The sequence below is a fragment of the Martinezella dioscoreae genome, assembly GCF_009176305.1.
In the GTDB taxonomy this organism is placed as follows: Bacteria; Pseudomonadota; Alphaproteobacteria; order Rhizobiales; family Rhizobiaceae; genus Rhizobium; species Rhizobium dioscoreae.
Window position 1 is genome coordinate 1 of sequence record NZ_BLAJ01000005.1, and the last position, 57,671, is coordinate 57,671.

The 57,671-nt window shown below is 59.2% G+C and carries 52 protein-coding genes and 1 pseudogene (1 of these 53 running past the window's edge); 26 read left to right on the plus strand and 27 right to left on the minus strand.

Annotated features, from left to right (window positions below; translation table 11 throughout):
- Positions 1-204: 204 nt before the first annotated feature.
- From GDN47_RS20815 to GDN47_RS20825, 3 genes are all read right to left on the minus strand, one after another.
- Positions 205-945 (minus strand): class I SAM-dependent methyltransferase, encoded by a 741-nt coding sequence (locus GDN47_RS20815; RefSeq protein ID WP_152094166.1) that lies wholly within the window; start codon positions 943-945, stop codon positions 205-207.
- A 435-nt stretch (positions 946-1,380) separates the two neighbouring features.
- Positions 1,381-2,235 carry a D-alanyl-D-alanine carboxypeptidase family protein gene (locus tag GDN47_RS20820; RefSeq protein WP_152094167.1) on the minus strand — a complete coding sequence of 285 codons (855 nt, stop codon included), beginning with the start codon at positions 2,233-2,235 and terminating at the stop codon, positions 1,381-1,383.
- 341 nt (positions 2,236-2,576) lie between these two features.
- On the minus strand, positions 2,577-2,801 hold the full coding sequence (locus tag GDN47_RS20825; protein WP_152094168.1) for a DUF1127 domain-containing protein: 225 nt from the start codon (positions 2,799-2,801) through the stop codon (positions 2,577-2,579).
- A gap of 103 nt (positions 2,802-2,904) precedes the next feature.
- Between GDN47_RS20825 and GDN47_RS20830 the strand changes: the two genes are divergently transcribed.
- Positions 2,905-3,795, plus strand: a complete 891-nt coding sequence (locus GDN47_RS20830; protein ID WP_152094169.1) for a LysR family transcriptional regulator — start codon at positions 2,905-2,907, stop codon at positions 3,793-3,795.
- A 44-nt stretch (positions 3,796-3,839) separates the two neighbouring features.
- On the opposite strand, the gene GDN47_RS20835 is transcribed toward GDN47_RS20830, so the two are convergent.
- Positions 3,840-4,496 (minus strand): dihydrofolate reductase family protein, encoded by a 657-nt coding sequence (locus GDN47_RS20835; protein WP_152094170.1) that lies wholly within the window; start codon positions 4,494-4,496, stop codon positions 3,840-3,842.
- 227 nt (positions 4,497-4,723) lie between these two features.
- Between GDN47_RS20835 and GDN47_RS20840 the strand changes: the two genes are divergently transcribed.
- From GDN47_RS20840 to GDN47_RS20865, 6 genes are all read left to right on the plus strand, one after another.
- The gene (locus GDN47_RS20840; protein ID WP_152094171.1) at positions 4,724-6,613 is read left to right on the plus strand and encodes an ABC transporter ATP-binding protein; all 1,890 of its coding nucleotides are present in this window, start codon (positions 4,724-4,726) and stop codon (positions 6,611-6,613) included.
- Between the two features lie 2 nt (positions 6,614-6,615).
- On the plus strand, positions 6,616-8,517 hold the full coding sequence (locus GDN47_RS20845) for an ABC transporter ATP-binding protein (protein WP_113333787.1): 1,902 nt from the start codon (positions 6,616-6,618) through the stop codon (positions 8,515-8,517).
- 136 nt (positions 8,518-8,653) lie between these two features.
- Positions 8,654-9,244: an NADPH-dependent FMN reductase gene (locus GDN47_RS20850; RefSeq protein WP_113333786.1), complete on the plus strand. Its 591-nt coding sequence runs from the start codon at positions 8,654-8,656 to the stop codon at positions 9,242-9,244.
- A gap of 147 nt (positions 9,245-9,391) precedes the next feature.
- Positions 9,392-9,898, plus strand: a complete 507-nt coding sequence (locus tag GDN47_RS20855) for a winged helix-turn-helix transcriptional regulator (protein WP_113333804.1) — start codon at positions 9,392-9,394, stop codon at positions 9,896-9,898.
- Positions 9,899-9,915: 17 nt separating this feature from the next.
- Positions 9,916-11,181: a beta-ketoacyl-ACP synthase II gene (gene fabF, locus GDN47_RS20860; RefSeq protein ID WP_113333785.1), complete on the plus strand. Its 1,266-nt coding sequence runs from the start codon at positions 9,916-9,918 to the stop codon at positions 11,179-11,181.
- A 57-nt stretch (positions 11,182-11,238) separates the two neighbouring features.
- Positions 11,239-11,661, plus strand: coding sequence for a DUF4864 domain-containing protein (locus GDN47_RS20865; RefSeq protein ID WP_113333784.1), 423 nt, complete (start codon positions 11,239-11,241; stop codon positions 11,659-11,661).
- 79 nt (positions 11,662-11,740) lie between these two features.
- Here GDN47_RS20865 and GDN47_RS20870 read toward each other — a convergent pair whose 3' ends face one another.
- The 7 genes from GDN47_RS20870 to coaD form a co-directional block, all read right to left on the minus strand.
- A complete protein-coding gene (locus GDN47_RS20870; protein ID WP_113352536.1) occupies positions 11,741-12,631 on the minus strand; it encodes a cell wall hydrolase in 891 nt (296 codons plus the stop codon).
- Positions 12,632-12,884: 253 nt separating this feature from the next.
- Complete coding sequence (locus tag GDN47_RS20875; RefSeq protein WP_152094172.1) at positions 12,885-13,310, minus strand: VOC family protein; 426 nt, start codon at positions 13,308-13,310, stop codon at positions 12,885-12,887.
- Positions 13,311-13,555: 245 nt separating this feature from the next.
- On the minus strand, positions 13,556-14,686 hold the full coding sequence (gene tgt / locus GDN47_RS20880) for a tRNA guanosine(34) transglycosylase Tgt (protein ID WP_152094173.1): 1,131 nt from the start codon (positions 14,684-14,686) through the stop codon (positions 13,556-13,558).
- A gap of 6 nt (positions 14,687-14,692) precedes the next feature.
- A complete protein-coding gene (queA, locus tag GDN47_RS20885) occupies positions 14,693-15,778 on the minus strand; it encodes a tRNA preQ1(34) S-adenosylmethionine ribosyltransferase-isomerase QueA (RefSeq protein ID WP_152094174.1) in 1,086 nt (361 codons plus the stop codon).
- 88 nt (positions 15,779-15,866) lie between these two features.
- On the minus strand, positions 15,867-16,367 hold the full coding sequence (locus GDN47_RS20890; RefSeq protein WP_113333779.1) for a peptidylprolyl isomerase: 501 nt from the start codon (positions 16,365-16,367) through the stop codon (positions 15,867-15,869).
- 117 nt (positions 16,368-16,484) lie between these two features.
- Complete coding sequence (locus tag GDN47_RS20895) at positions 16,485-17,057, minus strand: peptidylprolyl isomerase (protein WP_145320085.1); 573 nt, start codon at positions 17,055-17,057, stop codon at positions 16,485-16,487.
- Between the two features lie 29 nt (positions 17,058-17,086).
- A complete protein-coding gene (gene coaD, locus GDN47_RS20900; protein WP_015339888.1) occupies positions 17,087-17,599 on the minus strand; it encodes a pantetheine-phosphate adenylyltransferase in 513 nt (170 codons plus the stop codon).
- A gap of 202 nt (positions 17,600-17,801) precedes the next feature.
- Between coaD and GDN47_RS20905 the strand changes: the two genes are divergently transcribed.
- The 4 genes from GDN47_RS20905 (at position 17,802) to GDN47_RS20910 (ending at position 19,552) form a co-directional block, all read left to right on the plus strand.
- Positions 17,802-18,026, plus strand: a complete 225-nt coding sequence (locus tag GDN47_RS20905; RefSeq protein ID WP_233788709.1) for a hypothetical protein — start codon at positions 17,802-17,804, stop codon at positions 18,024-18,026.
- Positions 18,027-18,117: 91 nt separating this feature from the next.
- On the plus strand, positions 18,118-18,276 hold the full coding sequence (locus tag GDN47_RS32095) for a hypothetical protein (protein ID WP_015339886.1): 159 nt from the start codon (positions 18,118-18,120) through the stop codon (positions 18,274-18,276).
- A 39-nt stretch (positions 18,277-18,315) separates the two neighbouring features.
- Complete coding sequence (locus GDN47_RS32610; RefSeq protein ID WP_257713997.1) at positions 18,316-18,450, plus strand: hypothetical protein; 135 nt, start codon at positions 18,316-18,318, stop codon at positions 18,448-18,450.
- 211 nt (positions 18,451-18,661) lie between these two features.
- Positions 18,662-19,552, plus strand: a complete 891-nt coding sequence (locus tag GDN47_RS20910) for an NAD-dependent epimerase/dehydratase family protein (RefSeq protein WP_152094175.1) — start codon at positions 18,662-18,664, stop codon at positions 19,550-19,552.
- A 150-nt stretch (positions 19,553-19,702) separates the two neighbouring features.
- Here the strand turns inward: GDN47_RS20910 and gyrA are convergent, their stop codons facing one another.
- The gene (gyrA, locus tag GDN47_RS20915; protein ID WP_152094176.1) at positions 19,703-22,498 is read right to left on the minus strand and encodes a DNA gyrase subunit A; all 2,796 of its coding nucleotides are present in this window, start codon (positions 22,496-22,498) and stop codon (positions 19,703-19,705) included.
- Positions 22,499-22,722: 224 nt separating this feature from the next.
- Here gyrA and GDN47_RS20920 point away from each other — a divergent pair, with 224 nt between their 5' ends.
- Positions 22,723-23,355 (plus strand): MarC family protein, encoded by a 633-nt coding sequence (locus GDN47_RS20920; protein WP_113333775.1) that lies wholly within the window; start codon positions 22,723-22,725, stop codon positions 23,353-23,355.
- Positions 23,356-23,406: 51 nt separating this feature from the next.
- Here GDN47_RS20920 and GDN47_RS20925 read toward each other — a convergent pair whose 3' ends face one another.
- The gene (locus GDN47_RS20925) at positions 23,407-23,967 is read right to left on the minus strand and encodes a single-stranded DNA-binding protein (protein WP_113389633.1); all 561 of its coding nucleotides are present in this window, start codon (positions 23,965-23,967) and stop codon (positions 23,407-23,409) included.
- Between the two features lie 271 nt (positions 23,968-24,238).
- On the opposite strand from GDN47_RS20925, the gene uvrA reads away from it, so the two are divergent.
- Positions 24,239-27,160: an excinuclease ABC subunit UvrA gene (gene uvrA, locus GDN47_RS20930; RefSeq protein ID WP_152094177.1), complete on the plus strand. Its 2,922-nt coding sequence runs from the start codon at positions 24,239-24,241 to the stop codon at positions 27,158-27,160.
- Positions 27,161-27,192: 32 nt separating this feature from the next.
- Complete coding sequence (locus tag GDN47_RS20935) at positions 27,193-27,999, plus strand: DUF72 domain-containing protein (RefSeq protein ID WP_113352542.1); 807 nt, start codon at positions 27,193-27,195, stop codon at positions 27,997-27,999.
- Between the two features lie 2 nt (positions 28,000-28,001).
- Here GDN47_RS20935 and GDN47_RS20940 read toward each other — a convergent pair whose 3' ends face one another.
- Complete coding sequence (locus GDN47_RS20940; protein WP_152094178.1) at positions 28,002-29,477, minus strand: NAD(P)H-hydrate dehydratase; 1,476 nt, start codon at positions 29,475-29,477, stop codon at positions 28,002-28,004.
- 348 nt (positions 29,478-29,825) lie between these two features.
- Here GDN47_RS20940 and GDN47_RS20945 point away from each other — a divergent pair, with 348 nt between their 5' ends.
- The 3 genes from GDN47_RS20945 (at position 29,826) to hspQ (ending at position 32,184) form a co-directional block, all read left to right on the plus strand.
- Positions 29,826-30,164 (plus strand): P-II family nitrogen regulator, encoded by a 339-nt coding sequence (locus GDN47_RS20945; protein ID WP_015339877.1) that lies wholly within the window; start codon positions 29,826-29,828, stop codon positions 30,162-30,164.
- A gap of 64 nt (positions 30,165-30,228) precedes the next feature.
- The gene (glnA, locus tag GDN47_RS20950) at positions 30,229-31,638 is read left to right on the plus strand and encodes a type I glutamate--ammonia ligase (RefSeq protein WP_113333771.1); all 1,410 of its coding nucleotides are present in this window, start codon (positions 30,229-30,231) and stop codon (positions 31,636-31,638) included.
- A gap of 216 nt (positions 31,639-31,854) precedes the next feature.
- Complete coding sequence (gene hspQ / locus GDN47_RS20955) at positions 31,855-32,184, plus strand: heat shock protein HspQ (protein ID WP_069612159.1); 330 nt, start codon at positions 31,855-31,857, stop codon at positions 32,182-32,184.
- A gap of 151 nt (positions 32,185-32,335) precedes the next feature.
- Here the strand turns inward: hspQ and GDN47_RS20960 are convergent, their stop codons facing one another.
- Positions 32,336-32,995, minus strand: a complete 660-nt coding sequence (locus GDN47_RS20960; protein ID WP_069612158.1) for an invasion associated locus B family protein — start codon at positions 32,993-32,995, stop codon at positions 32,336-32,338.
- A gap of 264 nt (positions 32,996-33,259) precedes the next feature.
- Here GDN47_RS20960 and GDN47_RS20965 point away from each other — a divergent pair, with 264 nt between their 5' ends.
- Together GDN47_RS20965 and GDN47_RS20970 are read left to right on the plus strand one after the other, a co-directional pair.
- Positions 33,260-35,068, plus strand: coding sequence for an extracellular solute-binding protein (locus GDN47_RS20965; RefSeq protein WP_113333770.1), 1,809 nt, complete (start codon positions 33,260-33,262; stop codon positions 35,066-35,068).
- Positions 35,069-35,161: 93 nt separating this feature from the next.
- Positions 35,162-35,833 carry a DsbA family oxidoreductase gene (locus GDN47_RS20970; protein ID WP_152094179.1) on the plus strand — a complete coding sequence of 224 codons (672 nt, stop codon included), beginning with the start codon at positions 35,162-35,164 and terminating at the stop codon, positions 35,831-35,833.
- 163 nt (positions 35,834-35,996) lie between these two features.
- On the opposite strand, the gene GDN47_RS20975 is transcribed toward GDN47_RS20970, so the two are convergent.
- Entirely contained in the window at positions 35,997-36,896 is a 900-nt protein-coding gene (locus tag GDN47_RS20975; RefSeq protein ID WP_113352545.1) for a LysR substrate-binding domain-containing protein, read from the minus strand.
- A 169-nt stretch (positions 36,897-37,065) separates the two neighbouring features.
- Between GDN47_RS20975 and GDN47_RS20980 the strand changes: the two genes are divergently transcribed.
- From GDN47_RS20980 to GDN47_RS20995, 4 genes and pseudogenes are all read left to right on the plus strand, one after another.
- Positions 37,066-37,611: a sugar ABC transporter gene (locus GDN47_RS20980; protein WP_152094180.1), complete on the plus strand. Its 546-nt coding sequence runs from the start codon at positions 37,066-37,068 to the stop codon at positions 37,609-37,611.
- A 6-nt stretch (positions 37,612-37,617) separates the two neighbouring features.
- On the plus strand, positions 37,618-37,944 hold the full coding sequence (locus tag GDN47_RS20985; protein WP_113352547.1) for a hypothetical protein: 327 nt from the start codon (positions 37,618-37,620) through the stop codon (positions 37,942-37,944).
- A 20-nt stretch (positions 37,945-37,964) separates the two neighbouring features.
- Positions 37,965-38,822 (plus strand): MBL fold metallo-hydrolase, encoded by an 858-nt coding sequence (locus tag GDN47_RS20990; protein WP_113352548.1) that lies wholly within the window; start codon positions 37,965-37,967, stop codon positions 38,820-38,822.
- A 12-nt stretch (positions 38,823-38,834) separates the two neighbouring features.
- Positions 38,835-38,939 (plus strand): annotated as a pseudogene (locus tag GDN47_RS20995) (disulfide bond formation protein DsbA); the annotation flags it as partial.
- A gap of 81 nt (positions 38,940-39,020) precedes the next feature.
- On the opposite strand, the gene GDN47_RS21000 reads toward GDN47_RS20995, so the two are convergent.
- Positions 39,021-39,608, minus strand: coding sequence for a TetR/AcrR family transcriptional regulator (locus GDN47_RS21000; RefSeq protein WP_113333764.1), 588 nt, complete (start codon positions 39,606-39,608; stop codon positions 39,021-39,023).
- Positions 39,609-39,776: 168 nt separating this feature from the next.
- Here GDN47_RS21000 and GDN47_RS21005 point away from each other — a divergent pair, with 168 nt between their 5' ends.
- Both GDN47_RS21005 and ubiA read left to right on the plus strand, forming a co-directional pair.
- Positions 39,777-40,199, plus strand: a complete 423-nt coding sequence (locus GDN47_RS21005; RefSeq protein ID WP_152094181.1) for a RidA family protein — start codon at positions 39,777-39,779, stop codon at positions 40,197-40,199.
- Positions 40,200-40,350: 151 nt separating this feature from the next.
- Positions 40,351-41,265 (plus strand): 4-hydroxybenzoate octaprenyltransferase, encoded by a 915-nt coding sequence (ubiA, locus tag GDN47_RS21010; protein ID WP_152094182.1) that lies wholly within the window; start codon positions 40,351-40,353, stop codon positions 41,263-41,265.
- 9 nt (positions 41,266-41,274) lie between these two features.
- Here ubiA and mfd read toward each other — a convergent pair whose 3' ends face one another.
- Together mfd and GDN47_RS21020 are read right to left on the minus strand one after the other, a co-directional pair.
- Complete coding sequence (gene mfd / locus GDN47_RS21015; RefSeq protein WP_152094183.1) at positions 41,275-44,775, minus strand: transcription-repair coupling factor; 3,501 nt, start codon at positions 44,773-44,775, stop codon at positions 41,275-41,277.
- Complete coding sequence (locus GDN47_RS21020; RefSeq protein WP_113333761.1) at positions 44,772-45,086, minus strand: FAD assembly factor SdhE; 315 nt, start codon at positions 45,084-45,086, stop codon at positions 44,772-44,774. The genes mfd and GDN47_RS21020 overlap by 4 nt, the downstream gene beginning before the upstream one ends.
- A gap of 173 nt (positions 45,087-45,259) precedes the next feature.
- On the opposite strand from GDN47_RS21020, the gene recG reads away from it, so the two are divergent.
- Positions 45,260-47,365, plus strand: a complete 2,106-nt coding sequence (recG, locus tag GDN47_RS21025) for an ATP-dependent DNA helicase RecG (protein WP_152094184.1) — start codon at positions 45,260-45,262, stop codon at positions 47,363-47,365.
- A 44-nt stretch (positions 47,366-47,409) separates the two neighbouring features.
- On the opposite strand, the gene GDN47_RS21030 is transcribed toward recG, so the two are convergent.
- The 8 genes from GDN47_RS21030 to ytfR form a co-directional block, all read right to left on the minus strand.
- Positions 47,410-48,897: an esterase-like activity of phytase family protein gene (locus GDN47_RS21030; RefSeq protein WP_233790057.1), complete on the minus strand. Its 1,488-nt coding sequence runs from the start codon at positions 48,895-48,897 to the stop codon at positions 47,410-47,412.
- A 237-nt stretch (positions 48,898-49,134) separates the two neighbouring features.
- Positions 49,135-49,836: a DUF502 domain-containing protein gene (locus GDN47_RS21035; protein WP_069612147.1), complete on the minus strand. Its 702-nt coding sequence runs from the start codon at positions 49,834-49,836 to the stop codon at positions 49,135-49,137.
- Between the two features lie 177 nt (positions 49,837-50,013).
- On the minus strand, positions 50,014-51,840 hold the full coding sequence (gene glmS / locus GDN47_RS21040; protein ID WP_152094186.1) for a glutamine--fructose-6-phosphate transaminase (isomerizing): 1,827 nt from the start codon (positions 51,838-51,840) through the stop codon (positions 50,014-50,016).
- 113 nt (positions 51,841-51,953) lie between these two features.
- Complete coding sequence (glmU, locus tag GDN47_RS21045) at positions 51,954-53,315, minus strand: bifunctional UDP-N-acetylglucosamine diphosphorylase/glucosamine-1-phosphate N-acetyltransferase GlmU (RefSeq protein WP_152094187.1); 1,362 nt, start codon at positions 53,313-53,315, stop codon at positions 51,954-51,956.
- 102 nt (positions 53,316-53,417) lie between these two features.
- Positions 53,418-54,164 (minus strand): FadR/GntR family transcriptional regulator, encoded by a 747-nt coding sequence (locus GDN47_RS21050; protein WP_069612144.1) that lies wholly within the window; start codon positions 54,162-54,164, stop codon positions 53,418-53,420.
- Positions 54,165-54,180: 16 nt separating this feature from the next.
- On the minus strand, positions 54,181-55,149 hold the full coding sequence (yjfF, locus tag GDN47_RS21055; protein ID WP_113333756.1) for a galactofuranose ABC transporter, permease protein YjfF: 969 nt from the start codon (positions 55,147-55,149) through the stop codon (positions 54,181-54,183).
- Positions 55,146-56,174, minus strand: a complete 1,029-nt coding sequence (locus tag GDN47_RS21060; protein WP_152094188.1) for an ABC transporter permease — start codon at positions 56,172-56,174, stop codon at positions 55,146-55,148. The genes yjfF and GDN47_RS21060 overlap by 4 nt, the downstream gene beginning before the upstream one ends.
- Positions 56,171-57,671, minus strand: partial view of a galactofuranose ABC transporter, ATP-binding protein YtfR gene (gene ytfR, locus GDN47_RS21065; protein WP_152094189.1) — the 3' portion only. 23 nt of this gene lie beyond the right edge of the window; only the last 1,501 of its 1,524 coding nucleotides appear in the window; the start codon falls outside the window, past its right edge; it ends in the stop codon at positions 56,171-56,173. Before ytfR ends, GDN47_RS21060 begins: the two co-directional genes overlap by 4 nt.

Below are 57,671 nucleotides of genomic sequence, written 5' to 3' on the forward strand. Positions count from 1 at the left end.
TTGCTTGTAGCCGGGGTGGGTTCAAGGATGAAGTGCGACTTGCGAATGATACCAATGGGTTGTCACTCGCAAGGAAGACGTGAGAGCATACCCGCCCCCACGTCGATGTGGATAACAGCGCTTATCCTTCAGCGTCGGCCCGATGCATCTCGGTAGCTTCCTCGCCATTATGGCTGGCTGAACTTCAATGGCCCGGCAGGCCCGTCATGCTTCCAAAGCCATGACGACGATCCAGGCTTGCCATCTGACACCCGGGATTTTCAGCAGCAGATTATCGATCCGCTCGCCGGTGCCCCGAACCGCGGCGCCGAACGGGCTCTTGCGAAACGGAATGGACGCGAGTGCAGCGAGCCCGAAGAATTCCAGATCGCACTTCGAGAAATATTTGCGCACGATCTCGAAATCCGATTTCAAAAGCGGATGCTCATCGACAGTACGAGCCTCTGGCGTCCGGTTGCGATAGAGATTGATCACGGGATTGTGGCCGAGCGGCTCGAAGAAGAAGGCTTTGCCGCCGGGTCGCAGCACGCGTCGGATCTCGCTCAGCGATTTATCCAGGACGAGGTGATGGAGGATGCCGCTGCCGAAAACGACGTCAAAGCTCGCTGACGGCAAATTCATATCCTCTGCATTATCGACCTGGAACGTCACGTTCTCGATTCCGCGGAGAGCCGCCGTGTTCGTGGCCTGCTGAATAGCGACATCCGAAATGTCGATCCCGGTAATCCACCTGGCGGAGTGTGCAAGACCAATGCTGCTCATGCCGTTTGAGCATCCGTATTCGAGCACGTCCTGTTCGGGACAGGCCGCCCTCACCAGCCGCCAATACGCATCCACGGCGGGCTTTACCGCGAAATAGAACGAGTCCTCCTTGCGCTCCTCCACTGCACCGAAGCGTTCATTATGAAAGTCGCGCTCACGCGCCAAACGTGCATCATACGTCATCCCGGTCCTCCCAACTTGACCTAATGCGTTGAAATGTTTGCGAAATCTATATTGCAAGGAGCATCAGACCGGTCGCGGCCCATGATGGATCCTTCATTTACGGAGAATACAAACTGAAACCAGATATCTCCGCCTACGCGAATTCGCAGTTCGGCGCTGTTTCCTACCAGAACATGATAAGCGCAGCGAACGAGCAACTTCCGCTGTAGACATAGGGCAGCCCGCCAGTTCGGCAATCACTACTTGATTATTCGCCACGAGAGAGCCCTCTCAGCGAGCAGTAGTCGGGATTTTCATCGCACGTTTGCACGAAGAAACCCGATCCCTGCCCTCCACGATAGGCACAATGTGGCAGGATCGGCTTCTCCGCGGAGCCACCCTCTTGGTGGCCGCCCAAAGATGAATGGCTGGCTGGATTCTGAAATCAGGCCGAACTCAGTTGGCAGAGCTTTGCTTGGGAGTTCCGGTCGACAGCGTGGCTGTTGTCGCCACAGGGGCCAGATACGTATCCAGAAGGCTTGCCATCTTGTTGTCGCGAATTTCAGCGGTCTTCTCACCCATCACCACGCCGACAACACGGCGGCCATTCTTCGTCGCCGAGGTCACGAGATTGTAGCCGGAGGCATCGGTATAGCCGGTCTTGATGCCGTCGGCTCCAGCGTAGCGATACATGAGGTTGTTGTGGCCGCGCAGCTTCATGCCACGGAACTTGATGCCGCGCATCGAGAAGAGCTTGAACTCCTCCGAGAAGTCACGCATCAGCGCTACGCCGAGGGTTGCCATGTCACGGGCCGTCGTGACCTGCTCCGGGTCCGGCAGGCCCGAAGGATTCTTGAACACCGTATTGCTCATGCCGAGCTGATGCGCCTTTGCAGTCATCATCTTGCCGAAATTATCCTCGGAACCGCCAAGCTGCTCGCCGATCACAACCGCTGCATCGTTGGCGGACAGCACGATGATGCCCTCGACAGCTTCGCGTACAGTGACCTTGCGGCCTGCGCCAATGGCGAATTTGAACGGTTCCTTGCTCTCGGCATTCTCCGACATGGTCAATTTCTGATCCCATTTCAGATGACCGGCATGCAGTGCTTCAAAAGCGAGATAGAGCGTCATCATCTTGGTGAGCGATGCCGGGAAATTCAGCTCGTTCTCGTTCGATGCCTCCAGCACCTGACCGCTATGAGCATCCACCACATAACTCGCCTGCCCGGCCTGCGCCAACGACGCTGCACCGAGGAGCGACGCGGTCGAAATTGCCGCGGCGAGCAGCATGGAGGTCTTCTTGAGCATGGTTTGTCTGCGTTTCCTGTGAGTGAAATCTGTGACGGGGCGCGGGCGATCGAAAGTGAATATTCGCCGCTTTTCGAAGGCGATGGATCGGGCAAATCTATGGCGGAAAAAAGAACGGCGCCATGAAAAAAAGGGTTATACGGCAATAACCCCCTGCTCTTTTCAATATTGGCTGGGCTGGATCACAAGCGGTTGATTGCGCCTGAATGAGTTACGATTTCGCGCCGCGAATAAGGATTATGCCGGCCTGATTGCAGCGATGAACGTGCCAAACACAGTGAGAATCGCGACGCTATTTAAGGCGTTCGGCCCGATGGCTCGCGCGCTTTGAGCGACTTGCCTCATCCCCAAAACCAGGACTTATTGACCTCGGCACGCGCTTCGGCGCGCGTCATGCCGATATCGCGAAGCTGATCGTCAGTAAGATCACGCAGGTCCCACCTCGTTTCACGCTTTTCGAGATAGACCAGAAACTTCGCCAGCGCTCTTCGCAAAATTCCACGCCTTCGCGGACCACGACCTGCGCCTGTCGCTATAGGCATCGGCCTATGGATGTCGGTGGTCATTTTCATGCTCCTCGGGGCTCGTATCAACATGACCTCAGAATGCACTGGCGTAAGCAATGAATGAAGCTTATGGTATTTATACAATCCATAAGGAATTCTTCTATTGCTCAATCTGGATCAACTGGCCGCCTTTGTCAGTGTCGTCGATCTCGGCAGTTTCACGGCTGCCGCCGATAAGGTCGGGCTGACGCAACCAGCCGTCAGCCTGCAGGTGAAGCTGCTGGAACAACGCCTCGGCGTGAAACTGATCGAGCGGGTGGGACGACGGGCGCAGCCCTCGCCGGCCGGACTTGATCTGCTGCCGCATGCGCGGCGCATCATCGAAGCCTGCTCTGTGGCGGAGGAGGCGATGACGCCCTTTCGTGAGGGATCGGTCGGCCGTGTGCGGATCGGCAGCGGCGGCACGGCATCAATTCATCTCTTGCCGCGCGCCATCGCCATGGCAAAGAAACGCATGCCTGATCTCGAGATCATCGTGCGCATTGGCAATATCGACGAGATTCTGGGGGATCTCGAAGCCAATGCGCTGGATCTCGCAGTGGTGGCCCTGCCCGCCGTCGGCCGTTCTCTCGAAGTCGAAGCATTCCATGAGGACGAGCTTTTGGCCGTCGCCCCCAAAGGGAGCCTAATGCCGGATGGCGGGCCGGATGTGGAATTCATGAAAGACAGGACTCTGTTGCTCTACGAAGGCGGCAACACACGCCGCGCGACAAACGAATGGTTCGAGGCAGGAGGCGTCCGCCCGGAACCGGCCATGGAGTTCGGTAGCGTCGAGGCCATCAAGGAGCTGGTCGCCGCGGGCCTCGGATGGTCCATCCTCCCGGACATGGCGCTGAGACGCGACAAGTCCGATCTTCTGGTGACGTCGCCGCTCAGGCCGAGACTGGTACGGCAGCTCGGGATAGTCCTGCGCCGGGACAAGCATCTCACCAAGGGCCTTCGCGAAATCATGAAATCGCTGCGTGAAATTCAGGCAATGGAACACGTGGTATGACTGCGGCGGGGCGCTCGTCGAACACCTAGCCGCGGCCAGATCGGTTATTGGAGCCGCTTGCGGCGCTCGATCTCCTCTTCGGACGGATTCGGCCCGACGAAGGAGCCGGTCTTTACCGGGCCATCCGGCTGATAGGTCGCAAAGATGACACCGTTAGAGGAAGACTGGGTGCGCAGCAGTTTCATTGCGGCAGGAACCGCTCCGCCGGCGAACAGCTTCTTGCCGCCGCCCAGCACGACCGGAAAGATCACCAGCTTGAATTCGTCGATCAGCCTGTGACGCAGCAGGGTCTGAATAAGGTCGCCACTGCCTTGAATGAGAAGGTCCGGTCCCCCGCCTGCTTTCAACTCCTTGATCGCCGCCACGACATCCTTGCCGAGTGACTGGCTTTTGTTCCATTTCAGCTCGGCATCCCCACGCGTTGCGACGTATTTGACAACGCTGTTGAATCGCTGGCCGATTGGATCGTCGTCGCCGACATAGGGCCAAAAAGCCGAGAAGATATCGTAGGTCTTGCGTCCGAGCAGCAGATCGAACGGCTTTTCGAACAGTTCGAAGAGCGCCTTACCAGTTTCCTCGTCGGCGTGAGGGAATACCCAGCCACCATACTCAAAACCGCCGGTCGGATCCTCGTCCGGACCGCCGGGTGCCTGCATGACGCCGTCGAGACTGATGAATGTTGCCGCTATGACTTTGCGCATGATATCCTCCTTTTCTGGCACGGTGCCCAGAGGACGTCTCATCGGTTTCGATCCCGACATGTCATCGATTATTTTTTAAACACGCAATCTAACGCTCGCGTTGGACTTGTGACCGATTGACTCTTGAACGCCGCCACGGAATCGGCAAAATTCATCCTATCAATATTTTCCTTGAGATACGAACCCGTCTGCGGGCCCGCCTCGTTTAATTATGCCTGGATAAAAGCGTGAGCAGCGATTCATCAAGAAGCGCCGCGAAGCCACTGGTTTCGCGTGCGCATGTCAATGCGGTCGGTTGGGGCCAGGGCCTGTCGACGATCGTCCGGATCACCCACATGACGCTGCGCCATCCCTGGCAGACAAGCTTCGCCATTGGGGCGACTTTTGTGGCTGCAACGTTGCAGCTGACGATTCCCCGCCTCTTGGGCCGTGCCGTCGATCAGACGCAGACGGCGGTTGCCGGCGGTGCCGCCGGCGAGATCGCGGAAAATGCGCTGCTGACGACTGCGTTGCTGCTGCTGGTTATCAGCATTCTGCGCGGCCTGTTCACGATGGTGCAGAACTACTATAGCGAAGCCGTCGGCCACCATATGGGCTATGAGCTTCGGCTCGCCTGCTATGAGAAGATCCAGCAGCTCTCCTTCAGCTTCCACGACAAGGCCCATTCTGGCGATCTCATCACAGTCGGCCTGCTCGATCTCGAAGGCGTGCGCATGTATTTCTCGACCGCGCTGGTGCGCATGGTGCTACTGACCATGCTGATCGGCGTCGGCGCCTATATGCTGCTGTCGACCGATGTCGCGCTCGGTCTCTTGGCCCTGAGCTTCGTGCCTTTCGTGGCGTGGCGCTCTTCCGTGACGCAGTTGCGGTTGCGTTCGACATGGCTCGATCTGCAGGAGCGCCTCTCGGTGCTGACGCGCGTGATGGAGGAAAATCTCGGTGGCATCCGCGTGGTGCGCGCCTTCGCCGCGCAGGCACACGAACTCATGAAGTTCGACCGGGCCTCGCACAATGCGCTTTCCCTTGCCCACAAGCGCGTCGGCATCCGCGTCATCAATACCAGCGCCATGAATCTCTCCTTCTTCGTGTCCATGGGTCTGGTGCTTTGGCTCGGCGGCCTGAAGGTCATCAATGGGGAGATCAGCGTCGGCACATTGGCCTCCTTCCTGACCTTCATGACCATCCTGCAGATGCCGGTGCGCCAGCTCGGCCTGATGGTGAATGCTTTCGCACGTGCCTCGACCTGCGGTTCGCGCCTGTTTGAGCTCCTCGATCTCGATATTCCCATCAAAGATGCGCCGGACGCCAAGCCGCTCGTCGTGACCGAAGGCACGCTCCGTTTTGAGAATGTCGACTTCAGCTATCCAGGTTCGGAAATGCGGCCGGTGCTGAAGAATATCTGTTTCGAGGCAAAGCGCGGGGAGACGGTCGGCATTGTTGGTCCGCCCGGCAGCGGCAAGTCCACCATTGCCCATCTCATTCCACGCTTTTACGACGTCACGGCCGGGCGGATCACGCTTGACGGCCAGGATATCCGCAAGGCGACGTTGCAATCGCTGCGGCAGAACGTTGCCGTCGTACAGCAGGATTCCTTCCTGTTCACGACCAGCATCGAGAACAACATCGCCTATGGCGACCCCTGGGCGAAGGAAACCCGCATAGAGCGCGCCGCAGAGTCGGCGCAGTTGCACAATTACATCCTCGGCCTGCCAGCCGGCTACACGACAATCGTTGGCGAGCGCGGCGTGTCGCTGTCCGGCGGGCAGCGTCAGCGCCTGACGATCGCCCGGACATTGATGCTGAAGCCGGCCGTGATGGTATTCGACGATTCCACCGCCGCGATTGACGCCGCGACGGAGCAGCGCATCCGCAGCGCTATGAAGCGTTTCGCCCGGGACCGAGTAACACTGATCGTCGCGCACAGGCTGAGTTCGCTGATGCATGCCGACCAGATCCTCTTCATCGAGGATGGCGCGATCGTCGAGCGCGGCACGCACGAGCAGCTCCTGGCCGCAGGTGGGCGGTACAAGGCGCTCTACGATCTGCAGGTTCGCCCTGAGGATGATGTCGTCAAGACGTCGGGCGGCACGCTCGAAAGGGCGAAAAGGGAGGTATGACAATGTCGGAAACCATCGAAACCGAGCGCAACGATGTGCGCGAGGATGGTCGTCGCCCTCCCCGTGCCGTGGTCGGGTCCCATCGCGTCGAAGAGGAGATATTCGGCAAGGTCTTCGACAGCAAGATCATCCGCCGCATCTGGGCCTTCGTCAGCCCCTATCGGCGGCAGATCTACATCTCCGTTGCGGCCGTTCTACTCTTCACCGCATCGCAAATCGTCATACCGCTCGTCATCCGCCATGCGATCGACAGTGCGATGGCGCCCGGAGCCATAGATTATTCTGCACTCTGGTTGTCTCTGGGAGTTTTCACGGCGGCCATCCTCGTCAATTACGGAGCAAGCTATGTGCAGGAAACCTATGTCGGCCAGGTCGCCGAGGAAGTGCTGTTCGACATTCGCCGGGCGATGTTTGCGCATCTGCAGCGCGTCTCGCTATCCTTCATGGACAAAACGGAAGTCGGTCGCCTGATGTCGCGCCTGCAGGGCGACGTTAATTCCATGCAGGAATTCCTTGAAACTTCAGTGCTTTCCGTCGGCGACATAGCCCTGCTCTTCGGCATCGTCATCGTCATGCTATCGCTGGATTTCCGGCTCGGCCTGCTAACGCTTTCCGTCATGCCGATCCTTTTCATCGTGCGGCTGTTCTGGCTGCCGAAGGCGCGTGTCGCCTTCATGAACGCGCATGAAACCAACTCCGTTACCAATGGTGCACTGGCGGAAGCGATCCATGGGGTGCGCGCCGTCCAGGGCATGCATCGGCAGAGCGTGAACTTCTCGCTTTTCGACGACAAGGCCCATGCGAACCTTCAGACGCACCTCACGGCGGCCCGCTATGCCCAGGTCATGGTGCCGATCGTCGACACGCTGACTGGCATGGCCATGGCGATCGTCATCATCGTCGGCGGCTCGATGGTGCTGAACCACAAGCTCGATGTCGGCATCATGGTCGCCTTCCTGTTCTACATTCAGCGCTTCTTCGACCCGATCCGTTCGCTGACCATGCAATATTCGGTCATGCAGCGCGCCATGGCGTCCGGCCAGCGGCTGACCGAGGTGCTCGACGTTCCAGTCGACATCAAGGATGCGCCCGATGCGATCGAGCTGTCGCCGGATATGGACGGCTCGGTGGAATTCCGCGATGTGATCTTCGGCTACAATCCGAAGCACCCTGTGCTGAAGAATGTCAGCTTTAGGGTCAACCCGGGAGAAACGGTGGCTCTGATCGGGCCGACGGGCTCGGGCAAGTCGAGCTCGATGGCGCTCATCCATCGCTTCTATGATGTGCAGCATGGTCAGGTATTGGTCGGCGGCCATGACGTGCGCTCCCTTACACAGGATTCGCTCGGACGCCAGATCGCCATGGTGCTACAGGAGCCGTTCCTCTTCACCGGCACGGTGCTGGAGAACATCCGCTACAACAAGACGGAGGCGACGCGCGAAGAGGTCATCGAGGCCGCTAAAGCGGTCGGCGCGCATGAGTTCATCATGCGCCTTCCGGATGGCTACGACTCCGTTCTCGGCGAGCGTGGCGGCGGTCTTTCACTCGGCCAGCGCCAGCTCGTCAGCTTCGCCCGTGCCCTTGTTGCCGACGCCAAGATCCTCGTGCTCGACGAAGCGACGGCGAATATCGACAGCTACACCGAAATGCTGATCCAGAAAGCGTTGGTGAAGCTGCTCGAAGGCCGCACCGGTCTCGTCATCGCCCATCGTCTGGCCACCATCCGCGAGGCGGACCGCATTATCGTGCTTCAAAACGGGCAGTTGCTTGAGAGCGGCAACCACAATCAGCTGATGGCGAACGGCAAGCTTTACTCGAAGCTCTATAACCTCAATTATGCGTCCTTCGACGATATTCCGGAGGAGGAAGTCTCCGCTTCGGTACCGGTGGAGTCGCGAACCTAAAGCAATTCCCGGAAAAGTGCGTAGCGATTTTCGTGAAGAATTGCGTGGAAACAATGAGGTAGAGCAGTTCAAAGACTCCATGAAGAGCTGAACTGCTCCAGACATGCCACACAAGACTGTGAGGACATAATCAATAATGGCCGACAGTATTCTGGTTCTCTACGGTTCCTACCGCTCGGATCGCGTCGGCATCCGGCTCGCGAATTTTATCGTAGCAGGCCTGATTGAGCGTGGAAACGACGTGGAGCTCATCGACGCAAAAGCTGTCGGCCTGCCGATGCTCGATCGAATGTATAAGGAATATCCCAAAGGATCTGCTCCTCCGGCAATGGAGAGGCTTGCCGCAAAAATTCGAGGCGCCGATGCCTTCGTTTTCGTCACCGGCGAATACAATTGGGGTATGCAGCCCGGCCTGAAGAACCTGACCGATCATTATCTGGAAGAATGGTTCTGGCGCCCGGCGGCGATTGCCAGCTACTCCGGCGGCCGCCTCTCCGGCGCACATGCGGCGCCTGCCTGGCATGGCACTCTTTCAGAGATGGGAATGGTCGTCATCTCAAGCACGCTTGCCGTCGCCAACATATCGGCAGCATTGGACGCTGACGGCAAACCCACCGGGAGCGGAGGGGATGCCCTTGCGAAAGCGTTTCCCCGTTTTGCCGACGATCTCGCCTGGTGGACCGAGGCGGCAAAACACCAGCGTGCCCGTAAGGCGCCTCCGTACTGAAAACCCGCGGCCTGGCCACAGCTAGGCGCATTTCGCTCATTCCCATCTAGCCTCGCGCTCCAGCAGATTGAGTTCCTGCTTCGAGCAAATCTAGCTTCGCGATAGTAACTTGCATCATGATAGTTACTCATGCTATCTGCCTCGCCCATGCAGAGAACCAGCTTCAGCAATTTCAAATGCCCCGCCGCCCGTGCGCTTGAAAGCGTAGGCGACTGGTGGAGCATCCTGATCCTGCGTGATGCGCTGCAGGGATTGCGCCGGTTCGACGAATTCCAGAAAAATCTCGGCGTTGCACCGAACATCCTGACGCGGCGCCTCAAGCATCTCACAGACGAAGGTCTGTTCGAGCGGCGACTCTATCAAGAGCGGCCGCCGCGCTACGAATATGTGCTGACCGAGAAGGGCCGGGATTTCTTCCCCGTGCTGATGGCGCTCTTCACCTGGGGCAATCGGCACTTGCCTACCGAAGAAGTCGCAATGCGCCTCGTCGACGCCAATACCGGTGAGGATCGCGACCCGCTTCTCATCGACCGCGTCACCGGCCGCGCCTTTCAGCCCGAAGACACGATGCTCGTGCCCGGTCCTGCGGCCGATGACACCGTTCATGAACGCATAGCCCAGATGAAAGCATGGTTTCTGGGCTTCGACGCCTGACATAATAGGAGCAAGACATGGATCATATCGTCGTCACCGGCATGGGGCTGGTTTCTCCCCTGGGCGTGGGTGTGAATGCAAGCTGGAAACGGCTGGTCGAGGGCCGCTCCGGCCTCCGACAGCTGCCTGAGGAGATGGTCGGCGATCTCTCGGCCAAGGTCGGCGGCGTCGTTCCCGATATCGCTCAAGATCCAGAGGCTGGCTTCGATGCCGATCGCTATGTGCCGGTCAAAGACCAGAAGAAGATGGATCGCTTCATCCTGTTCGCCATGGCTGCAGCCGAAGAAGCGATTCTCCAATCGGGCTGGCAACCGACGGATATCTACGCTCTGGAGCGGACTGCGACGGTGATCGCATCGGGCGTCGGTGGCTTTCCCGCCATCGCTGATGCGGTTCGCACGGCGGAAACGAAAGGCGTGCGGCGTTTGTCACCCTTCACCATCCCCTCCTTCCTCGTCAACCTCGCCGCTGGCCAGGTGAGTATCCGCTATGGCTTCAAGGGGCCGCTCGGTGCGCCAGTCACCGCCTGTGCGGCCAGCGTGCAGGCGATCGGCGATGCCGCGCGGCTGATCCGCTCCGGAGAGGCCGATGTCGCCATCTGCGGCGGTGCCGAAGCCTGCATCGACAAAGTGAGCCTTGGCGGCTTCGCTGCAGCGCGTGCTCTCTCGACCGGCTTCAGCAACCGTCCGGAAGAAGCCTCCCGCCCCTTCGACAGCGGGCGTGACGGCTTCGTCATGGGTGAAGGTGCCGGCATGCTTGTCATCGAGACCCTGGAGCATGCCCTTGCGCGTGGCGCCACGCCGCTGGCCGAGCTTGTCGGTTATGGCACTGCCGCCGATGCCTATCACATGACGGCAGGGCCGGAAGATGGCGATGGTGCGCGCCGGGCCATGCTTGCAGCACTTTCCCAGGCTCGCATTTCGCCGTCCGAGGTCAAGCATCTGAATGCGCATGCGACATCGACCCAGGTCGGCGACCGAGGCGAGATGGAAGCCATCAAAACCGTCTTCGGCCGCGACGGCGCGATCGCCGTCAGTGGCACGAAAGCCGCGACCGGCCATCTTTTGGGTGCGGCCGGCGGCATGGAAGCGATCTTCACGATTATGGCTCTGCGAGACCAGATAGCGCCGCCGACCCGTAATCTACAGGATCCGGATCCGGCGGCGGAAGGCATCGACATCGTCGGTGGCGCCGCGCGACCGATGGCCATGGACTATGCGATCTCCAATGGTTTCGGCTTTGGCGGCGTCAACGCCAGCGCCCTCTTCCGCCGCTGGCAGTAATCGCTTCTGCTTGAGATCAAAGCGCGCTAAGCTCTTCTCACATGGCTGAGGATGCACATGCGCGCTTTTTCTTTCGCCGTTTTTCTCTGCTGCTTTGCCTTTATGCCGGTCGCTTACGCGGAAGATCCGGTGCAAACGGCACAGAGCCTCATTGAGCAACAAATCGAGGCTTTTCTGCAGGATGATGCGGCGACCGCCTATTCCTTCGCCGCACCCGGCATCAAGGCGCTCTTCCCGGATAAGGACAGCTTCTTCGCCATGGTGAGGAAGAACTATCTGCCGGTCTACCATCCGGGCAACTACGCCTTCGGCAAGAGCCGAGCGATCGACAACGGTGCCGTCGTCTATCAGGAGGTGCTGATCACCGGCACCGATGACAAGGACTGGACAGCGATCTATCAGATAACCCGCCAGCCCGACGGCAGCTATAAGATCAACGGCGTGCAAATTCTTGCCAAAACGGCGAGCGAGGGCATCTGAGGCATATTGCTCGCCCCCAAACGCAAACAGCGCGTCTCAAAGGAGAGACGCGCTGTCATAGGGCTTGGGCCGGATCTTATTAACCGCGAATTCTAAGCGGATTTCCTGCAGACGTATTGCCGTCGAATTCCGGCCGTGGCTGCGGAATGACGACCGTTGAAGCCGGCATAGGCGTATTCGTGTACGTGGTCTCGCCGTTCGGAAGTGGTCCTGAAATTGCCATGTCCGTAGGCGCGGGCGTCGGGATCGGAACTGCAGTTGGGATAACGATGGCGCTCTGCGGCATGGTCACCATCGGGTTCGAGACCGGCGTAAATGCCGCAACGGCAGACGTCGTGGACGCCGGCTGCGTTTCCGGCAGGACGAACGGAGATTGCGGCGCGCCCTGCGTGGGCACATAATTCATCGCAACCTCGTAAGCCGGAAGCGGCGCAGGCGTCTGCAACTCGCCATCGCGACCACGCTTCTCATAGAACGCGTTGCCGCCGGCATAAGCGACGTAGTGCATATTATCGTACGGGAATCTCAGGCCCTCAGTATGAAAGAACATGGCGTCCTTTACTTGAGGATGCCGTTCGCCGCGCAAGATCTTCGAGGCGGCGACTTCAAGATCGGGCTTCGCCTGATCCTTGACTTCCCTGGTCATCACGCCTGGCGCGAACTGCTTTTCCTGGGCAACGACGCCGCAGATCGTGGGCGGATAGGCCCCGGAGGTCAGCCTGTTCATCACGACCGTACCGACTGCCATGTAACCACTCGGGTCGGACCGCTCCGATTCGAAGTACATTGCACGTTCGAGACAGTCCTTGTCCTTCATCGTGTAATTATAGGTAACCTTCGCGCCACGAATGGGCTTGGTGGTATTGCTGGGGGTAGCTGTTGTCTTCTGCGTCGTCGTGCAGCTGGTAGCGGCTAGGCCGACAACCAATAGTCCCGAAAGACATGCCCCGAATTTGCGTTGCGCCCTCAACGGCAAGTGCCTCCTATTTTCGGTAGTACAGCCCTTATCGATTAAGAGAATGCGTTTTAGCCGGATTTTTTCAAAATTCCAAGCAGCCACGCAATCAAATCAGCCAATGACGTTTTTCAAAGGCGGATGGACCGTTTATTCCGATTCGCTATTTTTCCCAATGCTTTATTGTCGTCGAGCTCACTTTGAAACATGGCCGGAAACGGAAATTGCCCAAGGCAAGCCCGTTCCAGCCGACTCAAAATGATGTTTGTTAAGGATAGCAATCAATCGATAATAAATGATTTACCAACAGAGCAAGCTCCATGCGCCAGCCGACCTCGACGAGGATTCGCCCCGGCGCGAAACAATAAAACGACCAATTGCCACGTATGGCCGAAGGTGGTTTCCAGATCTCGCAGCCGCTCGATTTCGCCCGTTCGAACAACAGATCGACGGCTTCTCGAGAGGGCTGCATGAAGCCGATATGATAGGTATTGCAACCGACGGAAACGCCATCGGCGCCGCCGAACTTCTCGACAGGCCGACTGATGACAAGTTCAAGCCCGGCATCATCGCGAAGGATGGCAAGGCCATTTGCGCCCCGCGTTTCCACCTCCGTCAGGCCAAAAACGGAAATAAAGAAATCCCGCGTCGCGGCGACATCGGGAACATGCAGATCCAGGTGGTTCAGTCTCATGACAGCTCCAAAAGGCTTTCCCGCGGAGACATGTCGGTCGATCCGGCCCACGCCAACGCGGGACACTCGACCACAATGGTCAAGTTCCGCGTCGCGGGCTCTCATCGCCAGTGGCAAGGAGCAGTGCTTCCAGACTGGAAGGGGTTGGGCCTACCGAAACCAACCCTGCCTTTTTCGACAGGCTTCTGTTAGCGCGAAATCGCCAGAGGAGCAAGATCGCGTGGCGCATCCTCAGCGTAGCTGGATCACGCCGGTTCGAGATCGCCCCTCGCCCAGTTCTCCATCGTTTCAGCCATGAAATCGGCAAAGCGGCCTTCGGCGATCGACTGGCGGATGCCCTGCATCAGTTCCTGATAGTAGGCAAGATTGTGCCAGGAGAGCAGCATGCCGCCGAGCGCCTCGTTGGCGCGCACGAGGTGATGCAGGTAGGCGCGGGAATAATCGCGCGAGGCCGGGCAGCTCGACTGCTCATCGAGCGGGCGCATGTCTTCGGCATGGCGGGCATTGCGGATATTGACCTTGCCGCGACGGGTAAAGGCCAGTCCGTGACGGCCCGAGCGGGTCGGCATTACGCAATCGAACATATCGACGCCGCGAGCGACGGATTTGAGGATGTCGTCCGGTGTGCCGACGCCCATCAGGTAGCGCGGCTTTTCCGCCGGCAGCTCGGGAAGCGTGATCTCAAGCATGCGCAGCATGACTTCCTGCGGCTCGCCGACGGCAAGGCCACCGACCGCATAGCCCTTCAGATCCATGCCGCTCAGCGCCTGAGCCGAGCGGACGCGAAGCTCGGGAACGTCGCCGCCCTGGACGATACCGAACATCGCCTTGCCGGGCTGGTTGCCGAAGGCGACCTTGCAGCGCTCCGCCCAGCGCAGCGACATTTCCATGGCGCGCTCGATCTCTTTCGGCGTTGCCGGCAAGGCGACGCATTCGTCGAGCTGCATCTGGATATCGGAATCGAGCAGGCCCTGGATCTCGATCGACCGCTCGGGCGACATATGATGCAGGCTGCCGTCGACATGCGACTTGAAGGTAACGCCCTGCTCATCCAGCTTGCGCAGACCGGAGAGCGACATCACCTGGAAACCGCCGGAATCGGTGAGGATCGGATGCGGCCAGCGGATCAGCTCGTGCAAGCCGCCAAGGCGGGCGACGCGCTCGGCTGTCGGACGCAGCATCAGATGATAGGTATTGCCGAGAATGATATCGGCGCCGCTTTCGCGCACCTGGTCGAGATACATCGCCTTGACGGTGCCGACCGTGCCGACGGGCATGAATGCCGGCGTGCGGATCGTGCCGCGCGGCATGGAAACTTCGCCGAGGCGCGCGCCGCCGTCGGTCTTCTTCAATTGAAACTGAAAGCTCTCGCTCATCTCGTCCTAGTCTTTCCGGTAGAGCAGGCTGCCATCGCCATAGGAATAGAAGCGATAGCCCGTCTCGATAGCATGTGTATAGGCCGCGCGCATCGTATCGAGGCCGGCAAAGGCCGATACGAGCATGAACAAGGTCGAGCGCGGCAGGTGGAAATTGGTCATCAGCATGTCGACGGCTTTGAAGCGATAGCCGGGCGTGATGAATATGCCGGTGGCGCCTTGCCAAGGCTGGATGGTTCCATCGTCGGCGGTGGCGCTTTCGATCAGTCGCAGCGAGGTGGTGCCGACACAGACGATGCGCCCGCCCCGCGCCTTGACGGCGTTAAGCTTCCCAGCGGTAGCGGCATCCACATAGCCGATCTCGAAATGCATCTTATGATCGTCGGTATCGTCCGCCTTGACAGGCAGAAAGGTGCCGGCTCCGACATGAAGCGTCACGAAATGCCGCTCGACATCGATGGCGTCGAGTGCGGCAAACAGGGACGGCGTGAAATGGAGGCCGGCGGTCGGTGCGGCGACGGCGCCCTCTTCGCGCGCATAGATCGTCTGGTAATCGGCGCGATCGCGCTCATCTTCCGGGCGCTTCGCTGCGATATAGGGTGGCAGCGGAATATGCCCGACCGCGGCGATCGCCTCGTCCAGCGCTGGACCGGACAGATCGAACCGCAGGGTAATCTCGCCGCCCTCGCCCTTCTCGTCGACGGTCGCATCGAGCGAGCCGAGCGCGCAGACATTCTCGCCATGACCGAACTGGATGCGGTCACCGATCTTGATACGTTTTCCGGGCTTTGCAAAAGCCTTCCAGCGATCGGGCGCGGCGCGCATATGCAAGGTGGCCGAGACCTGCTGGCCAGGCGCGCCTTCGCGATGACGAATGCCTTCCAGCTGCGCCGGTATCACCTTTGTATCGTTGAAGACCATGGCATCGCCGGGGCGCAGGAAAGATGGCAGATCCCGCACCTTATGGTCGCTCAGCGTGTTGGCACCATCGTTTGGATCGACGACGAGCAGGCGCGCGCTATCGCGCGGCTCGGCGGGCCTGAGCGCGATACGCTCCTCCGGCAGATCGAAATCGAAAAGGTCAACACGCATTCAATTGATCCAGGCAGTTCATTCAGGCAAAGCGAAACCCGCCCCTCACGCTAGCGGCGCAAGAGGCGGGTTTCAGGAATAATCACGATCAGACGTCGGCGGCAACCCGCGCGGATACGATCGAATCCGGATCCTTTACCGGCTCACCGCGCTTGATCTGGTCGACGAATTCCATGCCGGAGATGACCTGACCCCAGACGGAGTACTGCTTGTTCAGCCACGGAGCGTCCGTAAAGCAGATGAAGAACTGCGAGTTGGCCGAGTTCGGGTTCTGCGAACGGGCCATCGAGCACGTTCCGCGAACGTGCGGCGTTGCGGAGAATTCAGCCTTCAGGTCGGGCTTGGACGAACCACCGGTGCCGGCACGAGCGGTGTTGCCGCCAACCTTGCCATGCTCGACATCACCGGTCTGAGCCATGAAGCCATCGATGACGCGATGGAAGACGACGCCATCATACGCCTTTTCGCGCGCAAGTTCCTTGATGCGGGCGACATGCTCGGGAGCAACCTGCGGCAGAAGCTGAATGACAACCTGGCCCTTGGTGGTTTCCAGGATGAGGGTGTTTTCTGGATCCTTGATCTCAGCCATGTTCGTTTCCTTGTTCTCTCTGTTTGCGCACGATCGTAACCAGATCATGCAGCTTGGCCTTGGCGCGATCTCATCCAAAAGCCGCGCCGCGCGCCTTTTGGAATCACGCCCGTGAAATCACTTCTTGGTGACAGTAACCTTGATCATCTTGTCGGGGTTGGTCACTTCGCCGTTCTGGCCTTCGCCGCGCTTGATCTTGTCGACGAGCTCCATGCCCGAGATGACCTTGCCGACGACCGTGTACTGGCCGTTCAGGAAATCGCCATTGGCGAACATGATGAAGAACTGCGAATTGGCAGAATTCGGGTCCTGGGCGCGCGCCATGCCGACGGTGCCGCGCGTGAACGGAACCTTGGAGAATTCTGCCGGAAGGTTCGGCAGATCGGAACCGCCGGTGCCGGCCTTGTTCGGATCATACCCCTTGGAGGCATTGCCGTACTGGACGTCGCCCGTCTGGGCCATGAAGCCATCGATGACGCGATGGAAGACGACGTTGTCGTAGGCGCCCTTCTTCGCCAGCGCTTCGATCTGCGCGACATGCTTCGGAGCAACTTCCGGCATCAACTGGATGACCACCGGGCCGTCCTTGAGCTGGATGGTCAAAAGATCTGCGGCTGCGGCCGAGAACGCGCTGCCTGCGAAGGCGGCAAGGCTCAGGAATCCTGCCAATGCAATATGAAAGAGTTTCATGGATGCTCCGTTCGGGATTGTATTTCGGCTCAGCTGTTGCCGCTGGCCTTATTTTTGAGTTTGCCGTTCAGCGCTTCCAGAACCGCTGAGGGCACGAAGGCGCTGACATCGCCACCCATGGATGCGATCTGCCGCACCAATGTGGCGGTTATAGGCCGAGAGGCCGTACCGGCTGGCAGAAACAGCGTCTGGATATCCGGCGCCATCTGCCTGTTCATGCCAGCCATCTGCATTTCATAATCGAGATCGGTGCCATCGCGCAGGCCACGCACCAGCAAGGTCGCGCCATGGGCGCGGGCGGCATCGACGACCAGATTGTCGAAAGCGACAACGGAAATATCGCCCGCCTTTTGCGGCAGAGCCTCACCGAGCGATCTGCGGATGAGCTCCGCCCGCTCCTCGAAGGAGAAAAGCGGCTTCTTGCCGGGGTGAATGCCAATCGCGACGATCACCTTGGCGGCGACGTTCAACGCCTGCACGAGGACATCCAGATGTCCGTTGGTCATCGGGTCGAAGGACCCAGGATAGAAGGCTGTCGTCATTACCAAGCCGGCTCGTTGTTTCGACGCCTTTTGTCATGGATGAGGCCATATCGCAAGTGATTTGCAACCCAGCGGCCGCCTCTGAACTGCAGATGAACGCGCCGTTCAAGCCAGTTTCAGCTCGACAATGCTTTACTGACATCAACATCGAAACGGGCCTGCTTCAATGGCTCGCCGATCTCGATTTCAGGGACATCATGCCATGCTCGTCTTCATCATCGCAGGCGCCATCATCGGTTCATTTTTCGTCGAATACCTCGTTCATCTTTTCGCCGACAATTATGAGATCGAATGGGATTCCGCCTCGGAAAGCGGCAAGGACATCGATTTTGCCCAAGAAATCGCCACTGCTATGCGCAGGACGCATCGCGAATCTGAACGCCAGATGAACAAGGCATTCAAGGTCGCTTCAGACGCGCATTGCTAGATAGCTCTCAATATCGGCGGAACCATTTGGGAAACGCCGCGTTAACAGTCCGAAACTCAGATCGCATATTGCGGCAAGAAGGAAGAAGAGTATGCCCGACAAGATCACCCTCATTAACGTTGTTTGGATGGCCATGATTTCGGGAATGCTCGCAGCAACCGTTGCGCTTTACGATCAGAAACCCGACCAGTCGAAGATCTACGGTCCCTTTGCTTCGGCTCGTCCCTTCGTTGCCTCGAGCCAGTACTAAGGGATCTGAACGCTAGTCCCACCAAAGGAGGGAGCGATCATGTTCACAATTTTGACGCTGCTTACACTTTTCATCAGCATCATGTTTGTCGTGTCAGTCGCATCCACCATTTCGGCGCTTCATCGCGAAAGCGAAGAGAGCAAGAGGCTGCATAAGCGTCACAAGACGCTCTGATCTCCGCGTACCGAGCATCTCTCCCCGCCATATGCTCGGATGGACCCTGAACCGGACGCTTTCCCCGCCAGCGTCCGGTTTTTTATTGCCATTATGGTCCCGGCGCTTTCCCTTCAGGCCGTGCCGCCAAGACGCAAAAGCATGATTTTGCAAGAGGCGCGCCAGCCTCTTCAATCATGCTATGGTGATCGCGGTTCATCGAGGGATCAAGATGCGCATTGTTCTGACAGGCAGCTCCGGGCGACTTGGCCGGGCGATCTTTAATGCGCTGGCGCCAAGCCATTGGGTGATCGGCATCGATCGTTCACCGTTTTCGACGACGCATCTCCTCGGAGATTTTACCGATGCGGCGTTGCTGCGCCAGGCGCTGACGGGTGCGAATGCAGTCATCCATTGCGCGGCCCTGCATGCCCCTCATGTCGGCGCGGTTTCCGACGATGAATTTCGCCGCATCAATGTGGACGGAACACGGCAGCTTGCGGAAGCGGCACTGGCTGCCGGCGTTAAGAGACTGGTGTTTACCAGCACGACCGCCCTTTATGGTCGCGCCGTTGCTCCCGGTCATTGCACATGGGTCGATGAAGACACCGTACCGCAGCCGAAAAGCATCTATCACCGCACGAAACTGGAAGCGGAGCAGATCCTTAAAGGGATGACTGGCCCGGATTTGCAGGTCCGCGTTTTACGCATGTCTCGAAGTTTTCCAGAAACAGCCAATGTAATGGCTGTTCATCGCCTGCATCGCGGTGTCGATATCCGCGATGTCGCGGATGCCCATGTCGCGGCGCTGACGAATGGCGGCAAAGATTTTCAACGACATATTGTTTCCGCCGGCACGTTGTTCAAACCGGAAGATTGCGAGGCGCTCGCGGTGGACGCCGCCTCCATCATCCAGCTGCGCGCGCCCGGCCTTGCCGCCAAATTTGCACAGCGAAACTGGTCGCTGCCTGACAGAATTGATCGCATCTACGCATCGAAATCTGCGGGCGCGGTCCTCGGCTGGCATTTCCGCTTTGGCTATGATGAGGTTTTCGCGCAGCTGGATCGGGAGAGCCTCGAGGTTCTGCCGCCTTTTTCGCAAAACTACGAACGCCCGGAATAACGGGTTGGGAAATGGCCGCCAGATCCGGGCAGGCCATGCTCCAAATGACAATCGCATGAGCCTGCTGCCAAGCTCATGCGATTGAAAACCTTCAGCTTCCAGATGGCCGATCGAGCAACCGCTGGTCTCTTCGAGCGGGCACAGCGAAGACTATTCTTCGCTGCCACCCTCGCTACCGGCATCTCCTGCTTCACCGGCAGCAGCATCGTCTTCGGCTGCCGAAGCATCGTCCTCATCGCCTTCCGGCTCGCTGATACGCTCGACGGATACGACCTTCTCGTCCTTGGCTGTCGAGAAGATGGTGACGCCCTTGGTGGCGCGGCTGGCGATGCGGATGCCGCCGACGGGGACGCGGATCAGCTGACCGCCATCCGAGACAAGCATGATCTGATCGCCGTCCTCGACCGGGAAGGCAGCAACAAGCTCGCCGATCTCGCCCGTCTTCGACGTGTCGGTGGCGCGAATACCCTTGCCGCCGCGACCGGAGATACGGAAATCGTAGGAAGACGAACGCTTGCCGAAACCCTTCTCCGAAACGGTCAGAACAAACTGCTCAAGCGCCTTGAGCTCCTCGTAGCGCTCATCGCTGAGCTGTCCCTCTTCGGTGACTTCTTCGCCGACCAGCGCAATCTCCTCGTCATCGCCCGTTGCGGAGCGGCGCTCGCTGACGGAGCGTTTGAGATAGGCCGCGCGCTCCCACGGCTCGGCATCCACGTGGCGGACGATCGTCATCGAGATGATGCGATCGCCGGATGCAAGGCTGATGCCGCGAACGCCGATGGAGTTGCGGCCGGCAAAGACGCGCACATCCGAAACCGAGAAGCGGATGCACTGGCCGAGCGCCGTCGTCATAAGCACGTCGTCGTGTTCAGTGCAGGTCTCGACGGAGAGGATTTCATCACCCTCTTCCTCGAGCTTCATGGCGATTTTGCCGTTGCGATTGACCTGCACGAAATCCGACAGCTTGTTGCGGCGCACGGTTCCGCGCGTCGTCGTGAACATGACGTCGAGATTGTCCCAGCTGTCTTCATCTTCCGGCAGAGGCATGATCGTGGTGATGCGTTCGCCGGGTTCCAACGGCAGCATGTTGATCAGTGCCTTGCCGCGCGATGTCGGCGTGCCGATCGGCAGACGCCAGACCTTTTCCTTGTAGACGATACCGCGGGACGAGAAGAACAGGACCGGCGTATGCGTATTGAGAACGAATAGCCGGGTAACGAAATCCTCGTCGCGGGTGGTCATTCCGGAGCGGCCCTTGCCGCCGCGGCGCTGCGCACGATAGGTGGTCAGCGGCACGCGCTTGATGTAGCCGAGATGGGAAACGGTGACGACCATGTCCTCGCGGGCGATCAGATCCTCGTCGTCCATCTCGAGGCCGCCATCGACGATCTCGGTGCGGCGCGGCGTCCCAAATTCGTCGCGAACCGCGGCAAGCTCTTCTTTTACAATGGTTTGGATGCGGGCGCGCGACGAGAGAATATCAAGGTAGTCCTTGATCTCGGCGCCGATCTGATTGAGTTCCTCATCGATCTCGTCACGGCCGAGAGCGGTTAGGCGCGCCAGACGCAGCTCGAGAATGGCGCGCGCCTGCTCTTCCGAGAGGTTGTAGGTGCCGTCCTCGTTGATGCGATGACGGGGGTCATCAATTAGCCGGATAAGCGATTCGACGTCCGCTGCATTCCAGCGGCGCGTCATCAGCTCTTCACGGGCCGATTGCGGATCGGGCGCTTGCCGAATGACGCGGATGACTTCGTCGATATTAGCGACGGCAATGGCCAGACCGACCAAGACGTGGGCGCGATCGCGCGCCTTGCGTAGCAGATACTTGGTGCGGCGGCTGATGACTTCCTCACGGAACGCCACGAAAGCGCGCAGCATGTCCATCAGGTTCATCTGCTCCGGCTTGCCGCCGTTCAGCGCCACCATGTTGCAGCCGAAGGAGGTCTGCAACGGCGTATAGCGATAAAGCTGGTTCAGGATGACGTCGGCATTGGCGTCGCGCTTCAGCTCGACGACAACGCGATAGCCCTGGCGGTCGGATTCGTCGCGCAGATCCGAGATGCCTTCGATGCGCTTCTCGCGCACGAGTTCGGCCATCTTCTCGATCATCGATGCCTTGTTCACCTGGTAGGGAATCTCGGTGATGATGATCTGCTCGCGATCGCCACGCATCGGCTCGATAGTCGCGACACCGCGCATGACAACCGAGCCGCGCCCCGTCTCATAGGCGGAGCGGATGCCGGCGCGGCCGAGAATTTTCGCACCGGTCGGGAAATCCGGACCGGGGATGATCTCCATCATCTCCGGCAGCTCGATTGCCGGATTATCGATCAGCGCGATACAGCCATTGATGACTTCGGAGAGGTTGTGCGGCGGAATGTTCGTCGCCATGCCGACGGCGATGCCGCCCGAGCCGTTGACCAGCAGGTTCGGGAAGCGTGCCGGCAGAACCTTCGGCTCTTCCGTCGTCGCATCGTAATTTTCCTGGAAATCGACCGTTTCCTTGTCGATATCCTCAAGAAGTTCGTGTGCGACCTTCGTCAGGCGCGATTCCGTATAACGCATCGCCGCCGGCGGATCGCCGTCGATCGAGCCGAAATTGCCCTGCCCGTCGATGAGCGGCACGCGCATCGACCAGTCCTGCGCCATGCGGACCAAGGCGTCGTAGATCGAGGCGTCGCCGTGCGGGTGGTAGCTACCCATAACGTCAGCGACGGGACGGGCCGACTTCACATATTTGCGGTTCCAGTGATAGCCGCTCTGATGCGCCGCATAAAGGATGCGCCGATGAACGGGCTTCAGACCATCACGGACGTCGGGAAGCGCGCGGCTGACGATCACGCTCATGGCGTAATCGAGATAGGACCGCTGCATTTCCTCCATGATGGAAATCGGCTCGATGCCTGGCGGGAGCTTCCCGCCGCCGGGTGGTGTTTGCTCAGTCAAAACAGATCACGATCTCTTTTAGAATCACTGCGAAATTTATAGCCGAAAGGCCTGGCGAGCGCCAATTTGGGCCGGTGTTTTTGAACAGGTTTTGCCCCTTTAAGCCATGGAATCGAACATTTCCATGGCGAAATCCATCGACGCGGATGCATGGCCCTTTGCGAAAGCCCATTCCTCGCATAACAATGCTCGCTAACAACGACAGAATAAGCTCTGGGGACTATATGGCGAGCGCGGATACGCTGATCAATGCCTTCACGACTCTGCTTGTCACTGTCGATCCGCCGGGGCTCGCACCGCTTTTCATCGGACTTACGGCCGGCATGAACCGTTCGGAGCGCAAGCAAGTGGCGCTGCGTGGCTCGCTGATCGCCTTCTTCATTCTGGCAGCCTTTGCGCTCTTCGGTGCGAGCGTTCTTGGCGTCCTTGGCATCTCCATCGGCGCTTTTCGTATTGCCGGCGGGCTGCTGCTCTTTTGGATCGCCTTCGAGATGGTGTTCGAGCGGCGCCAGGACAGGAAAGAGAAGACGACGGAAGTCGCCATTACCAAGGATCATATCCGCAATATCGCGGTTTTCCCCCTCGCCTTGCCCTTGATCGCCGGTCCCGGCGCCATCTCGGCGACAATCCTTTTGGCAGGATCGCTGCAAACCACGCTCGACCGCGCGCAACTGATCGGCGTCATCGCCGTCAATCTGGCCCTGGTCTTTGCGGCCCTTGCCATTTCCGACAGGCTCGACCGAATGCTGGGCGCCACCGGCCGCGCCATTCTGACCCGCCTGCTCGGGGTTATCCTTGCGGCGCTTGCCGCGCAGTTCGTCGTGGATGGGGCAAAAGCGGCGCTGGTCCTTTCATGAAAAAGCCCGCCAAACGGGCGGGCTTTTAAAGATCAAGCAACTGCACCGATCTCAAAACGGGATATCATCATCCAAATCGCGCGAGAAGTTACCGCCGCCCTGGCTGCTGCCACCACGGTTGCCGCCACTGCCGCGGGAAGAGCCCTGCGACGAGGACTGGCCGTAATCGTCGCCACCGTAGTCGCCGCCGTAACCACCGCCAAAGTCACCGCCGCCGCGGCCGCCACGGCTGCCGCCTTCCATGGAACCGCCGCCTTCGCCACGGCCATCAAGCATGGTCAGGGTCGAATTGAAGCCCTGCAGCACGACTTCCGTGGAGTAGCGGTCCTGACCGTTCTGATCCTGCCATTTGCGGGTTTGCAGCGCACCTTCGATGTAGACCTTGGCGCCTTTCTTCAAATACTGCTCGGCAACCTTGCAGAGGCCTTCATTGAAGATGACGACGCGGTGCCATTCGGTCTTTTCCTTGCGCTCGCCGGAATTGCGGTCGCGCCAGGTTTCCGAGGTAGCAATGTTGAGGTTGGCGATCGGGCGGCCGTCCTGCGTGCGGCGGATTTCCGGGTCCGCCCCGAGATTTCCAATCAGAATTACCTTGTTCACACTACCGGCCATGACACCACCCTGCTTGCCGCCCATCGACGGCTTTGAAATTCTATCTGCGCACCTTAACCCATAGCGGCTGTCAGGTGCTATTTATGCGGCCTTCCCAGTTCCGTTCATCCACAAAGAAATCGCCGCAATAATTTTGTTCTTTATTTGTTCTAATTTATCCCTATGATGATGTCAACGGAATCGAAAACCCGGCTCTACCCTTCATTTCAGCCTCGACTCGCGGGCTGACATCACTAAATAAAGGCAGACTCCAAGGGACCTGCATACGACGATGAGCGAACTGAAGACTATTTCCATACGTGGTGCGCGCGAGCACAATCTCAAGGGCATCGATCTTGACCTGCCACGCAACAAGCTGATCGTCATGACCGGCCTTTCCGGCTCCGGGAAATCGTCGCTCGCCTTCGACACCATCTATGCCGAGGGCCAGCGCCGTTATGTCGAAAGCCTTTCGGCCTACGCACGCCAATTCCTCGAAATGATGCAGAAGCCGGATGTCGACCAGATCGACGGCCTCTCGCCGGCGATTTCGATCGAGCAGAAGACGACCTCGCGCAATCCGCGCTCGACGGTCGGCACGGTCACGGAAATCTACGACTATATGCGTCTGCTGTTTGCCCGCGTCGGCGTTCCCTATTCGCCTGTGACGGGCCTGCCGATCGAGAGCCAGACGGTCAGCCAGATGGTCGATCGCGTTCTCGCTTATGAGGAGGGCACCAGACTTTACATTCTGGCACCGCTCGTGCGCGGACGTAAGGGCGAATACAAGAAGGAACTGGCGGAGCTCATGAAAAAGGGCTTCCAGCGCGTCAAGGTCGACGGCCAGTTCTACGAGATCGCCGATGTGCCTGTTCTCGACAAGAAATACAAGCATGACATTGATGTGGTCGTCGACCGTATCGTCGTACGTCCGGATATGGCGGCACGTCTCGCTGACAGCTTCGAGACCTCTTTGCGGCTTGCCGACGGTCTTGCCGTCGCGGAATTCGCCGACAAGCCGTTGCCGCCGGAGGAGACCGCTGCCGGCGGCTCAGCCAACAAGTCGCTGAACGAAACGCATGAGCGCGTGCTTTTCTCGGAGAAATTTGCCTGCCCGGTTTCCGGCTTCACTATTCCGGAAATCGAGCCGCGCCTGTTCTCGTTCAACAATCCCTTCGGCGCCTGCCCGTCCTGTGACGGTTTGGGCTCGCAGCAGAAAATCGATCCGGAACTGATCGTGCCGGAATCCGAACGCACGCTGCGCGATGGCGCGATCGCGCCCTGGGCCAAGTCGACCTCGCCCTATTACAATCAGACGCTGGAGGCGCTCGGCAAGCACTACGGCTTCAAGCTCGGCAATCGCTGGAACGAGCTGTCCGACAAGGCCAAGGATGTCATTCTGAACGGCACGGAAGACAAGATCGAATTCCATTATGCCGACGGTGCGCGCTCCTACACCACGCACAAGAATTTCGAAGGCATCGTGCCGAATCTCGAGCGGCGCTGGAAGGAAACGGATTCCGCCTGGGCGCGCGAGGAGATAGAACGCTTCATGTCGGCTGCCCCCTGCCCGGCCTGCAACGGTTATCGCCTGAAACCGGAAGCCCTGGCGGTCAAGATCGACAAGCTGCACATCAGCCAGGTGGCGGAGATGTCGATCCGCGTTGCCCGCGACTGGTTTGACGCGCTGCCGGGAACATTCACTGACAAGCAGAACGAGATTGCTGTCCGCATCCTCAAGGAAATCCGCGATCGCCTGCGCTTCCTCAATGATGTCGGCCTCGAATATCTGAGCTTGTCGCGCAATTCCGGCACGCTTTCCGGCGGCGAAAGCCAGCGCATCCGCTTGGCGTCGCAGATCGGCTCTGGTCTCACTGGCGTTCTCTACGTTCTCGACGAGCCGTCGATAGGCCTGCATCAGCGCGACAATGCCCGCCTGCTGGAAACGCTGAAGCACCTGCGGGATATCGGCAACACAGTGATCGTCGTCGAACATGACGAGGATGCGATCCTGACGGCCGACGATGTCGTCGATATCGGCCCTGCGGCCGGCGTGCATGGCGGCCAGGTGGTGGCGCACGGCACACCGCAGGACATCATGGCGAACCCGAAGTCACTGACCGGTAAATATCTGTCCGGCGAGCTCGGCGTGCCGGTTCCGGATGAACGCCGCAAGCCCAAGAAGGGCAAGGAAATCAAGGTTGTCGGCGCGAGAGGCAACAACCTGAAGAACGTCACGGCATCCATCCCACTCGGCGTGTTTACGGCGGTCACAGGCGTTTCCGGCGGTGGTAAGTCCACCTTCCTGATCGAGACGCTTTACAAGTCGGCGGCACGCCGCGTCATGGGTGCCCGCGAGATTCCTGCCGACCACGACCGCATCGACGGTTTCGAGCATATCGACAAGGTCATCGATATCGATCAGTCACCGATCGGCCGCACGCCGCGCTCGAATCCGGCGACCTATACCGGCGCCTTCACGCCGATCCGCGACTGGTTCGCCGGATTGCCGGAAGCCAAGGCGCGCGGCTATCAGCCTGGCCGTTTCTCCTTCAACGTCAAGGGCGGCCGCTGCGAGGCTTGCCAGGGCGACGGCGTCATCAAGATCGAGATGCACTTCCTGCCCGATGTTTACGTCACTTGCGACGTCTGCCACGGCAAGCGCTACAATCGCGAGACCCTAGACGTCACCTTCAAGACCAAGTCGATCGCCGATGTGCTCGACATGACGGTCGAGGAAGGCGTCGATTTCTTCGCGGCCGTTCCCGCCGTGCGCGACAAGCTGCAGAGCCTGAAGGACGTCGGCCTCGGCTATATCAAGGTCGGGCAGCAGGCCAATACGCTTTCGGGTGGCGAGGCGCAGCGCGTCAAACTAGCCAAGGAGCTGTCGAAGCGATCGACCGGCCGCACGCTCTACATCCTCGACGAGCCCACAACCGGGCTGCACTTCCACGATGTCGCCAAGCTTCTGGAGATGCTGCACGAACTGGTCAATCAAGGAAATTCGGTTGTCGTCATCGAACACAATCTCGAAGTCATCAAGACTGCCGACTGGATCCTCGATTTCGGTCCGGAGGGCGGTGATGGCGGCGGCGAGATCGTGGCCGTCGGCACGCCGGAGACGATTGTCAAGGAAAAGCGCTCCTATACGGGGCAGTTCCTGAAGGAGTTGCTGGAGCGGCGCCCGTTGAAGAAAGTTGCGGCGGCGGAGTAAGGTTACCCGGCCGAATGGCCAAGGAGGAGAGAATGACCAAAGCGGGCGAAATCCGCACAGGCATCGGCGGATGGACCTTCGAACCGTGGCGCGGGACCTTCTATCCCGACACGCTGAAGCAGAAGGATGAGCTGCACTACGCCAGCCGCCAGCTGAAAGTGATCGAGGTCAACGGCACCTATTACAGTACGCAGAAGCCTGAGGTTTTTGCCAAATGGGCGGCCGACGTGCCCGACGGGTTCATCTTCTCCTTGAAAGCGACCCGTTTCGTCACCAATCGCCGTGTCCTCTCTGAAGCCGGTGAATCCATGCAGAAGTTTCTGGAGTCCGGCATTAGCGAACTTGGCGATCATCTCGGCCCCCTGCTCTGGCAGTTCGCGCCAACGAAGAAGTTCGATCCGGATGACTTCGAAGCCTTTTTGAAGCTACTGCCAGCCAAGCAGGATGGTCTTGCGCTGAGACATGTCGTCGAGGTCCGGCACGATTCCTTCAAAGTGCCGGAGTTCGTCGCGCTGCTCGAAAAATACAATGTCGCGCCCGTTTGCGCCGAGCATTTCGAGTATCCGATGATTGCGGATGTCACGGCAGACTTCGTCTATGCCCGCCTGCAGAAGGGATCGGACGATATCAAGACCTGCTATCCGCCGAAGGATCTGAAAGCCTGGGCGGATCGCTTGAAAAGCTGGGCCGCCGGAAGGGTACCGGACGATCTGCCGCTGATCGATGCAAAGCGTAAGGTCAAGGAGGAACCGCGCGATGTCTTCGCCTTCATGATCCATGAAGGCAAGGTAAATGCGCCGCCCGGTGCGATCGCCCTGCAGCAGGAAGTGGCGAAATAGCGCTATAGCGGTTTGACGGCTGCGACGAGGTCTTCGGCGGTCAGCCCCTTCCCGGCATGTTGACCGGCAAGACCATGCAGCCGGACGCCGGCGGCGGCCGCCTCGAAGGCCGGCGCCCCTTGCGCCATCAGGCCGCCGACAATGCCGGCAAGTACGTCGCCGGAGCCGGCGGTCGCAAGCCAGGGTGGCGCATTGGCGTTGATCAGTGCCCTGCCGTCCGGAGCGGCGATCACGCTATCGGCACCCTTGTAGATGATGGCAGCATGGGCTCTGGCTGCCGCCGCCCTCGCCTTATCGACCTTGCTCAAGCTTTCGTCCGCAGCGATATCGGGAAAGAGCCGGCCGAACTCTCCCTCATGGGGTGTCAGCACCAAGCGTGTCGGTCCTTCGGCAAAGGCATCGAACAGCCGTTGCGGCTCGTCGCGAAATGAGGTGATGCCGTCGGCATCCAGCACCAGGTGGCGATCCGCGAGCGTGAGGCAGAACTGCCGCGCCTTCTCGCCGGCGCCGAAGCCAGGCCCGAGAACGAAGGTCGAGAGGCGCTTATCGGCGAGCCATTCGCGCAATGAGGCTTCATCCTCGATGACATGCAGCATGATTGCCGTCAGCAGGCCGGCATTGACATCAAGCGCTTCCGGCGGCGAGGCGATGGTGACGAGCCCTGCCCCCGCCTTCAACCCAGCCATGGCCGACATGCGCGCGGCACCCGTCGCGTTCGGCCCGCCCGAGAAGACGACGAGATGGCCGCGCTTGTATTTGTGCGTCTCGACGCCCGCCGAAGGTATGGCCGCCTGCCACTGTGCCGGCTTGTTTTCGGCGAGCGAGCGGTCGGCGTGCGCGCGGACGATACGGTCGGGAATGCCGATGTCGAAGACCTCCAGCTCACCGCACAGATCGCGACCGGGCAAGAGAAGATGGCCCGGCTTGCGTGTCATGAAGGTCACCGTGCGCGCGGCGTGGAAGGCTGCACCGAGAACCTGACCGCTGCGACCATCGAGACCCGACGGAAGATCGACTGAAATCACGGGAATATCAGCAGCCGCGACGCGAGCGATAACGGAGGCCACGTCATCCGGAACCGGCCGCGACAGGCCCGCGCCGAAGATCGCATCGATCACGACGTCGCCAGCCAGTGGAACAAAGCCCCCGATCGTCTCGCCCTCGACCGGGCAATCAGCAAAAGCACTGATAGCATCGCCCTTGAGCCGCTGGGGATCGCCAAGATGGAAAAGCCGCACGTCGGCCCCGGCCTGTTTCAGCGCGCGCGCTGCCACATAGCCGTCGCCGCCATTGTTTCCCGGCCCACAGAGAACGGCATATCGGACGGCTCCGGGAAAGTGCCGGAGCGCGACGGCAGCAACCGCCTGCCCTGCCTTCTCCATAAGCCCGTAGGAATCGATGCCGGATGCGGCTGCGGCGCGGTCGACGGCAGACATGGCGTCGGGGGTGAGGAGCAGATCGGTGAGCGGCAACATCATGGCGGATATTATAGATGCGAAATCTGCCTCAAAAACAACCGCTATTCCGGTGGCCATTTTGGTCGATAAATATGCATTTGCATAAAAATTAAACAATAACATTCAAGGCCTTGCCGAAGCACAAACCTGCGGCGCGTGGCTCTTTTTTGCGAAATTTTGCTTATCCCACGCATTTCCGCGCGAAATCGCTTCCATTTTTCCGAAAAATCCTCATCAATTCATCGTCTCGGTGCGAATTCGCCGAGATTTTTTACAGCGGTCCGTCCTCAATTGGCATGGTACGTGCATTACGTTGGCCGAGCGGGGAGTAGTCCTGCTGTATCAGGAGAAGCGGAGAGACATTTTCTCATGAAAAAGATCGAAGCGATCATTAAGCCCTTCAAGCTCGACGAAGTGAAGGAAGCCCTTCAGGAAGTCGGCCTGCAGGGTATCACCGTCACGGAAGCGAAGGGCTTCGGTCGTCAGAAGGGCCATACGGAACTTTACCGTGGCGCCGAATACGTCGTCGACTTCCTGCCGAAGGTGAAGGTCGAAGTTGTATTGGCGGACGAAAATGCGGAAGCGGTGATCGAGGCCATACGCAAGGCTGCGCAAACAGGCCGTATCGGCGACGGAAAGATTTTCGTTTCCAACGTGGAAGAAGTCATTCGAATCCGCACCGGCGAAACGGGCATCGACGCCATTTAATCTGCCCGGCCTATTCTCGGCCGCGGCTCGTTTAATCGTCATCTAAGTCAAGGGAAGTAATTTAATGACGACCGCAAGCGAAATTTTGAAACAAATCAAGGATAACGACGTCAAGTTCGTCGACCTGCGCTTTACGGATCCGAAGGGCAAGCTCCAGCACCTGACCATGGATGTGATCTGTGTCGACGAAGACATGTTCGCCGACGGCGTCATGTTCGACGGCTCCTCGATTGCCGGTTGGAAGGCCATCAACGAATCCGACATGGTGCTGATGCCCGATCCGGATACGGTTCATATGGACCCGTTCTTCGCGCAGTCCACCATGGTCATCCTTTGCGATATCCTCGATCCTGTCTCCGGCGAAGCCTATAACCGCGACCCGCGCGGCACCGCCAAAAAGGCGGAAGCCTATCTCAAGGCCTCCGGCATCGGCGACACCGCCTTCTTCGGCCCGGAAGCCGAATTCTTCGTCTTCGACGACGTCAAGTACAAGGCCGATCCATACAATACCGGCTTCAAGCTCGATTCCAGCGAACTGCCGTCCAACGACGACACCGATTACGAAACGGGCAACCTCGGCCACCGTCCGCGTATCAAGGGCGGCTACTTCCCGGTCCCGCCGATCGATAGCTGCCAGGACATGCGCTCGGAAATGCTGACGGTTCTCGCCGAAATGGGCGTCGTCGTCGAAAAGCATCACCACGAAGTCGCAGCCGCCCAGCACGAGCTCGGCATCAAGTTCGACACGCTGGTACGCAACGCCGACAAGATGCAGATCTACAAATATGTCGTGCATCAGGTCGCCAATGCCTATGGCAAGACGGCAACCTTCATGCCGAAGCCGATCTTCGGCGACAACGGCTCGGGCATGCACGTTCATCAGTCGATCTGGAAAGGCGGCAAGCCGACCTTCGCCGGCGACGAATATGCAGGCCTGTCCGAAAGCTGCCTCTATTACATCGGCGGCATCATCAAGCATGCCAAGGCCATCAATGCCTTCACCAACCCGTCGACGAACTCCTACAAGCGTCTCGTCCCGGGCTATGAAGCTCCGGTTCTGCTCGCCTATTCCGCGCGCAACCGCTCCGCTTCCTGCCGCATTCCGTTCGGCTCGAACCCGAAGGCAAAGCGCGTCGAAGTCCGCTTCCCTGACCCGACCGCCAACCCCTATCTCGGCTTCGCAGCCATGCTGATGGCCGGCCTCGACGGCATCAAGAACAAGATCCATCCTGGCAAGGCCATGGACAAGGATCTCTACGATCTGCCGCCGAAGGAGCTGAAGAAGATCCCGACAGTGTGCGGCTCGCTGCGCGAAGCGCTGGAAAGCCTGGACAAGGACCGCAAGTTCCTGACCGCTGGCGGCGTTTTCGACGATGACCAGATCGATGCCTTCATCGAACTGAAGATGCAGGAAGTCATGCGTTTCGAAATGACCCCGCATCCGGTCGAATACGACATGTACTACTCGGTCTGATATCGGACACGAAAGCCCCGGCCTGCCGGGGCTTTCTCCATGATCGGGAAGCCGGTGGCAGGTCTCCCGCCCGATGGCGTCTTCGCATTGAGCGATCACATGCTGCTCGACCAAATAACTCGGGCCGAATGTGACAGTTCGATGAAGGAATGGGGGCAAAATCCTTGATATCAGTGGTGAAAGTCACCACATGATCGCTTGAAAGGAAGTCGTGCCATGAAACAACGAAACGCAAAATTCAATATTGGCGACGTGGTTCGACACCGGATGTTCCCCTTCCGCGGTGTCATCTTCGATGTCGATCCGGAATTCGCAAATACAGAGGAATGGTGGAATTCCATTCCCGCGGAAGTGCGTCCCGATAAGGACCAGCCCTTCTATCACCTTCTCGCCGAAAACGACGAGACGGAATATGTCGCATACGTGTCGGAGCAGAACCTCATAAACGATGAGAGCGGCGTTCCCTTACGCAATCCGCAGGTCGCTCAGATCTTCGACCAGGCCCCGACCGGGCAGCTCAAGCCCAAGATGAGCTTCGCCCATTAAACACTTGTAAAACCTATCCCATTCGAAAGGGAAGGCGCTCCCAACGCCTTCCCTTTTTATTTGGCTTCCGAGCATCGGATATGGCCATTAGAGCAAAGAAAAAGCCCGGATCACTCCGGGCTTTTTCTCATGAAACGAGACTATCGTCAGCTTACTGCTGCTTGGCAGCCTTCTGCGCATCTTCGAGCTTCTTGCGTGCTTCCTCGGCCTTCTTCTGCATGCTGTCCTGCAGGCTCTTCTGGCTTTCGGCAAGCTTCGAATCGGAGATCGCCGGACCGTCATAAGCGGCGCCGAAACCGGTCAGCGAGATCTTGATCGGGTTCGGAGCGCGGCGGAAGTTCACAGAGGTGAAGGTGACGTCGGTGCCCTTCTTCAATGAAGCGACCATCGCATCCGTCACGGGAACTTCCGCGGTGCACTTGTCCGGAAGGCAGACGGCATAGTCGAGCTTCTGGCCCTTGCCGCCATCGACCTGCATGGTGATGCCGGGCGGGATCAGGCGGGCGGTCGGAACCGAGATCTGCAGGATCTTTCGGTTGACCTTGCCATCGACGGAGATGAGGCCGACAGCCGTCACGAGCTGGCCGTTGTTTGCCATGATCAAATTCTGGACGATGCAGATATCGGCATCGTCCTGCTTGGTGCAGGTCTTGTACCAGCCCAGACGCGGCTGGTTGGGATCACCGCCGCCATCAGCGGGAGCTGCGTTGGACGCGTCCTGCGCGAAAGCGGCAGCCGGCATGGCCGCGCCAATCATGAGAGCCAGAGCAGAGAGACCTGCCCGCATTTTGTTGTCAGTCTTGAACATCATAGCGAAACCGCCTCCTGAAATCCGCTTCGGGACGACAGCACGCCGTCCCATGCAATTCGGGTCAAACCGTCGTCCACCTGTCGAATGAATAAGGCAAATACATGACCCGAGAAACCCGGCACCCCTGTTACATCGCACTGGCACGGATATCCAGCTTTTCTTTGGCCTTTTCTGCCAAGTCCTAAGATTTCCGCAGTCGCGTGTTGAATTCGGCACGCTCATGATAATGTTCGGCCGAATCGTACCCTTCCCGGAAAGGATGCCATGCAAGCGCTCCGGATCGCTGCCCTCCTGTTCTTCGCAACCTTGTGCAACGCCGCGGCGGCTCAGCCGCTTTACGGCATCGCCATGCACGGAGATCCGGCACTGCCGGCGGACTTCAAGCATTTCCCCTACGTCAATCCGGATGTCAAAAAGGGCGGCCGCGTCAGCTATGGCGTCGTCGGCACCTTCGACAATCTCAATCCCTTCATTCTGAAAAGCATGCGCACGACCGCACGCGGCATGTGGGACCCGGAATATGGCAATCTCGTTTACGAGTCTCTTATGCAACGCTCAAGCGACGAGCCCTTCACCCTTTACGGATTGTTGGCGCAGACGGTCGAATGGGACGACAATCGCAGCTTCATCCAGTTCAACCTCAATCCGAAGGCCCGATGGTCGGACGGGCAGCCAGTGACGCCGGAAGATGTAATCTTCACTTTCCAGCTTCTGCGAGACAAGGGGCGCCCCAACCTTTCATCTCCGCTGAAAGGAGTCGGTGGGATGGAGAAGGTCAACGAACATAGCGTGCGGATCCATTTCAATGAGGCGGCGAATCGCGAAACGCCGCTAATCATTGCCATGTTGCCGATCCTGCCGAAACACGTCATCGATGTGGATAATTTCGATCGAACAACGCTCGCCATTCCCGTCGGCTCTGGACCCTATAAAATCAAGAGCATCGATCCGGGCCAGCGTATCATCTATCAGCGCGATCCCAGCTATTGGGGCAAGGACATTCCCACAAAAATCGGTATCGACAACTACGACGAGATATCCGTCACCTATTTTCTGCAAGAAACCAGCCTATTCGAAGCTTTCAAGAAGGGCGATATCGACGTTTATCCCGACGGCAGCCCAAGTCATTGGCAGCGAGCCTATGATTTCCCGGCCGTAAGTTCCGGTGCGGTCGTGAAGGAGACATTTAAGCCGAAGTTGCCGAGCGGTATGATGGGCTTTGTTTTCAATACGCGTCGGCCGATCTTTGCCGACAAGAATGTGCGTAAAGGCCTGACGCTTGTCTTCGATTTCGAATGGTTCAACCGCAATCTTGCCTCCAGCGCCTATACGCGCACCGAGAGCTACTGGCAGAACTCAGACCTCTCCTCCTTCGGTGTACCGGCCGATGTCAATGAGCTAGCCATGCTCGGCCCTATCAAGGACCACATCGACCCCGACGTGCTCGACGGTACTTATAAGCTTCCCGTCAGCGACGGTTCCGGGCGCGACCGAAAGATCCTGCGCAAGGCCGTCAATTTCCTCAAGCAGGGCGGCTACACGATCAAGGGCGAGCGTATGGTCGACGGCACCGGTCGCCAGCTCAGTTTCGAGATCATGACGCAGAATGCAGATCAAGAGCGTATCGCCATCGCTTATCAACGTTCCCTAGCGCTTCTTGGCATATCCGTCACGATCCGCACGGTCGACGATTCCCAATATCAGCTGCGGACAGGAAACTACGATTACGACATGATCCTGAAAGCCTATCCCTCATCGCTATCGCCCGGCACTGAGCAGCTTGGGCGATGGGGATCGGCAGCCGCCAAGGCGGCAGGCAGCTTCAATTACGCCGGTGTTGCCAGTCCCGATGTCGACACACTGATGGAACATTTTCTGACGGCCCATTCAGCCGAGGATTTCCGCGACGCGGTGCGCTCCTTCGACCGTATCCTGATCTCCGGTTATTACATGGTGCCGCTCTACCATATCGGCCAGCAATGGGTAGCGCGGCGGAGCCACATCGCCCGTCCAGACGTGCTACCGCTTTACGGCTATCAATTGTCGACCTGGTGGGACGCCTCGGCGCAATAGGGTCGCAATGGTTCCCTTTCGGTAACCGGTTGAAGCCATCGGTGCAAAGGCCTAGATGGAGGGGAACAGCCCAAAAACCGAAAGGATGAAACCATGGAACGCATCACGATTGACATCGTCTCGGACGTCGTCTGCCCATGGTGCTATCTCGGCAAGGCCCGTCTGGAGCTGGCGATTGCCGAGGTACAGGACGAAGTAGGCGTCGATCTCAACTGGCGGCCCTATCGACTCAATCCCGACTATCCGCCAGAGGGCGTTGACCAGAAAAAGGCGCTCGAGCAAAAGCTCGGCGGCGCGGAACGCGTCGCGCAGGGCCACAAGATGCTGACCGAGCTCGGCCGCGAAGTGGGCATCAAGTTCGATTTCGATGCCATCAAGATCGGCCCGAACACGCTCGACGCCCATCGCCTCATCCATTGGTCCGTCACCGAAAGCCGCGAAAAGCAGGACAAGGTGGTGGATGCTCTCTTCAAGGCGAATTTCGAGCAAGGTCGCAATGTTGGCGACCACGCAGTGCTGCTCGACATTGCCGAAGAAGCTGGGCTCGACCGTTCGGTCATATCAACGCTGCTTGCCTCCGATGCGGACCGCGATCTCATCATCAGCGAAATCGAAGCCGCCCAGAAGATCGGCGTCAACGGTGTGCCCTTCTTCATCTTCGACCAGCAATATGCCGTCAGCGGCGCCCAGACGCCGGACGTGCTTGCCGGTGCGCTGCGCGATATCGCCAAGATGAAGGCGGAAGCGCGCGCGGGGATGAATTGATCAAGATCCACAGAGGCGCCATTCTGGCGGGAATGGCGTCGGCCAGACGTTTTTCGCGTTTTTGCTGAAACAATTTCAAAACGGCTCGCCCCGCCGCTGCAAAAACCCGAAAACCAATGCCGCGTTCATCCGGATACTCTCAAGGCCTAAAAATCCACGGCCGTCAGATCGTTATATTCGCCGTCCGCGATTCCATGAGGAGCCAATTCGCAAAATCCTGGATCGGACCGTCGCTCAATCGGATCGGCTCCGGCAGGATGAGACAGAAGGTCTTGGAGATCGACTGACCATCGGGCCATGGCGCAACGAGGCGACCTTCTGCCAACTCCGTCTCGACATAGAGACGTGGCACCAGGGCGACGCCCAGTCCAGCGAGCGCAGCTTCAATCAGCATGACGTGAAGATCGTAACGCGGGCCAATCGCAGGATTGGTCAGCACAATCCCGGCCTCCTGCGCATAGCGTTGCCAGGCGTCCGGATTCTGGCGTCGGTGAAGGCGCGGCAGTTCATCGAGAGTTGGTGGCACTTTAGCGCTACCGAGAAGCGTCGGATGGCAAACCGGAACCAACGTCTCCTGCAACAGCCGATGCGTTCTCATTCCAGTCCAGGCAGGGTGATCGAAATGGATCGCGGCATCAAACCCACTTCCAGCAAGGACAAAAGGCTCCATCCGTTCGGCGAGATGCACGATAATATTCGGGTGCTTTTCGCGGAACCGCCCAAGACGGGGAATAAGCCAGCGCGCGGCGAAGGTCGGGATGGTGGCGATATCGATATTCGCGCCGCCATTGGGCTGCCCCATCAGATATTGACTGTCGCGCTCCAGCCGATCCAGTGACTCACGAACCTGTAGGGCATAGCGCTCTCCATTCGGCAAGAGCCGAACACGATTACCGACCCGCTCAAACAGCGTGACACCGAGAAAGGCTTCGAGCCGGCTTATCTGGCGGCTGATCGCTCCTTCGGTCAGGGCCAACTCGTCGGCAGCGCGAGCGAAGCTTCCATGGCGAGCCGACGCCTCGAACGCCAGGAGCGCAGAATTGCTTGGAATTTTGCGGCGCATGGGCGGCTCCCAATGTGATGGTTTGGCACTCGAACGGCTGCGACCTTGATATTTGATCACTAAAGCATGAGCCGATGTCGATATACCAGCGACGAATGGCAGTCTATCTTGATCAAATATCAATGAGAAACAAGGCCGAAAGCCGGTCCCTGCAACTAAAGGTGATACGATGATTTACACGGTGGAATGCAGCTTTGCCGATCCAGCCAGCGAAGCGGGGTGGAACGACTTCTATAGCCTGGATAAGCTCCCAGCCCTGATTTCGGTGAGTGGCTTTCACACCTCGCAGCGCTTGAAGGCAATCAGCCGCAATTGCCCGGTTTATCTTGCCATGCATTCGATCGATGGCCTCGATGTTCTGACGGGTGAGGAATATCGCCAAAAGGGTGGTGGAAATTTTGCGCGTTGGCAGCAGCACATCACCGATTGGCACCGAAACCTTTATGATGGCATCGAGCGAGCGCCGGCAATCGATGAAGACGAATATCTGGTGTTAAGCGCCCATGGCCCCGAGCCCCTCACCCGCCTAGACCTCACCCCGTCCGCAATGCATGCGGTGGCAATGGAGAAGCTCCCGGAGCACCGTTGGCTCGCCAAGGTGAAGCGCTCCGCGATTGCAGACATTCGGCATCTTCCCGGGGATGTTCATGTCTACGAACCGATGACGACACAATTGACGAGTGGCAAGAATGCCGCCTCCGAGACAGCGCGGTAGGTTCTGATGCCGAACGTCACAATCTTCATCCCCGCAGAAAGCATGCCGGGCGACGAAGCACTTGCCGATCTCACGGAGCAATGCACCGAACTTTGCACGGGCATCCTTCGAGCTGCATTGGCCAACGTGCATGTCATCTATGTCGCTGTCCGCTCCGGCCGAGGGCATCAGGTCTTTGCAGACATCCGATATCGCCTTGAACCCTTTCGCACGCCGGCGGTCATGGATCGCTTCATGCAAGGCCTGGATGACGCCATCAAATATAAGCTCGCCCTCACCGCGCGCATCCGTTGCTTCGGCTATGGAGCCGCATGCCTCTACGCGCGAAACTGAGCGGCTGGTTGGAGATAACAATGACTAATCCAGCGTTTCCCAGCCAGCAGGTTGGCGACTTAACAATTACCGCCATCAGCGACGGCTACCTTGCTGCCAGCCTCGACCTTCTCTCGAATATCGACCCGACAGATGCTTCTCGAATGCAGGCGAAGACGAGGATCGAGGATCCCGCCTCGATTCATATCAACTGCTACATGGTGCGTAGTGGCGGCCGCACGGCCCTGATCGACGCGGGAGCGGGCGGTTTCAAACAATGGGGTGGCCGGCTGGAAACCAATCTCGCTCTGGCCGGCATCCAGCCTCTGGATATCGACACGATCCTGCTGACACATGCCCATCCGGATCACATCGGAGGGCTGATGAACGCTTGCGGAGAGGCCACCTTCCCGAACGCCGAGCTTGTCGTCCACAATCGCGAAATCGCCTTCTGGCAGGACGACGGCAATTTGAACCGAGCGCCGGAGCGCGCCCGCGGCAACTTTATCCTCGCGCGTCGAGCGTTCGACGGCTATCGCGGCAGGCTGCGCTCTTTCGATGCCGGTGAGGTGCTTCCCGGCATCACTGCGATGCCACTTCCCGGCCATACCCCAGGGCACACGGGCTATCGTCTCAATTCCGGCGGCAAGAATCTGTTGGTCTGGGGAGATATCGTCCACTTTCCCGCGATCCAGATTGCACGACCGGATGTATCGATCGCCTTTGACCAGGATCCACATCTGGCAGCATCGACGCGATCAAGGCTATTGGATCTCGTCAGCTCGGAGCGGCTGTTGATCGCCGGTATGCACCTGGGCGAACTCGGTTTTGCGCATATCGAGCGAACGACCGGAGCCTACGGCGTGACTTATGCGGGACCTCATCGTCAGCAAAATTGAGGCCGCTCAAAAGATCAGCAATATGCCGTCAGCGGTGCCAAGACGCCGGACATGCCTGCCGGTGCGCTGCGCGATCTCGCCAAGATGGAGGCTGAAGCGCGTGCGGGGATGAACTAAGCGGGCTTCCGCTTTTTCGATCAGAGCCGCAGGGGCTTCCGCGAATCGCCGATCGCGGAAGCAGCTGAGCCATAACCGGCATCAGGTCTTTGCCAGCAGTCCCGAAGCCATCGTCCGGAAGGCCTCTATCGCCTTGGGCAGCACCTCCGTCGGATTATCGCTGGCAGCAACCCAGAGAGCGGCATTCAGCGCTGCGCCGGAAATGAGCCGGGCTGCCGCCTCGGCATCGACCGGTTTGACCACCTCTTGTTCCAGAAGCTTTGACACCGTCTGCCGGGTCCCCGCGAGGCAGCTATTCTGACTTGGCCATTTCGAGGGATCGCCCAAAACAGCCGGCCCGTCGAGCAGGACGATGCGCTGGACCTCCGGATCGAGCGCCATCTTGATGTAGGCCTCGCCTTCCGCAAGCAGTCCTTGCCAGTCACCGTCCGCCTGTGCGCCGATCTCCTTCGCCCGCAGCGCCATCTCATTGTCGATCTGATCGACGACTGCGGCGAGTAATCCGCGCTTGTCGCCGAAATTGTGGTAGAGCGCGCCCCTCGTCAGACCGACATCCGCCGTCAACTCATCCATTGAAGCCGCCGCAAACCCTTTCTCCGCGAAAGCTTTCCGCGCAGCGGCAATCAGCTTGGTGCGATTTTCTTCCATTGTTTCCAGGCGCTTTGCCATATCACTCTCAAATTTCATATACGTTTCGTATGTGAAATATTGACATACGTCGCGCATATCAATATTTCACATACGCACCGTATATCAAACGAGACGGCGGTTTGGAAGCCTCGCGCGAGCTTGCGTCCTTCCCATCTTTTCAGATCAACGCGAATGAGAGCCGACACCATGACGACACGCAATGCAATTTTCCCGAAGAACAGACATGCGCTTTATGAGGAGCACGGCTATTCCGCCGCAATCCGTTCCGGCGACCTGCTGTTCGTCTCCGGTCAAGTTGGTAGCCGTGCGGATGGAAGCCCAGAGCCGGATTTCGAAAAACAGGTCGAACTCGCCTTCGACAATCTGAGAGCAACCTTGGAAGCCGCAGGCTGCACCTTCGACGACATCATCGATGTCACCACGTTTCACACCGATCCGGAGCGGCAGTTCGGCGCTATCATGACCGTCAAGAACCGGATCTTCACCGAAAAGCCCTATCCGAACTGGACGGCGGTTGGCGTCAGCTGGCTGGCGGGCTTCGATTTCGAAATCAAGGTCATAGCGCGCATTCCTGATTCTGGGGAGATGCGTGAGCCGCGGACGGCTTGAGGGTATGGTCAGATTTCGGCCCGCGGCGGAAAATGGCCGTCGCGGGTCGGACGCGACCGCAAGGCTAAATTGGCGCAGCCGCGCCTCCAGCCGTTGCGAGATGTGCGGAAGTCGCTATTTTTCTTCGTCGATGAAACTGCGGATTTCGATGATGAACGTATCCACCCGTCCCGATCTGAGCGATATAAAACTGGGTGACTGGGTGGACCGCCGTTTGCCTGCGGCGTTGAGACCCTACACGCGGCTTGCGCGGCTGGATCGGCCCGTCGGCATTTGGCTGACGCTTTTTCCTTGCTGGGCAGCGCTCATCCAAGCCTCACATGGTTTTCCAGATATCAGACAGCTAGCAATTTTCTCGCTAGGCGCATTGCTGATGAGAAGCGCGGGCTCGACTGTCAACGACATTGCGGATCGAAAGTTTGATGGGCATGTCGAGCGTACACGCTTTCGGCCATTGGCGAGTGGACAGATCGGCGTGCCGCAGGCCGTGCTGTTTCTGGTGGCGGAACTCACGCTCGCTGCTTCGCTTCTGTTCTTCCTGACGCCATTCACACGCCTTGTCGCGATCAGCGTCTTGCCGCTCGTGTTTGTCTATCCGCTCTGCAAGCGTTTCACCTATTGGCCCCAAGCTGTACTTGGCGCGGCCTTCAATTGGGGAATGCTGATGGCCTGGTCGGAAGTCACAGGCACGATTCCTGTCGGTGCGGCTCTGATGTGGCTCGGCGCTATCGCCTGGCAGATCGGATACGATACCGTTTACGCCTATGTCGACGTTCGCGACGATACGCGACTGGGCTTGAAATCGACCGCCATCCTGTTCGGCTCGCGTGGCAAGGCATGTATCGGCTTGTTCTATGCCATTGCCGTCGCTGCATGGTCCGCCGGTGGTTGGCTGACGGGCATGTCATTGCCCTATGTGGTCGGAATGCTCGTCATAGCCGTGCATCTCGGCTGGCAGACCTGGCGCCTCGATCTTTCACGCCCTGAGGTCAATTACCGGCTGTTTCTGGCGAATATTCTTACAGGCATACTATTGGCCGCAGCATCCTTTGCTGGATCGCTGTAAGCGGAACAACTACTTCGCCAGCTCCGCCAGCTGCGTCATGACCACAGCCGCGCCCTGCAGTCGCTTCTCCGGTGTCGGCAGATCGCGGGTCAGGAAGACGCTCTGATCGGGGCGGATCTTGGCCATTGTGCCCTGCTTGGCGATGTAGCCGACGAGGTTGGCGGGGTTGGGGAATTCCTTGTTGCGGAACTGAACGACGACGCCTTTCGGGCCGGCGTCGAGCTTCTCGACATTGGCGATGCGGCAGAGCGACTTGATGTAGACGATCTTGAGGAGATGCTGCACCTCCATCGGCAAGGGGCCGAAACGATCGATCATTTCGGCACCGAAACTGTCGATTTCTTTCAGCTCGGTAATCTCGCCGAGGCGGCGATAGAGCGCCATGCGCAGATGCAGGTCCGGCACGTAGTCGTCGGGAATCATGACCGGCGTACCGACGGAGATCTGCGGCGACCAGCCGGTATCCTGGATCTCATCGACACCCTTGACCTCGGCGACGGCCTCTTCGAGCATCTGCTGGTAAAGCTCGAAGCCGACTTCCTTGATATGGCCTGACTGTTCCTCGCCGAGCAGATTGCCGGCACCGCGGATGTCGAGGTCGTGGCTTGCGAGCTGGAAGCCGGCGCCGAGCGTGTCCAGGGACTGCAGCACCTTGAGCCGGCGCTCCGCAGTCGTGGTCAGTACCTTGTTGACCGGCAGGGTGAAGAGCGCAAAGGCGCGGACCTTGGAGCGACCGACGCGGCCGCGCAGCTGATAGAGCTGGGCAAGGCCGAACATATCGGCGCGGTGGACGATCAGCGTATTGGCCGTCGGCACGTCGAGGCCGGATTCAACGATGGTCGTTGAGAGCAGCACGTCATAGCGGCCTTCATAGAAGGCGTTCATGATGTCTTCCAGCTCGCCGGCCGGCATCTGGCCGTGCGCGACCGCCACCTTCAGCTCCGGCACATCGGATTGCAGGAAGGCGTGGATATCGGCAAGATCGGCGAGACGCGGACAGACATAGAAGCTCTGACCGCCGCGATAATGCTCGCGCATCAGCGTTTCGCGGATCACGAGGGAATCGAAGGGCGAGATGAAGGTGCGCACCGCCATGCGGTCGACCGGCGGCGTGGTGATGAGCGACAGCTCGCGCACACCCGTCATCGCCAACTGCAGCGTGCGCGGGATCGGCGTCGCCGACAGCGTCAGCACATGCACGTCGCTCTTCAGTTCCTTCAGACGCTCTTTGTGCTTCACGCCGAAATGCTGCTCTTCATCGATAATGAGCAGGCCGAGATTGGCAAACTGGATGCCGGCGCCGAGCAGTGCATGCGTGCCGACAACGATATCGGTCTTGCCTTCCGCCACTTCCTTCTTGGTCAGCGCCAGATCCTTGGCGCCCACCAGGCGGGATGCCTGCTGCACGCGGATCGGCAGGCCGCGGAAACGCTCGGAGAAGGTCTTGAAATGCTGCCGGGCAAGCAGGGTCGTCGGCACGACGACAGCAACCTGCACGCCGTTCATGGCAGCGACGAAGGCTGCGCGAAGCGCCACTTCCGTCTTGCCGAAACCGACGTCGCCGCAGACGAGGCGGTCCATCGGCCGGCCGGCACCAAGATCCTCGCGCACCGCCTCGATGGCGTTCATCTGGTCATCGGTCTCATCATAGGGGAAGCGCGCGGCGAATTCGTCGTAGAGCCCTTCGGGTGAGGTCAGCACCGGCGCATGGCGCGTCAGGCGCTCGGCCGCAACACGGATCAAGTCACCAGCGATATCCAGAAGGCGCTTCTTGAGCTTCGCCTTACGCATCTGCCATGCGCCGCCGCCGAGCTTGTCAAGCTGCGCCTCGGTGCCCTCGCCGCCAAAGCGCGAGAGCAGATCGATATTCTCGACCGGCAGGAACAGCTTGGCATCGTCGGCATATTGCAGCTCAAGGCAGGCATGCGGTGCACCGGCAGCCTCGATGGTCCTCAGCCCAACGAAACGGCCGATGCCATGCTCGGCATGAACGACGATCGAGCCTTCATCCAAGCCTGCCACTTCCGAGATGAAGTCGGCGGCGCGCTTGCGGCGCTTCGAGCGGCGCACCATGCGGTCGCCGAGAATATCCTGCTCGCCGATGACGATGAGATCGCCGGCCTCGAAACCGGCTTCGAGGCTGAGTACGGCGGCAGCCGCCTCACCCTTCGCCAGGCCGCCGAGATCCTTGAAGGCCTCGATGGTCTTGACGCGCGCCAACCCATGTTCGGAAAGCACCTGCAGCAGGCGATCGAGCGAACCTTCGGTCCAGGCGGATATGAGCACCTTGCCGCCTGCCGCCCGCTTGTCGGCAATATGCTTGACGACCGCGTCAAAGACGTTGATGCGCTCGCTGTCGGCGCCATCGGTGGCGGAGCGCGCCCAGCGCGGCCCTTGGCGGGCATCAAGCTCGATGACGCGACGCGCCTCACCCTCATGTTCGTTGAAGGGCGAGATGCGGATGGCGCCGAAGGCGTCGAGCGCATTGCCGAAGGCCTTGCCGTCGAGATAGAGCTGACCCGGCGTGACCGGTTTATAGGGCGTGCCCTGCGCCATCTGTCCCTTGGTCTGCTGGCCGGAATTCAGGCGGGCATCGTAATAATCGAAGACGAGCTTGGAGCGCTCCTCGGCCGCCTCGCGCACGGTGTGATCCGTGACCAAGCGGAAGCCCTTGAGATAGTCGAAAACCGTCTCAAGCTTCTCATAGAAGAGCGGCAGCCAATGTTCCATACCGGCGTATCGCCGACCTTCGGATACGGCGAGATAGAGCGCATCATCGCGCGTAGCGGCGCCAAAGGCGGAGAGATAGCTCTTGCGGAAGCGGCTGATCGTATCCGGCGTCAGCGTCACTTCGCTCATCGGATTGAGATCGAGCGAACGCACCTGCCCAGTTGTACGCTGGTTTGCCGGATCGAAGCTACGGATACTTTCCAACGTATCGCCGAAGAAATCCAGGCGCACCGGCTCTTCCGTGCCGGGAACGAAGACGTCGAGAATGCCGCCGCGCACCGCATATTCACCGACCTCACGTACCGTTGCGACGCGATCGAAACCGTTGCGCTCCAGGCGGGCCGCGATGTCGTCCATCCGGACCTGATTGCCGGGACGGGCCGAGAACGCCAGGCTCTCGATAATATCTTGCGGTGCCACCTTCTGCAGCATGGCGTTGACGGTCACCAGCACGATGGCTGCATGCGGCTTGCGATGATGCGCGATCAGGCCAGACAAAGCCGCCAAGCGCCGCGCCGAGGTGTCGGAGCTTGGGGAAACGCGGTCGTAGGGAAGGCAATCCCAGGCCGGCAGGGTGAGTACCGGGATTTCGGGCGCGATGAAGCCGAGCATCTGTTCGACATCGGCCATGTGCTGGCCGTCAGACATGACATAGGCAATCGGTTGGCCGGCCTTTGCCATTTCGGCAATCAGGAACGGCTCCAGGCCAGCCGGAACATGACCGATCGTCATCGGCTCGCTGGCGGCGAGCAGCTTCTTCGCGTCGAAACCGGGGATCATTTCGTCAATCCGAACCTTTCGGCGATCTCTTCGAAATCGGGCTTGTAGGAGGCCAAGCGCTCAAAGAGAGGCGTCTGCAAATGCTGCGGCGTCGGCTGGCTGCCGAGAATCCATTTGAGGAGATCGTTGTCCTCTTCAGCCATGATGCGCTCAAGCTCGTCGAGATCGGCCTCGGAAAGGCCTGGCAGCTCATTATCGGCAAACTGGCCGAAGACCAGATCCATCTCGCGGATGCCGCGATGCCAGCAACGGAAAAGGATGCGCCGACGGCGAGGATCGAGATCGGCACTGCTGAGGGTCAGCCCAGTCATCAAAAACACCTTTATGTTGATGCGTCTCTATAAAACCAGCGCTCACAGGTGGGAACCGGTTTTTAAGAAAAAAGCACCTGCGATGCAATTTTCCGGGGAGTGTCGGGCTCAAAGGGATCGAGTTCTCCGCTGCCCCTTGCCAAATGCGCCCTGCCCGTCGCATTTTGCCGGCCATGCGTCCCGCTATCCTCGACCCGCTGTTTGCCTCCATCTCTTCGCTGCCCGGCGTCGGGCCGAAGGTATCCGAGCTGCTGGTAAAGCTGCTCGACCGCGAAACGATCGACGATTGCCGGGTCATCGACCTCATTTTCCACGCGCCGCATTCGATCATCGACCGACGCGAGCAGCCCGGTATCGCGAGGGCGCCGCAGGGCGCCATCGTCACCATTACCGGCCGTGTCGACCGACACCAGCCGCCGCCGAATGCGCGTAGCAACGTTCCCTATCGCGTCTATCTGCACGACGAGACCGGAGAATTGGCGCTGGTCTTCTTCCGGGGTAAGGCGCAATGGCTCGAAAAGCAGCTGCCGATCGACGAGACGGTCACCGTCAGCGGCAAGGTCGACTGGTTCAACGGCCGCCCATCTATGGTGCATCCGGATTACATCATGCGCGAGAGTGAAGCGGAAAACCTGCCGCTCGTCGAACCGGTCTATCCGCTAACCGCCGGCCTCACGCCGAAGTTCCTGCGCAAGACCATCGAGGCGGCGCTGCCGCGCATTCCGCAGCTGCCTGAGTGGGATGATATAACCCTTACGCAGAGGCAGGGCTTTCCCTCGATCTCCGATAGCTTCCACATGCTGCATGCGCCGAGAGATGCGGCCGATATCGATCCGCAATCTCCCGCGCGCCGCCGGCTTGCCTATGATGAATTCCTGGCAGGGCAATTGTCGCTCTCTCTCGTGCGCCAAAGGCTGCGCAAGGTTGCGGGGCAGCCGGTGCATGCAACTGGAGAAATCAGCCGCAAGATACTGGAATCCCTGCCCTTCTCGATGACGAACAGCCAGCGTGAAGCGGTTGCCGATATTCTCAAGGATATGGCGGGCACTGAGCGCATGCTTCGGCTGCTGCAGGGTGATGTCGGCGCGGGAAAGACACTGGTGGCACTGATGGCGATTGCCGCCGTGATCGAAAGCGGCGGCCAGGCCGTGTTGATGGCACCGACCGAAATCCTGGCTCGCCAGCATCATGCAACGATTTCAAAATTCGCAGCGAGTGCAAACCTTTCCGTCGAAGTTCTCACAGGCCGCACAAAGGGACGCGAGCGGGATGCGATCCTCGAGCGCATTGCTTCCGGGGAAGCACAGATCATCATCGGCACGCATGCTCTCTTCCAGGACAGCGTCGCCTATGCCAACCTCATGCTGGCTGTGGTCGACGAGCAGCACCGCTTCGGCGTTCACCAACGCCTGCGCCTGACCGCGAAGGGCATCTCGCCGCATATGCTCGTGATGACCGCGACGCCCATACCGCGAACGCTGGTGCTCGCCGCCTTCGGCGATATGGACGTTTCGAAGCTCACTGAGAAGCCGGCGGGACGCAAGCCGATCCAGACGATCACCATTCCGAATGAACGAACCGGCGACATCGTCGCACGCCTGAGAAGCGCGCTATCTGAGGGTAAAAAAGCCTATTGGATATGCCCACTTGTGGAGGAATCCGAAGAATCCGATTTAATGTCCGTCGAAGAGCGCCATGAGACATTGACCAAGGCGCTTGGACCGGGCATCGGCCTGATCCATGGCCGGATGAGCGGCCCGGAAAAAGACGCCGTGATGATGGCGTTCAAGAATGGCGAGATCCGTCTGCTGGTGGCCACGACCGTCGTCGAAGTGGGTGTCGATGTCCCTGACGCGACCATCATGGTCATCGAACATGCCGAGCGCTTCGGCCTAGCACAGCTGCATCAACTGCGCGGCCGCGTCGGTCGCGGTGACGAAGCCTCGACCTGTATCCTGCTCTACAAAGGCCCCCTCGGTGAAACTGGGCATGCGCGGCTGTCGATCATGCGCGAGACGGAAGACGGCTTCCGCATTGCCGAGGAGGATTTGAAGCTGCGCGGCGAAGGCGAGCTTCTGGGGACACGCCAGTCCGGCACACCTGGCTTCCGCATCGCCAGCCTAGAAGCCCATGCCGATCTCCTGGAAATCGCCCGCAAGGATGCCGCCTATCTCATTGAGCGCGATCCGGAGCTCACCAGCGAGCGTGGCAGCGCGGTACGCACCCTGCTCTATCTCTTCCGTCGCGACGAGGCGATCCGGTTCCTGCGAGCGGGGTAAGCGGATGGACGCGTTAGCCGCGTCCATCCCTGTCTCTCACGACATTACTTTGCGGCGAGGCCGGGAATGGTGACCTGGAACACCTGGAACATGGTGTCGACATCGGCACCGCTTTCATCCTTGTAGGCGGCTCCGACCTGGAAACCGTCCTGGGTGATGAAGTCGTTGTCATTGGCGACGAACAGGAAGTAGTCGTCGGGCAGCTTCGGATCCTGAACGCTGGCGATCGACATGGCCTCCCACTTTTCCGAGAGGTTGTTACGGTCGTTCGGCGCGCCATTGTGCAGACCGAAGCGCGCAAGATCGGCGCTGTCGTTGATGTCGATGAACTGGCTGACGACAGCCGGCTTGACGGAGGGATCAAGAACGCCCTTTGGCGCGACAGCCGTGTCGCCGTCGAACTTGCCGCCGGCAATATCGGTGGCAGCGGACACATCGACGGCAACGATGCTGCGATAGAGCGACTTATCGCCCTTCTGGCCATAGCCATTGTTGCTGTCGCGCGCCAGCATCAGGAAGCTTGTCGGTGAGAGCGCCACGATTTCGCTTTGCGCGGCGACGGCCGTCTTGCCCTTTTCATTGGTAAAGACAGGCAAAGGCACGACATATTCGTGCACCAGTTTCAGATGGTCGAGATCGGCGGCATCATAGACCAGGGCGCGTGTATTCTGCCTGGTAGAGCTGGAATCGCCACCATCCTGGCGGGTTGCGGACTGAAGCACGACAATCAGGAACTTGCCGTCCGGCGTCAGGGACATCCCCTCGAAGCCCTGATTATTTTGGCGCCCGCTGGTCGGATCCTTCGGATCGGGCGCGGCTTCACCGGGACCGGGATTGTTCGAGGAGAAATTCACGGCGCCGTGGCGCATCGGCAGAAACGCCGCCGGCGGTGCCGTGGCCGAGATCATGCGCCCGTCTGCCGAGAAGCGATAGATGTAAGGACCGTATTCGTCACTGATGAACATCGAACCGTCGGGCAGCCGAGCAATAGCTTCGTTATCGAGCGAGATCTTGCCGTTCGGTGCCTGCGGCAAAAGCGGCATACCGCTTTCTGCCTGGCGAACGCCGTTGGCGGGGTCGAGGCCGGTGGTTTCGTTGCCCTTGTTGTCTTTCAAAAGCAGAGTATCCGCGAGCTTGGCCTCGACGCCCGACTGTTCCTGGCCGGCCGGCGGCGTCGCGCCGGGAGCGACCGGAGTCAGCTTGATATCGATGGTGTTGAGACGTCCGCGATAATCGGTGGTGCCGGCGACATTATAGCCGCGGTCCGGCAGCAGCCAGAGCGAACCCTTATAGGTGCCGTCGGCATTGCGGACCCAGCTCTTGGTGTCGATCGACATTCCCGAACCGGAACCGAACGTCTCGCCGAACTTGTCGCGCAGATTGGCGGGGATACGACCGACCGCGACACGTCCCTTGTTGACGAGCGTCACGCCCTGGACTGCGATGGAATTATCAGCAAGCGCCGCGACTGGTGCAGAAAAAACAAATGCTGCCAGCGCGGCCGACAACAGCGGCAAGCTCTTCGAATGCATATATTTCAAGACAATATCCTCCAGTGAAAATACGTATGGAGACAATGAGATCCATCTCCGACCCGCTCTCAAGCCGCGTCGAAAAACAACAGCCGGGGTCGAAACTCCGAATGTTCGATGATGCGATGCATCCGATTGCCTGTCCCGTAGGACGATCTAAGGCGTCAATATGATAGAGACATGACAGCTCGCGCGATACGCGAGGCCAGGCAATCTACGACAGGAACGGGAGTGTTTTTAAGTCAGCGATTTTATCGGAACTGGCCTGGGCAGCCCCTTTGCCGCGACGAGCTCTTCCTTGTATTCGGGCGATACAAGTCCGCCCGAGATCAGCAGTTTGGCGCCATCCTCCGGGCTCATGTCGAGCACCGTGATCTTTTCGCGTGGAACGAAAACCAGAAAGCCGGCCGTGGGCACAGGTGTCGGCGGCAGGAAGACCGCCACCATGTCCTGCCCCATGGCATTGAATTTCGAGGCGATCTCCCCTTTGGCATCGGTCGATATGAAAACCATCGACCAGAGGCCCGGGCTTGGATATTCGATCAGCCCGACCTTCTTGAATGATGTGCCCTGCTCTTTCAACACAGTCTCGAAGATCTGTTTGACGCTCTTATAGATGGTCCGCACCAGCGGCACGCGGTTGACGATCGACTCCCCGAAGCGGACGATGCTCTGGCCGATCAGGTTCTTGGCGAGGAAACCAACGATCGTGATGAAGATCATCGCGATCACCAGGCCGGTCCCCGGAACGGCGAAGTTCAGATAGCTTTCAGGATCGTAGCGCGCGGGAATATAGGGGCGAACCCAGCTATCGGCCCAATGAACGACGGACCAGGTCAGCCACAGGGTAATGGCGATCGGGGCGCAGATAATCAGGCCGGCCAGGAAATTATTTCTGATCCGCGTGGTTACGGACATTTTGATGAGTTTTTCAGTCATTCGCCGCTCGAAAACTCCGTTCCGCCGCCTACTGCTACCCGGCAAATCCTCCCCACCATCTCAGTATGGGAATCGTGCCAGAAATCAGTGCGGCATACAACCCGCCAGCCGCGTCCGCGAGCCGAACAAACGTCCGGCTCACGACGACGTGACGGCAAATGCGGGACGGAAGTTGTCCTATTCCACGGTGACCGATTTGGCGAGATTGCGCGGCTGATCGACGTCCGTGCCCATGAAGACGGCCGTATGATAGGCAAGCAATTGAATCGGCAGCGAGAATATGATCGGGGCGATGATCTCGTCGACGACGGGCAAGGTGATGGTCGCCATGGTCGGCAATGTCGAGGCTGCCGCGCCAAGCTCATCCGTGATGAAGATGATTCGGCCGCCGCGCGCCGCCACTTCCTGCATGTTGGAAACGGTCTTGTCGAAGAAGCGGTCATGCGGAGCGATGACGATGACGGGCATATTCTCGTCGATCAGCGCGATCGGCCCGTGCTTCAATTCGCCGGCCGCATAGCCTTCGGCGTGGATATAAGAGATTTCCTTCAGCTTCAGCGCGCCTTCCATGGCGAGCGGGAAGCTGGTGCCGCGACCGAGATAGAGCACATCCTTGAACTTCGAGATTTCGCGCGACAGGCTTTCCATCTGCGGCTGGATGATATTCAGCACATTCGCCATGATACGCGGCATCTCGACGAGATGGCGCACCATTTCCTGTTCATCCTTGGCGCTGACCGTGCCGCGAGCAACGCCCGCTCCGATCGCGAGCGATGCGAGAACCGCAAGCTGGCAGGTGAAAGCCTTCGTCGAGGCGACGCCGATCTCGGGACCAGCCAGGATAGGAAACACCGCGTCGGATTCGCGCGCGATGGTCGATTCCCTGACGTTGACCACGGCGCCGATCTTCAGGCCGTTGTCCCGGCAATAGCGCAGCGAAGCCAAGGTATCCGCGGTTTCGCCGGATTGGGAAATGAACAGCGCCGCTTGCGACGGCGACAAGGGCATTTCGCGATAGCGGAATTCGGAGGCCACATCGATTTCGACCGGAAGACGCGCATAGCGCTCGAACCAGTATTTGCCGATCAGGCCGGCAAGATAGGCGGTGCCGCAAGCCGAAATCGCAAGGCCGGACACGCCGCCGAAATCTATGGCCGAGACATCCGGGCGCACGCGATGGCTGGCGAAATCGACATAGTGGCTGAGCGCGTGGGAAATGACTTCCGGCTGCTCGTAGATTTCCTTTTCCATGAAGTGACGGTGATTGCCCTTATCGACCACATAGGCGGTCGCTTGGGAAATCTGCCGCAGCCGGCTCACTTCCTTGCCGCTGAAATCGAGAATGGTCGCGCCGGCATGGCTAACGATGGCGCAGTCACCATCGACGAGATAGGTGATTTCGTTGGTGAAAGGCGCAAGTGCGATGGCATCCGAGCCGAGGAACATCTCGCCCTTGCCGTAGCCGACCGCGAGTGGCGGGCCAGAACGCGCCGCCATCAGCGTGCCGGGATCGTTTTGAAACATCACGGCCAATGCATAGGCGCCCGTCACACGGTTCAGCATTTTCAGCATGGCCGAACGTGCGTCCAGGCCTTCGCGAACGTATTTCGCCAATAGATGAGCGACAACTTCCGTATCCGTTTGCGAAGCAAATTCCTGGCCTTCGGCCTTCAGTTCTTCGCGCAGCTCGGAGAAGTTCTCGATAATGCCGTTGTGGACGACAGCAACACCTTCGACGAAATGCGGATGGGCATTGGTTTCATTCGGAACGCCGTGGGTTGCCCAACGCGTGTGTGCAATGCCGGTCGTGCCGGGCAAAGGATCCGACTCGAGGCGCTTTTCCAGATTGAACAGCTTTCCTTCTGCGCGGCGGCGATCCATCACGCCGTCGTGGATCGTCGCAACTCCCGCCGAATCATAGCCGCGGTACTCGAGCCGCCGCAGCGCGTCCACCAAGCGCTCCGCCACAGGCTTCGTTCCGACGATCCCCACAATACCGCACATACAGCTCTCCGTCTGGCCTCAGATATGAGGGCAAGTCCTAATCATTCCTGCGATTTTCTCAATTGCCGTCACGGTCACTTTCGATTTCTGACCGTTACGTCGACACGCGAGTTTTAGTGGCCGCCCTTCTTCGCTGCCTTGATGGCAAGAGCTCGCTCGCGGATTGCCTTGGCTCGCTCTGGCTTTACTTCCTGGCGAGCCCGGCCAAAAGCCAGCGCGTCGGCCGGAACATCATCGGTGATGACACTGCCGGAAGCAATATATGCGCCGTCGCCGATGCGGATGGGCGCGACCAGCGATGAGTTGGAACCGACGAAAGCATTGGCGCCGATATGCGTCTCATGTTTGTTGACCCCATCATAGTTGCAGGTGATCGTGCCAGCGCCGATATTGCTGCCGGCGCCGATCGTCGCATCGCCGATGTAGGTCAGGTGATTGACCTTGGCACCCTCGCCGATCTTGCCGTTCTTGACCTCGCAGAAATTGCCGACCTTGGCACCGCCGGCGAGATCCGCACCCGGACGCAGCCGCGCGAAGGGCCCAACCGTCGCGCCGGCGCTGACATGGGCGCCCTCAATATGCGAGAAGGCATGGATGACCGCGCCTCCCTCGATCACCGCACCGGGACCGAAGACGACATTCGGTTCGATCAACGCATCCTGGCCGATCACGGTGTCATAGGCGAGGAACACGGTTTCTGGCGCCACCATGGTCACGCCCGACAGCATAAGCTCCTGCCGGCGCCGCTCCTGCCAGAGGCGCTCGATGAAGGCGAGCTCGGCCCGATTGTTGCAGCCAGTCATTTCGACCTCGGGCGCATCGACGGCAACGGCGCGGCCGCCCAGCAAGCGGGCGATCTCGACGAGATCGGTGAGATAATATTCGCCCTTGGCATTGTTGTTGCCGATGCGGTCGAGAAGCTCCAGCGCCTTGCGGCCATTGATCGCCATCAGCCCGCTATTGCACCACTTTATCGCCAGTTCGGCATCGGTGGCGTCCTTGGCTTCTCGAATGGCGATCAGTTCGCCTTCCTTGACCAGCAAGCGGCCATAGACGTTGGGATGCTCCGTATGAAAGCCGATGACGACGATGTCATTGCCATCGGCCAGTCCCTGGCGGGCCGCACGAAGCGGCACATCGGTCAGCAGAGGGACGTCTCCATAGGCAACGATAATATCATCATATCCGCGGGCAATCGCCTCGCGCGCCGCCAACACGGCATGGCCCGTGCCGAGCCGCTCCTTCTGCAGATAGGATTCGACGGCAATATCGCCGATCGATGCTGCCGCGCTGACCTCATCCGCATCGCGCCCGACCACCAGAGCCGCCGCTGAAATCCCGGTCCTGGCGATCGCCTCCATGACATGGGCGATCATCGGACGCCCGGCAATCGGGTGCAGGACCTTCGACATCGACGACTTCATGCGGGTACTGTCGCCGGCGGCGAGGATGATGGCGAGGCAGCTGCGTTCCATTTCAAGCTCCGAGATATACGGTCAAGCGCCGCCCGGGGGCCGGGCGACTCCCCTCATATCAACAAGTCGAGCGATGAACCACGGCGAAATTGAAGGCGACCTTCAGGCTTCGGCAAGAGCCTCGAAAGCTTCGAGAACATGCTGACGCCCATCGATGATCACAAATTCCATCGCCTTATGGGCCGAAAGTCCGTCACGCGCCGCTATCGCGTCCACTATGGCCATATGCGTATCCGCAATATTGGCGAAGCCATTGGTTGAAGGCGGTGCGCTCATGCGGAACATGCCGACGAGTGCGGCTTCGATAAGTCCGCCCAGCGATCGCATGAATGGGTTCTGCGAAGCCTCCGTAATTGCCAAGTGGAAATGCAGATCGGCGACCGCGAGGCTATCGGAGGTATGATGCGGCGCTGCCATGGCAGCGGCAAGACTGCGGAGCAGTTCGATGTCCTCTCGACTGGCCCTTTCCGCCACGAGGCTTGCGGCAAAAGGCTCGAATGCCATGCGTATATCGTAAAGATGGAGAAGGAACTCCTTGTTGACGCCGCTTTCGAAATGCCAGTTGAGCACCTCGTTGTCGAACATGTTCCAATGGATCTTCTCGGTGACGCGCGTGCCGACGCGCGCACGCGGCACCACAAGCCCCTTTGCGGCTAAAGTCTTCATACTCTCACGCAGGACCGTGCGCGATACCTTGAACCGTTGCAGAAGCTCGCTGTCGCCAGGAAGAATGCTTCCGATCGGAAACGCGCCGGAGACGATCGCCTTGCCCAGCTCATCGACCACCTGAGCGTGGCTCGTGCGCGATTTTCCCTCTGATTTTCCGGTCTCAAGCAATCGGTCGCGCAAGCGCTCTGTCCCTCCCTCAGGCATATCGTCGATTCAAGCGGGAAAGCAGCAGGAGACCCTTCTGCATCAGAATAAAGGCAAACAGCAACAAGCCGATCAATATCTTCGTCCACCAGCTGGAAAGCGTTCCATCGAAGGTGATGTAGGTCTGAATCAAGCCCTGTATGAGAATTCCGATGAGTGTTCCTCCGACGAACCCCGCTCCTCCCGTCAGCAGTGTTCCGCCTATAACCACGGCAGCGATCGCATCGAGTTCGACGCCGACCGTGGCAAGCGAATATCCCGCTGAGGTATAAATGGAAAAAACGATTCCGGATAGACCGGCAAGAAAGCCGGACAGAGCGTAGATCTGGATCGTCGTTCTTCCCACGGGCACGCCCATCAGTTCCGCGGTCTGCGCACCCCCACCCAGCGCGTAGACATTGGCACCAAAACGGGTGCGATGCGCCAGCACAATGCCGCCGGCAAAGACGAGCAGCATGAGACCGCCGATCAAAGTCAGCCGGCCGCCGCCGGGCATCAGCCAATAGAGATCATTGAGCTGAGAGTAGAAATCATGCTCTATCGGAATGCTGTCGATCGACAGCACGAAGGCAATGCCCCGCGCCAGGAACATGCCGGCCAGCGTCACGATGAAGGGCGGCATGCTGAGATAGTGGATGATGGCGCCCATGCCGGCGCCAAAAATTGTCGTGATCACAAGGACCAGAGCGAAAGCGATCAGGGGATGGATCGTGGTATCGCGAAGGACGATCGCCAGGAACACGCCGGTAAAGGCAATGACCGATCCGATGGACAGATCAATTCCGCCGGAGATGATGACGAATGTCATGCCGACAGCTGCGATACCGAGAAAGGCATTATCGGTCAAAAGGTTGCCGATCACGCGCGTCGACAGCATGTTGGGATACTGTGTCACGCAGCCGGCATAAGCCAGAATGAAAATGACGATGGTCGCAAGCAGCGGGAGATATTTCGAATTCACTTTGCCTGCTCCTTTTGCACCATTTGCCCCTCGCCGCGCCGGCGCCAGAAGAATGCGGTTGCGGACTGCATGGCGGGGGATTGGATGACCAGAATGACGATGACGATGATCGCCTTGATCACCAGATTGAACTCCGGCGGAAAGCCGGAGAGCAGGATGCCTGTATTGACCGATTGAATGATCATCGCGCCGATCAGCGAACCGACGATGCTGAAACGGCCACCAAGCAGCGAATTGCCACCAACCACGACCGCAAGGATCGCGTCCAGCTCAAGCCACAGACCGGCATTGTTGGCGTCCGCACCCTTGATATCGGCCGTGACGATGATGCCGGCGATGGAGGCACAAAGGCCGCTCAATGCGTAAACCGCAATCAGCAGGACCGGGGTCCGGATACCGGACAAGGTGCTTGCCCGGCGATTGATGCCAATGGCTTCGACCAGCATTCCGAGAGCTGTGCGCCGCACCAGAGCGATCACCAGAAGCGCAGCGACAAGCCAGATCACGACAGGCATCGGCAGGGCGGCGAAGGAGCCGCTGCCAAGGAAGATCAGCCCGTCATTGTTGAAGGTGAGGATCGCCCCCTCAGTGATCAATTGCGCAATGCCGCGGCCGGCCACCATCAGCACCAGCGTCGCGATGATGGGCTGGATATCGAGTACAGCGACGAGGAATCCGTTCCAGAGTCCACATGCCAGACCGATGCCGATCGTCAAGAGCAGCGTATAGGAAAGCGAGTAGCCGGCAACAATCGAAGAAGCCGCGACAGCACCGCAAATCGCGATGACCGCCCCGACGGACAGATCGATCCCTTTCGTGGCGATGACCAGCGTCATGCCGATGGCGAGCAGCGCTACCGGCGCACCGCGATTAAGTACGTCTACCAAGCTCCCGTAGAGTCTTCCGTTCTGAACTTCCAGATGAAAGAAATGCGGGAACATGATGAAATTCAACAGAAGAATAACCGCGAGTGCAATGAGCTGAGGCATCAGCCGAAGCAAGGAGGTTTTGATGGGCGAGCTCATGCGTCCTCCCGCGTCTTTTGAGCCGTAGCGATAGCCTCGACGATATTTCCGGCCGTTATCTCACTGCCGGTCAACTCAGCAATATGTTCGCGGTCGCGCAGGACGATGACTCGCGAACTATAGGCGACAAGCTCCTCGAGTTCGGATGAAATGACCACCAGGGACATTCCCTGCCGGCAGAGATCCTCGATCAATCGGATGATTTCCGCATGGGCACCGACATCGATGCCGCGCGTCGGTTCATCCAGGATGAGGAAGCTCGGATTGGTCGCCAGCCAGCGCGCAAGAATCGCTTTCTGCTGGTTACCGCCTGAAAGGAGCCTGATCGGCTTTTCCCGGTCGGTCGTGCGGATATCCAGCGCCTTGATGTAGCGATCGGCGATGGCGTTCTGCTCGCTGCGCGGCAAGGGCCTTGCCCAGCCGCGCCTTGCCTGCAGCGCCATGATGATATTTTCGCGAATGGAGAGATCACCGATGATCCCATCGGTCTTGCGATCTTCCGGACAAAAGCCGAAGCCGCTCTTGATCGCGGCGCGCGGACTGGAAAGTGCAACGGGCTTGCCTTCGATCTTCGCCTCGCCGCTGTCGGCGCGCTCAACGCCGAAGAGCACTTCGGCGGTCTCCGTCCGCCCCGAGCCGAGCAGGCCGGCAATGCCGACCACTTCGCCGACGCGCACCTCCATGTCGAACGGCTTGATCTTGCCGCGCTTGCCGAAATTCGTGAAGTGATATTTGACCGGGCCGCTTTCCGTCTCGCTCTGCTTGATCGTGCTTTCAGTCTCGGCGAGTTCGCGGCCAAGCATCATGGCGATCAGGGTCTGCCGCGGAAGACCGTCCGCCTCGCGCGTGCCGACCAGCCGGCCGTTGCGGAGAACGGTGATGCGATCGCAGATTTCGTAAACCTGCTCCAGGAAATGCGTAATGAAGACAATTCCGAGCCCGCGCTGTTTCAATCGCCTGACGATACCGAACAGCATCTCGACTTCATGCGTATCCAGGCTCGCAGTGGGCTCATCGAGAATGAGCACCTTGCCAGAGAGATCGACCGCGCGGGCAATAGCGATCACCTGCTGTATGGCGACTGAAAAGCGATCGAGCTGGCGGCTGACATCGATATCCAAGCCATATTGTGACAGCAGATCTCTCGCCATCTTGTTCATGACGCGGCTGGTGACCATACCGAACCGCCGCGGCTGACGACCCAGAAACAGGTTTTCCGCCACGCTCAGATTGGGCAGCAGGTTCACTTCCTGGTAGACCGTTCCAATACCGAGCTTCTGCGCGGCAAGCGTGTCATGCGGATCGATCTCGGCTCCATCGAGAACCAGAGTACCCGCATCGCGGCGATAGGCCCCGGTCATGCATTTGATCAGGGTCGATTTTCCAGCACCGTTCTCGCCGAGAAGCGCATGAACCTCGCCGCGCATCAATGTGAAATCGACATGATCGAGAGCGGTCGAACCAGGGAAATATTTACAAAAACCTGTCGCCGTCAGA

Bases quoted from the DNA above. Each gene is read 5' to 3' on its own strand.
- GDN47_RS20815 (WP_152094166.1), bottom strand. From the start codon at position 945: ATGACGTATGATGCACGTTTGGCGCGTGAGCGCGACTTTCATAATGAA.
- GDN47_RS20820 (WP_152094167.1), bottom strand. From the start codon at position 2,235: ATGCTCAAGAAGACCTCCATGCTGCTCGCCGCGGCAATTTCGACCGCG.
- GDN47_RS20825 (WP_152094168.1), bottom strand. From the start codon at position 2,801: ATGACCACCGACATCCATAGGCCGATGCCTATAGCGACAGGCGCAGGT.
- GDN47_RS20835 (WP_152094170.1), bottom strand. From the start codon at position 4,496: ATGCGCAAAGTCATAGCGGCAACATTCATCAGTCTCGACGGCGTCATG.
- GDN47_RS20845 (WP_113333787.1), top strand. From the start codon at position 6,616: ATGTCGGAAACCATCGAAACCGAGCGCAACGATGTGCGCGAGGATGGT.
- GDN47_RS20850 (WP_113333786.1), top strand. From the start codon at position 8,654: ATGGCCGACAGTATTCTGGTTCTCTACGGTTCCTACCGCTCGGATCGC.
- GDN47_RS20855 (WP_113333804.1), top strand. From the start codon at position 9,392: ATGCAGAGAACCAGCTTCAGCAATTTCAAATGCCCCGCCGCCCGTGCG.
- fabF (WP_113333785.1), top strand. From the start codon at position 9,916: ATGGATCATATCGTCGTCACCGGCATGGGGCTGGTTTCTCCCCTGGGC.
- GDN47_RS20865 (WP_113333784.1), top strand. From the start codon at position 11,239: ATGCGCGCTTTTTCTTTCGCCGTTTTTCTCTGCTGCTTTGCCTTTATG.
- GDN47_RS20875 (WP_152094172.1), bottom strand. From the start codon at position 13,310: ATGAGACTGAACCACCTGGATCTGCATGTTCCCGATGTCGCCGCGACG.
- tgt (WP_152094173.1), bottom strand. From the start codon at position 14,686: ATGAGCGAGAGCTTTCAGTTTCAATTGAAGAAGACCGACGGCGGCGCG.
- queA (WP_152094174.1), bottom strand. From the start codon at position 15,778: ATGCGTGTTGACCTTTTCGATTTCGATCTGCCGGAGGAGCGTATCGCG.
- GDN47_RS20890 (WP_113333779.1), bottom strand. From the start codon at position 16,367: ATGGCTGAGATCAAGGATCCAGAAAACACCCTCATCCTGGAAACCACC.
- GDN47_RS20895 (WP_145320085.1), bottom strand. From the start codon at position 17,057: ATGAAACTCTTTCATATTGCATTGGCAGGATTCCTGAGCCTTGCCGCC.
- coaD (WP_015339888.1), bottom strand. From the start codon at position 17,599: ATGACGACAGCCTTCTATCCTGGGTCCTTCGACCCGATGACCAACGGA.
- GDN47_RS20905 (WP_233788709.1), top strand. From the start codon at position 17,802: ATGCTCGTCTTCATCATCGCAGGCGCCATCATCGGTTCATTTTTCGTC.
- GDN47_RS32095 (WP_015339886.1), top strand. From the start codon at position 18,118: ATGCCCGACAAGATCACCCTCATTAACGTTGTTTGGATGGCCATGATT.
- GDN47_RS32610 (WP_257713997.1), top strand. From the start codon at position 18,316: ATGTTCACAATTTTGACGCTGCTTACACTTTTCATCAGCATCATGTTT.
- GDN47_RS20910 (WP_152094175.1), top strand. From the start codon at position 18,662: ATGCGCATTGTTCTGACAGGCAGCTCCGGGCGACTTGGCCGGGCGATC.
- GDN47_RS20920 (WP_113333775.1), top strand. From the start codon at position 22,723: ATGGCGAGCGCGGATACGCTGATCAATGCCTTCACGACTCTGCTTGTC.
- GDN47_RS20925 (WP_113389633.1), bottom strand. From the start codon at position 23,967: ATGGCCGGTAGTGTGAACAAGGTAATTCTGATTGGAAATCTCGGGGCG.
- uvrA (WP_152094177.1), top strand. From the start codon at position 24,239: ATGAGCGAACTGAAGACTATTTCCATACGTGGTGCGCGCGAGCACAAT.
- GDN47_RS20935 (WP_113352542.1), top strand. From the start codon at position 27,193: ATGACCAAAGCGGGCGAAATCCGCACAGGCATCGGCGGATGGACCTTC.
- GDN47_RS20940 (WP_152094178.1), bottom strand. From the start codon at position 29,477: ATGATGTTGCCGCTCACCGATCTGCTCCTCACCCCCGACGCCATGTCT.
- GDN47_RS20945 (WP_015339877.1), top strand. From the start codon at position 29,826: ATGAAAAAGATCGAAGCGATCATTAAGCCCTTCAAGCTCGACGAAGTG.
- glnA (WP_113333771.1), top strand. From the start codon at position 30,229: ATGACGACCGCAAGCGAAATTTTGAAACAAATCAAGGATAACGACGTC.
- hspQ (WP_069612159.1), top strand. From the start codon at position 31,855: ATGAAACAACGAAACGCAAAATTCAATATTGGCGACGTGGTTCGACAC.
- GDN47_RS20960 (WP_069612158.1), bottom strand. From the start codon at position 32,995: ATGATGTTCAAGACTGACAACAAAATGCGGGCAGGTCTCTCTGCTCTG.
- GDN47_RS20965 (WP_113333770.1), top strand. From the start codon at position 33,260: ATGCAAGCGCTCCGGATCGCTGCCCTCCTGTTCTTCGCAACCTTGTGC.
- GDN47_RS20970 (WP_152094179.1), top strand. From the start codon at position 35,162: ATGGAACGCATCACGATTGACATCGTCTCGGACGTCGTCTGCCCATGG.
- GDN47_RS20975 (WP_113352545.1), bottom strand. From the start codon at position 36,896: ATGCGCCGCAAAATTCCAAGCAATTCTGCGCTCCTGGCGTTCGAGGCG.
- GDN47_RS20980 (WP_152094180.1), top strand. From the start codon at position 37,066: ATGATTTACACGGTGGAATGCAGCTTTGCCGATCCAGCCAGCGAAGCG.
- GDN47_RS20985 (WP_113352547.1), top strand. From the start codon at position 37,618: ATGCCGAACGTCACAATCTTCATCCCCGCAGAAAGCATGCCGGGCGAC.
- GDN47_RS20990 (WP_113352548.1), top strand. From the start codon at position 37,965: ATGACTAATCCAGCGTTTCCCAGCCAGCAGGTTGGCGACTTAACAATT.
- GDN47_RS21000 (WP_113333764.1), bottom strand. From the start codon at position 39,608: ATGGCAAAGCGCCTGGAAACAATGGAAGAAAATCGCACCAAGCTGATT.
- GDN47_RS21005 (WP_152094181.1), top strand. From the start codon at position 39,777: ATGACGACACGCAATGCAATTTTCCCGAAGAACAGACATGCGCTTTAT.
- ubiA (WP_152094182.1), top strand. From the start codon at position 40,351: ATGAACGTATCCACCCGTCCCGATCTGAGCGATATAAAACTGGGTGAC.
- mfd (WP_152094183.1), bottom strand. From the start codon at position 44,775: ATGATCCCCGGTTTCGACGCGAAGAAGCTGCTCGCCGCCAGCGAGCCG.
- GDN47_RS21020 (WP_113333761.1), bottom strand. From the start codon at position 45,086: ATGACTGGGCTGACCCTCAGCAGTGCCGATCTCGATCCTCGCCGTCGG.
- recG (WP_152094184.1), top strand. From the start codon at position 45,260: ATGCGTCCCGCTATCCTCGACCCGCTGTTTGCCTCCATCTCTTCGCTG.
- GDN47_RS21030 (WP_233790057.1), bottom strand. From the start codon at position 48,897: ATGCATTCGAAGAGCTTGCCGCTGTTGTCGGCCGCGCTGGCAGCATTT.
- GDN47_RS21035 (WP_069612147.1), bottom strand. From the start codon at position 49,836: ATGACTGAAAAACTCATCAAAATGTCCGTAACCACGCGGATCAGAAAT.
- glmS (WP_152094186.1), bottom strand. From the start codon at position 51,840: ATGTGCGGTATTGTGGGGATCGTCGGAACGAAGCCTGTGGCGGAGCGC.
- glmU (WP_152094187.1), bottom strand. From the start codon at position 53,315: ATGGAACGCAGCTGCCTCGCCATCATCCTCGCCGCCGGCGACAGTACC.
- GDN47_RS21060 (WP_152094188.1), bottom strand. From the start codon at position 56,174: ATGAGCTCGCCCATCAAAACCTCCTTGCTTCGGCTGATGCCTCAGCTC.